This is a genomic window from Pseudomonas sp. KBN12P06040 (assembly GCF_037574965.1).
GTDB lineage: Bacteria > Pseudomonadota > Gammaproteobacteria > Pseudomonadales > Pseudomonadaceae > Pseudomonas > Pseudomonas aeruginosa.
Map to the genome: position 1 here is coordinate 269,571 of NZ_JBBELS010000002.1, position 52,255 is coordinate 321,825.

A 52,255-nucleotide genomic window follows, 5' to 3' on the forward strand; every position below is an offset into this window, starting at 1 on the left:
AATTCCGAATCCGCTTCTTCGGGTCGCTATCCAAAACCACGCCGATGTAATGGCCGTGGTCCGCCATGATCGTGCCTGGTTCACCGTAAGCGGTAACGCGCCGGCCAACGCATGCTGGGACTTGATAGTGCTGGCGCACGTACTCGAATGCCATAGGGGCTCCATTACGCCCTGCGGGGCGAACTAATTTTCCGGGCTGCATGGGAGAACGAGCTGGTACCGCGATTCAACTCTCTCTCCGATGCCCCCTGGCAGAGCCGTGACGAACTGCCAAGGGTATCGGGCCTGTTTTACCTGGCAGGCTCAGGCGGGGAAGGCGTTAGTCCAGGCACTTCAACTCATATCCGGCCGGGGTATGGGATAGCACCCACCGGCGTTCATCGATGTCCGTCAGGTTGGCATTCCCCCTGGCGCGTGCGAAATACAGCAAGTTCGACGGGGTAGGCTTGTGCAGGTCCGAATACCAGGTCTGCTCGTCGATCCATGCCAGCACTTGGGACTCCGTCATGGCCGTGAGGGGGGCGGTTTCAGGGGTTTGATGCACTGTCGGGGTTCTCCTGGAGTGTTATGACTTCAGCCCATCTTCTATTTGATCAGTGCGTGCCAGAAGCCACCGGTAGGCTTTGTCTAGTCAGCCAAACTGTCGATCAGGGTCTCGATTTCGCTCTGGGCCTCTTCAAGACCTTCGCGGGTGGCCTCGCGACTGCGGCTGGTATCGCCGTAGTAAGCGCGGATCGCGTCAAGCAGTTGAACAAGATCCATGGTGCTTCTCCTGGTGGGGTGTGCTGGACAATAACGCCCAGGATGTGGATTTGGAGGTCGGGGTTACGGTTGCTGGAGACGAAGGAGCCGCTTCAACTCTTCAAAGTCGGCTAGATCGGACATGCCTTCATCGTCGTGGGCAATGCGCTCCAGCAGATCCCGCGGTAGGACCACATGATTCGCAGGAAGGACGTAAAGCTCCTGCACCTCATAATCAGGCCATTCCTTTGGGTTGGCCTTGACCATGTCATGGTGCTCCTTGCTGCATGGCCCCCAGTGCTGGGGAGCGCTCAAGAAGAACGCACGATGACAAACCGGCTTCAGCTTCTCAGGCATGGACGGACTCCGCGCCCTTCAGCACAGCGTTCAGCTCTGCAATGACCTCCGCAGGGGCCGGCACCGCTTCTTCGCTGAACATCCTGCAGTCGCCGAAGCATTGCCAAGCGATGACCTGTCCAAGTCGACGCAGAAGCTGTTCATTACCCGCCCGGGCCTGGCCGCTTTTCACCATGACGCTCTTGTGAGAGCTGGTGCCATCGACGGCCATGGCGGTGATGAAATAGTGGTTTTTCCCACGGTTGTAGACGATTTCTTCGCGGCCGGTTCCCTCGTGAAGTACCAGTTGCGCTGGCGCTTCGATCCCGCTGTCTCCGACCTTAAAGCGAAGCATGTCCCCTTGTTTGACCTGCCCCGGGCCAGTGAGGGCCATCCACTCCGGTGCCAACCCCAGCATGGCGCGGAGAGTGGCAATCTCTTTCCGTGCCGCTGCGAGCGCATTGGCGTTTGCCTGGGATTCGGCGGCTACCTTGTCGAACTCTTCGACGTAGACGACCTCACCCATACCCTGGCCGGTCAGGAAGCCTTGTGGGTGCAGATGCCTTGCATCCACGCTGTAGCGTTGCACCTTATTCATGCTGGTCTCCCTGTGCCTTGGGGCACTTACACGGACCGATTTCCGCGGACCAGGTGCCGGCGAAGCGCGGTTCGACGGTGCAACCGTCGTACAGCCATTTGCCGAGCAGCCTGCCCGCATCCGCTCGCTCAGTGCGATTGATGTCCATCGCACCAATGGCAACGCCGCACTGGCAGGTCGCAACGAACCCAGTTGGACGGCGCTTCATGCCTCGTCCTCCTGGGCGACAACGCCATCACCAACCAGGTCGGAAGCGAGGAGGAACAGTACCGCCTCGGCAATGCCGGATTCACCCGCACGGGAGGCGGCATAGCCGGCACCGTTGTGCAGGTGCTGGACGATGATGCGCTCGCCGGTACGCTCGATCTTCCAGTTTGCCGGGATCACGCGGACTTGAGCCGCCTGGCTGGCCAGTGCAGTGTCCCGTTCAGCTTGGAACGAGTCGGCAAGGGCCTTGTTAGCGACCGCCAGCCGGTCGAAGAGATCCACACGTGCTTGCAGACCAGCGACGTCGCGCTTGTACTGGTCGGCAGTTACCAGCTCGACCACTACATCGTCTTCGGTGGTTACACGTTCGGCCTGGAGCCGCTCGACGACCTTGGAATCAACCTGAATGTCGTTGTCGCCGTACTCCGAGCCGCTGATTCCTCCCAGCAGCAGAGCACCCACAACGTCAGGTTTGAGTTCCGGAATCAGCCAGGCCGGACGTGTCATGTCTACAGTCGGGATGGATTTGTCGAGCAGGACCTCCTGGGATTCCCCCCAGGTGTATTCGATAACACCATCGGCCGTCGTCTTGCACCCGATCATCCCGAAACAAACGATAGGATTCCGAGTGTGCCGACTCAGCGGGATACCGGCAGTAATCAACTGCTGGCGCGTCGGTTCGTGGTAGTTGAGCAGGCTGCTGCAACCGCTGGGTTCGCTGTCGGGATGCTTCAGTCGGACAACGATCTTCTTCGGCCTGCCTTCTTTGGCGACGGACTCCAGTTCGCTCATTCGGGAGAGAATATCGTCGCGGGGTGCCAGGGGCTGTGCTTTGGAAAGTGCGCCGGCCAGCATGTGGATGCATTTCTCGTCATCCGCAATGAGTGCCATTTCTTCGAACAGCTTGCGTGCCAGTTCGATATCGCCAACAGGCACCGGGCTGGTATTGTCGTCCTCGTCCAGGCGCAGATATTCCGCGTACTCCGCGGCATTGCATTTGGGGCACGGAATATCACCGCCGTTGAGCAGCGGCCCCCCTGGCTCATCGCAGCTATCTTCGTCCCAGAGGTAGCCATTCTGGCATTGAGCATCCAGGTACGGCGCTCCGAAATGTTTGCCTCGGTAGTCACACCCAAGCACAGGGCTAGGGGAGGCTTGCCCGGCTTCGACAGGGCGAGTGGCGTACTCCAACATTTTCCCGATGAGGTCAGCATCGAAGGTGCTGCTCTCGCGCAGATACTCAATGACGAACGTTGGATCGAAGCACGACCAATCAGAATGTCGTTGATCCTGAACTGCCTCATGCGCGCCAGCTTGCTCAACTGCCGTTTTGATCGAGGACAGGACGTGTGAGCCCACTCTTTTTTTGATTGCGGCAAGCAGATAGGACCAAGCAAAACCACGATCTTCCGAAGGGATGAGCCCCAACGCGCGACCGACATCATCCCGGCACTGCTTGTCGAGCGCCAGCAACTGGTCGGAGTGGGCGAGCGGGAGGCTCTTCCCGATTGCGCGCAGTTTGTCACGCAAGTCGTCCAACTTCTCCCACCATTTCTCGCCATAGTGGTGCCGCAGATTCGCGCTGCTGTCGTGCCCGGTGAAAACCTGGATGGCATCTGCAGCCTGTTTCACCAGCTCGAGGGTGTTCGCAATCTTGGTCTCGTAGGTCTCTTCTTGACCACCTCCGGCCAGCACTCCTTCCTGGTGCTCGAGCAGCAGTATTGCCCCTTCCTCAGGGCACTCCTCGTGGTATGCGTATAAGCCTGCCACAGGGAAGTCCTCGTCCTGGTCATGCAGTTCGATCACCAACGTCTGCTCGAGCTGCTCAGTTGTGTTGTCCGGGGCCAGGAACTCGATGGCGTTCAGCAACTGATAGCCGTTCAGCACGAGGCTGGGCACATGTTGGGGTTGATCGTCAGCATCGAGATCGTCCTTGTCGTACGGCGCTATACCCTGGGTGGGCAGGACCTGGGCGGGCTCATGGTCAACCAGGTAGATGGCGATGTCGTCTGGGAGTCTCTCGTGGCGCGCGTAAAGGCCGGACTCAGGACAGCGGATCTCCTGAGCTGCGGAGTGCAGTTCGATCACCAGTCGATGACTCATCTGCTCAGGGGTGCGCTCCGGGGCTAGGAACTCCAGAGCATTTCGGATCTCATAGCCGTTCATCGCAAGGCCCATAGCTTGCGGTGTTACGTCGGCTTCGGTTCGGCCGCCGGATTTCGACGGGGAAGGGATGAAAGACATGTTAGCTCCACGAGATTGGGAATGAAGAGATGCTGGCGCCTCTGTCACTGTGCAGAGAGCGAGGTGTCACCCATGCCGGCGTTCGATTCGGAAGTGATCTTGAGGATCTTCTGCACGTCCTGATTTCGGCGGGCGAGGATCTTGCTGTTCATTTCGTGGGCGGTGTGGTTCTTGCCCTTGAAAACCCACCCGCCAGAAGAAAAGAGGGACTTTTTTTCGTCGTACTTCCATTCCTTCAGGTAGGCGTGATACGAGTCCAGTACCTTGGCGATTTTGTCTTCGGCGGTTTGTTTCCGGCTCATTTGCTAGTCCTCCTGCATTTGCTTGTCGAGGATCTGCTCCGTAGCCTCCTTGAGGCCCCGGGAATAACCCAGCCCTTCAGCGCGGCTTAGCTCAAGTTGATGCAAGCTTTGCTGGCGCTCCATGGCATCCGCGGCGTCCTTAAGGCCCCGGGAATAGCCCTGCTCTTCAGCCCGGCGAAGTTCGAGCTGATGTTGGGTTCGCTGGCGCGCCATTGCTCGGTGGATTTCGGCATCCTCGTCGTTGTAGCTGCGCATACGTGCTTCCATCTCGCGGTACTCCGCCACGTCGATAAGGCAGGCCGGCGATTGCATCTCATGAGTGCCGAAGTGAAGGGCGGCAGCGGCCTCGTCGAGGAAGTGCTCGCCACAATGGAAGCAACGCCAACCTGCCGTCCGATCCGCGCGCAGCGCCTGCAGCTCCGCGCGCATGGTGTCGGTTTCGGCCTGCTCTTTTGTCAGGTGCTGGGACAAAATGCAGGCGAAATCAGCAGCCAGGCGATCGCGGATGTATCGGGTGAAGTCGTAGCGCCCGAGTTTGGTCTGGAAGTAATCCACCAGGTAGCCGCGGCCGCCGGCCGATGTGCTCAGGTTGTGCTGGGTCTCACTCATGGGCGTTCTGCTCCGGTTGGGCCAGGCTGGCGAGCAGGGCCATGGACTTGTGAGCTGCCCCGCTTGGGTTGTACTTCGCGCAGTTGCTGGCCCTTGAGTCCTGCTTCCCATCCTCGTAGCCGGACACGTAGGTGTTCCAGAAGGCGGTGTAGGTGACCAAACCGACATGCCCTTCTACGTCGGTGGGTGCAGGTATGGGCCTGGGCACCTTGGACAGTGCGTTCCACAGCTGGACGAGGCCGGGCTCGGTGAAGGTCGATACCGAATGCTTGCAGGCGGGGCATGCAGCTTTCCAGAAAGGTCCCAGGGAGTTGCGTTCCAGGGTCACGGCCGGAAGACGTTGATCGCCGCAGCGGCACAGGTTGAAGGTGGGCGTGGCAGTAAGCGTCTTGATCTGCGAGAGAGCCCCCTCATACAACCCTGCGAGCTTGGCATGGGCCTCATTCATCCCAGCAATGGTGACCTTGTTACGCTGCAGCTCGGCTTGAGCCGTAGCCAGGTCCTGCAAAGCGATGTCCAGCTGGGACGTCAGGGCATCCACACTCTGGTGGTACTGCTCAACGGCCATCAGCTGCTTGCACCGCCCTGAAAGTGGCGAGAAGGAAAGGCCGGCGACGTCCTGCTTGTGGTAGTTGAGGTACGCGAGAACCTCCGGCTGCTGGGGGAGGGTCGCCGGCATGGTGCTTTCCGTTTCGTTACTCATCGCTTGCAGTTCCTGAAGAGGTGGAGGAATGGGATTTCACGGAAGCAATCATCGGCGTCCTCGGGGTGTGCCAGAACCAGGCCCCTGCTCAGACAGGCTGGGCTTCGGCCTGCGAAATCGTGGCAAGCAATGCAGTCAGTTCTTCGCTTGAGCGTTCAAGCCGGTTCATGTCCGGGCGGGCCTGGATTCTCCGTACACGCCTTCCCATCCTGGTTCGCTGGGTTTGTGGCGGCAGGCATCCATACGAAGACGGCCATCGGGCCCCCTGAACATGAATGCGACAGGTGCCTGATCTTTAAGCCGCTCAAGCTCGGCTTTGAATTGATCGCGCTCCGCTTCAGCGGACTGCATGGCCAGGACGGTACGCTCGTAGTCTTCCGCAAGTACCACTTCTGCGAAGGCCCCGTTCCCGTCGGTGTCGATCGAATAGCGGCGTACTTCAGGTACATGATCCTTGGAATCGAGGATCGTGGTCAGCCGGGCCAGGAGCCCCTGTTGCAGAATCTTGAAGTGGCGGAAGTTCCACGCGCCATCCGTATCTTCTTTCCAATGTTGAAGACAGGAGCGAACCCATTCAAATGCGCCTGTAAAGTCACTGGGCACGGGTTCCGCTGCTTCGACCAGCACCAGCATCTTCTCCAGATCGCTGAGGATGGATACGAGGTCCTTCAGGCTCACCTTGTCTTGACGGGTTTGCAGCGTGAGAGTGATAGCTGCAGCGACCAGGGAGTAATGCGCTACGTTGGCCCAGAAATCGTTTTTGCTTACAGGCTCTGGTGAGACCCCTGCCGGAATGAAGACCTCGAGTAGGCCCTGTCCGTTGTAACGTCCGGTGATCCCTTGCTCATCGAAGCTCAAAGGGGTGCCTCCCTGAGGTCCAGTTTTGGTTTTGCTCATGATTCGGTTCCTATTCGCGGGAGTTACTTGAATTTGATCTTGCCGGAGCCGGCGACACGGTGATCGCGTTGGGCAGGGTTCCCGTACACCAAGATTTCACCCGATCCGGCAACGCTCAGGTCCACTGTTGCCGCAGTAAGTTCATTGAGGTGTGCCACTACCCCAGCAGGAGCTGATCACTCCCGCCACTGTCGCCAGGATCAAGAACACGCCGAGGTGTTTTCAGTGTCGTCTGACCACGGGTTTTCTCTAGAGATGGTCCCCGGATTGTCCCGCGACCGAAATTTGGCTACCAACGAAAGCGACCGGCTGAAATTCGCTTGATGAGAGTTTTGAGGGGGAAAGCGAGTGTCCTAATCCACTCGCTCGAAATGCTTGTCCTGCGGAGTGTTATGGGGGTGAGAGTTAACCCAACCCATTCGATTCAATGAAAGCGATCACCGATTCAGTCGTCGGTTCCGACAGCAAGTGATACGCCACAAAGTGGAAGCAGCTGTCTTCACTCTCAAGCATGGAGAGTTCATCTCGGTTGAATGACCAGCGCTGGCCAGCATGGTCAAACTCTATGTACTTCTCAGGGAGAGGATCGACTGTCACCGGCACGAATTCAGGCTCGGTAATCCATTTGCGTGTCTGGCGGTAATCCTCATCCATCCAGCCCCCAACGCAGGTATTGAACGCGCTGCTATCGAAGTCGTAAGGCTCAGCCTCGTCGATCGTGCTATTGCGGTTCACCGTCAAGCCTATTAGCTCCCCGCTGGCGCTGAGGTAGGCATAATGGCAATCGCCAATTCTCATTGCTATGTCTGGTTTTCCCGTCAGTAGGCGGCGGTACTCATCGAGGCAGCCCTGGAAGGTGTAGACCTCAACCCGAAGCTGACAGTAGAGGTCGATTTTCTGGTCGTGGGTCAGGCCGAGATCACCAGAACCGTACTGTTCCCACCAGGTCATGAACGCTGGTGCGTCGTGAAACTCGTGGATAGACCGGCTCGCGTTGTCGAGACAGCTCAGAACTTCGGTTTTGGCTTCGTCCATGATCGTTGGATTGAGGCTCATGATGGGGCTCCATGGCGTGTTAGCGATGAGACCAGTCTGAGGTCAATCGGAGTGTGTCAGAAGCGGGAGGTCAGCAATCGGAGCTGGCGCTTGATCCGCGCCCACATCGTCTGGTCCTGGGTGTATTGCTGCCAAACGCCTTCATCGCTGATCGATTCCAGGACCACAGGGCTTTCCCCTCGGACTCGGATGAGAAATGCTGTGATGCAACGGCAGGACCGGCACACTCCGTGGCCATCGATCACCACGACATCCGGCAGTACCTGGTTCCAGATCCCCCTAAAGTCTTGCTTTCTGATTTCACTCCCGCACAGCTTGCATTGCGGGACCACCTCAGTGAGCTTAAAGCCCGAGGGGAATGTGAAGGGTAGCCGGGACGCAATCACTTCTCCGGCCTGGTACTGGGCGATCATGGCTTGCAGTTCTTCGGGGCTGACCTTCTTAGGTTGCTTCCGTTGAACCGCCCGCTGTTGATTGGTTGTGGTCATGCGGTGTCTCTCCAGATGTTCGATCAGCTATGCGGCCAGCATGTCCAGCTGGTCCGGCTTCGCATAGCGCCCGGGGCCCACTCGGCGCGCAGTCTGCTGGCAGACCTTACGGACCTGCTCCTTCCAGTTCGGGTTTGCCGTCGGCCGGCGTTCAGCAACGTATTCGTAGATTTGGCTCAGGTGGGCCTCACCCTCGAACAGATCGAGGGCCTGCCCGACGACCTCGCGCCAGGTGGCTGGGCCCTGACTCATGGCCTCCTGCACATCTTTCGGCAAGCCCTGCAGGTACGCCAGTTCGTGGTATAGGCTGAGGCCGATCATCAGGCGCTCTTGGTCTTTGGTGAACGTCACGAAAGTCAGGGGATGCTTCAGCCCGGCGTAGAGGTTTCTGGGCAGCATCTCCTGCTGGATGGCCCAGCGTTCGTTGTACCGACACACTCTCGCCGCTGTCTGGAGGAAGTAGCAGGGTAGGACGAATGCCACCTGGCCATTGTCGACCAGTAGGCCGTGTACACGATCCAGCAATCGCTCGATGAATTTGGTTTCGAAAGGCGGATTACCGAGGACCAGAGTTGGACGCTCTTCGAACTCCACCTGGAAGAAGTCGCCGGTAATGACCGGCCTGCCGGTCAGGTCACGTGCTTGCTGAGCGAGATGCGGATCGATCTCTATCCCCAGCGCCGGCACATATTGGGGAACCGCTTGCAGAAAGCGCCCTGGGCCGCACGTTGGCTCAAGGACGAAATCCTTGGCGCTGAGGTGGCTGAAGTTCTTTCGTACGATCGCGGCTGCAGCCCAGGCCGGGGTTGGGTACTGGCCGAGTTCGATCTGTGTGTTTTGTGTGCTCATCGCCTCAAGTGCCTGTTCGTTGATCAACTGAGGCAAGAATCGGGCTGGTCCTCCCGTGCCACCATCTGCGATCCGGAAATCAGCCGTAGCCTTTGAGCATGTACCTCCTCAGGATTGCAGTAGCCTCGGGGAATCAATAGGGGAGATTTCCTATGCCGTGGATTGATCTGAAATCAGCACTGAAAAGCGAGGCCGGATTCCTGGAGTTCATCAGGAGCAGCTATAGGCACGGCACCGTCGTGGCCCTGTGCGCTGGCGCGATTGGAATCCTGAACCGCAGGTTGGAAGCCGCGGTGGCTCGCAAAGACCGTGACGGTCAGCGTTACCTCTATACGCAGATCGAAGTGTTGCGAAGCGAGATGCATGTACGGCTGGAAATCCGAACCGACCAGGCGCTTGCCCGTGGCGTTCTACATCTCGCCGGCGAGGCCGCCCTGGCGCGCGTGCACGACTACCAACGAGAGCGATATCTCTCCGAGTTCTCGAAGCTGTACCCGGAGATCGTGGGCGCTGTGGGAGTGACCCGAGCAAAGTTCTGGGAAGCGGGTGTATATGGTCAAGATTTTCCGCTCTGGGCCCAGCAGAACGGTTTCACCGATACACAACTCCTGCAAGCCATCCAGGTATCGAAACTCAGGGCCTATGACGCCCTGGTCGAACTGAACCGTGAGCTGGAGGAGAACGGGAAAGGCGCCCGGAGTTGGAAACTGAAAACCGAGTGGGACCGCCGGCGGAAGGAGATCAAGTTACTCTCTGATCTGCAATTCAGGTCTGCAATCTACAAGTGCATACGCGATGTGCTTGGCGAAGGCTTTATGCCCGAGCTTGAAAAATGGATGACCCTGAATACTCGGATACCCCACTTTCGGAAGCTTCGAGACCGATCTCGGGACTCGAAACCGAACCTCAAGCTCCAACTGCTCCCGGGCCGGAAATTTCGGCCTGAACGCACTCCTCCTCGAAGCACGGTGAGTTCGGAACCTCGGGCATGAATCCGAGCCTCACTACGGCTAGTGCGTAGCTTCAGGCCCAACCGTAGGGCCCGACCTTCCCTGCAGGAACGAGAAGCCCGCCAAATCGGCGGGCCTTGATCGGGGAGGGTGGGTCAGTTCGGGAACCAACGCTCGGCCAGCTCGCGGAACTTCGGCTCAACGGCCTTGGCCTGCTCGATGCCGGCACAGACATATCCATGGTGCCCGCCGGCCTGCCCTCGCTCCCAGTAACTGCCCGCGGCGGCCACCATCTCATCTACTGAACCGCCTTCAGCTCCAATACTCAAGCAGCGCACCGCGGCACCGACGTGGTCCCCGGCTCCAGGGATGCGGCTATCGCTCAGGGCGGCGCACCAGCCATGTTTTGTAGGCGCATTGGCCGTCGGAAAGTCGGAGTAGAACTCCATGATCGCAGTTGCCAGTACCAGGGGATGGCCCGGGTAAACGGGGTAATTCCCGGTCACGCTCTTGATGAACTGTCTTCCTTCCATCAAAAACCTACCTTCAGTCAGGAGTTGCTGCCTTATGGATTCGCTTGACGTATTCGTGCATGGGTTGGCAATCGCTGTCCTGGTAGCCGAATCGGTTCACGAACGTCGAGAACGAATCCCCACACTCTTCATCCTGTTGCAGCCAGGCTTCGTACTCAGCGGCCACCTTGAGGGCTTTCAAGCGGAATGCCAATGCCGCGGCACGCTGGGCCTTCTCGTCGCGATGCCGACGGATCATTTCTTCTTCTTCGGGGCTCAAAGGGCCTAGGGAATCGGTCATGATTTAGTTACCGGATGCTGGCAGGAGTAAGTGACCTTGACGCCTTCAACAGCTATCTCAGCCTTTTGAACATTTGAACTCTCTTGAATGACCTTCAACAAATCATGTTTCGTCATTCGATAGTCGTCCTCGTCACTGTAGGGGTATATGACCTCGACAGACTCTCCGGTGAAGCTTGCAGTCCAGGGGGAGCCGTTCGCTGTTTGCTTAGGCGCTCCCCTCTTCATTAGCTCTTCAGAAGTGATTGGGATAGTGGCACAGGGGCCGCGACGGGCCTCAAGCAAAATCAAGGCATTGGGAATTTCATAAGTCAGATGCTTCGCAGCCAGTTTACCCATGCCTTGAGTAGCAGTGGCCATGATATTTTGGCCATAAAACAACATGCCAATTACGGCACATATAATTAATAGAGCAACTGCTAAAGCGTTGGATGCAAAGCTTTTGTTTTTTGAACTTTGTTTGTCTTGTTGCATAGCTAACCTTGTATTTAATATCGCTTTATTGCGTGAGCGCAATGAAATAGTACGTTATGGCTTGGTTCATTTTACTATGACTAACGGGTGTAATCCCAACCATCAGTTCTCTGTCTAGCTTAACGAGGCAGTTGCCTCGATTCTCAGGGGTAGTGATCTTCCAGAGTTCTGAGAACTGCTGGCTTGATTGTCCAGCCCGTCGCTCGCTTATACCGCTCGGCGAAGTCTTTGACCGTTGCACCATGGAAGTCCCTGTCGCGACTTCGACGCTCGATGATTCCTGCGCAGTCCTCGCCGACATGTCCAATCTCAACGATGAAGCCTTTTACGATTCGCAAGCCGCAGCAGGCGCAAAGGCGGCGCTCATTCATGGGCGGGCTGATCTTCTTGCCCGAGTGAAAACAGGTTGCTCGATCGTCAAAGCGTTTCATCGTACTTTCCTTCGTGGTGCTGGGTGGAAGAGGTGGATCAGCTGATGCCTGCGGTTTCCAGCGTTCCGGCCTCTTGCAGCTCGGCCCAGGTTTGAGCAAAAGCCTGTTGCATGCTCCACTCGTCACGCCAAGCACTACTTGCGCGATCGTAGGTGTCACGGGCCTTGTTGATCGCTTCAGCCTGAGTGCGTGCGCTCACGTTGTAGAGGCGCCCGATTTTTCCTGTCTCGCGGCTGTGCCCGAAGACGGCCCATTTGACAGCCCTGGGCTTGGGCTTAGTTTTCTGCTTTCCGCTGCCGCCGCATTGAAAGCAGACACCACCGAGAACGGCAGTGAACAGCCAGATTTTCCCAGCGCCATCACAGCGGCTGCATTTGTAGAGTTTGTCTGCCATGTCCATTCCTCGGTCATGCGCCGGCGAGCCGGAAGCTTGTTCAGGGGTAGTACGCCTTCTGGCGTTCAATTTCTTCGCGGATCTCCTTGGCAATCCGCCATTCACCCTGTTGCTCCGCTTCGTGCTCGGTCTCCTCGAGCTCTTCGGCGCACCATTGGCTCAGGTCGTAATACTTACGTTCGCGCATGCGGCGAATCAGGTCTTCGTGAACATTGACAACAGCCATTGTCTTGCCCTCCTCGGGCATTGTGGTTGCCCAGCGACTTCCGTGGAGCGTTCAACTCAGAATGTGGCCAGTCTGTGCCTCATACAGCTTCACACAGTTCGGACACAGCATGCCTTTCTTGCCCTGGGCAAGCTTGGCTGCCTTCCAGCCCTTACGGGTGGCCAGGTCCTGAAGGTACTTGTAGGCCCGGATCAGATCGGCCTGAGTATCGTCAGCAGTTTCGAACACACCCTGCTCGTTCATGCTGTAGCAGTCGTCGGTGCTCGGGTCTTCCTGGTTGATGCACTGCAGTTCCAGGCGAATGCTCATCGTGTATCTCTCTCAAACTGACGGAGCTGATTGCCGGACATGGTCTAGCCTGACCATCACCTCAGAGGCCAGATGCCCCCACTGCGCTGGACTCACATCCAGATATCCAGCATTAAATTGCTGATCGATCTGGTCGATCAGGGTGGTGATGGATGCTTCCGTAATGGCTGACCTCAAAACATCTAGCGCGTCATCGAAGTCACAGAAAGCAAATGTGGCCATTCCGTTTGTCTCTCCGTAAGTCCCGGCCGCCCATAGCCCCCAGTGGGTGGGGGCGATAGTTGTCAGGGGGCTTGGATTAGCCGACGTTCGCCGCCGGCTCGGTGCCGCTCTGGGCAGATTTTACGGCCGCGCGGATGTTGGCCAGCGCCTTGGCCAGGTCCTGCAGGTTCAGGTCGGCACCGCTGAGGGTCAGTTCGACCTTCACACTCTCCGGGGTGGCCATGAAGGGCAGAGCTTTCTCCAGCTGGTCGGCCAGCTGGACCAGCACCGGGGCTGCTACGTCCAGGTCCTTGCGACCGTACAGGGCGGACGGCGCACCAACGGACTTCGCGGTGATCTTCGCGGAGCCGTTGCGCTGGGCCTTGGCGAGCTGCTCCTGCATATGCACCACAGTGTCTTCGCCGTTGGCCTTGCACTGCTTCTCTGCGGCCAGGGCAGTAGAGACGGAAGCTTGGCCCTTCTCGACCATCTCCTTGACCTCAGGGGCCACGTTCACCAGCGCCAGCATCTTGCGAACGTGGCTGACCTTGCGGTGCACCGCGGCCGCGACACCGGCGACAGTGAACTTGTGGTCGTCGATCAGCTCGCGGTAGGCCTCGGCCAGATCAAGAGGGGAAACCGGCACCTGCTGGTTGCTCACGCACTGACGCACGATCTCAACGGCGCGGCCACCTTCCACCTGGCTCACCCACACGCGCTTGATGTCGGCGCCTTCGGCGATGGCCAGCATCAGGCCGGCGTGGCGGGTGAAACCGGTCACTACGCGCAGTTTGCCGTTTTCGGCGACAACGCCCAGCGGTTCGACGGGCTCGCCGGCCTTGTAGGAATCGGCGAAGCCGCGGATGGCATCCTGGTCGAATTCGCTGCGGATTGCCTCTTCGACATTGCAGACGAGGAGGGCGGTGGGCATTTCGAAGGCGTTCTGGCGCTTCGGATCGAAGTCTAAGCCCAACTGTTTGCCGGTGATCAGCTTCTTGGCGGTGTCGTGGATGCTGCGCAGGGAGTTGCAGCCAGCCAGAGCAGCTTGGGCGGTTTCGGTGATCAGGTTGGCGGCGATGGTCTTGGTGGTCATGGGGTAGTGCTCCTGTGTGGTCGATGGAGCCATCTTCAGGGGAGGTCGTGTGTGCCAGAACCGGCGCCGAGAAAATTTCGAAGTATTTTTCGAACCCCTATCGCCTGACATCAATTCCCGATATTCGGACCCTAAAAATGCGCAGAGCCCGCTCTAAGGCGGGCCCTGGGGGAGTGGCTACTACTGCTATCAGAGCAGGAACAAGCGGCGGGCGTAGCTGCGGTTGACCTCGCGGTCGACCTTCTCCAGGAATTCCGGCACTTTCTCGGCGATCTGTTCCGAGGTCATGCCGCTGGGGATGTTCAGCCAGGTGGTGCTCAGAACGTTGTTGCCCTCACTCTGGTAGTTGCCTACCAGCTGGAAGCCTTCCGATCGCGGCTCGAGGCTGAGCGTGGCGGTCTTGATGCCAACGGCGGTCTCGTAGTCCTGGGAGGCCACCAGGCAGCAGATGTCCATATCGAGCTGGCTGGCGGCGGTCCAGCCATGCGCCACCAGGTTGACGGCGATTACTTGCTTGACTGCCTTGTACTCGGGGGCCTGGATGGCGATGTGTGCTGGAGTGTGTTTCATGGCGGAAGTCTCTTGGCTCGGTGGCTTGGATTCGATGTGGCTATCTTCCCCCGAGCTCATGTGTGCCAGAACCGGGCATTTCGTCGATGCCAGAAAGCACGAAGCCCGCACTGTGGCGGGCTCTGGTGTAACTGCTGCCTCCTGATCAAGCCCAGCTGGCCAACTCCCGCCAGAAGAATGCCCTGACCAGGAAATGCGCCACAAAGTGGGCGGTGAAAACGACCAACACAGCGCCGATGAGGCTGACATCGAAGTCACTGAGCGAGGTAACGTCGAACGCTAGCGCTACATCCGCCTTGAGGCCAGCGGCGACCACGATAAACACCGCAGAAAAGACAATGCCGGAGACGATGGCCATGAAGGACATCAAGGGGGTGCCGTATGCAGCTTTCAGGGTTTTTCGTCCAGTACCGACCAGCATTACCAGGACCAGCGCGAAGCAATTCGAGATAGTGCTACCCACCGGGCCCGAGATCAGCCAGGCGGCTAGTAGAGACAGCCCCACCAGAATCGCGGAGTAGGTCAATACGCCAATCACGGCCAAAGATCGGGCCGGAGCGCTGCCAGCTTCAGTAATGGGCATCCTTCAAATCCTATGTCTGTCAGGGAAAGGCCTAGCTTACCGCCCAAGTGCCCTGAAACCTGGCCAAAAGCTCCGTCGCACCAGTAACTCGGCCAAGATGCCGAGAGAGATGACGATCAACGCCGCGGCGAAAGGGCGTAGATCGAGGAAGTCGACGTCCTCGGGCAACGGCTGCACCCCGAACACACTCCGGAGAAGGGTGAAGCCGATCACCAGGCCGGCGACCAGCAATGCGCCAACTCCCCGCCCGATTTCCTTGAACTGCCTGCCTTTGGCGATGACGGGTAATGCCAGCAAGCACCCGACAACAGCGTGGCAGTGCGTGATGTAGGTGCCGATGTCCCATGGGATGGTCATCCCGGCCACCAGCACTGTGGTGCAGAGGATGAATGCGTAGATGAGGACTGCGAACACGGGCGTGTAGCGCGGTCTCTTTTCGGTTGGGCTAGCGTGGCTCATGGATCTCTTCAAGACGCTGGTTTGGTTTCGAGTTGGGGGCCTTATCTGCAAGATCATGTAGCGTTGCGCAGTTGCCGCAGGAGAGGTAAACCGCCGGGAACAGCTCACCGTCGATGTCAGTACCCTTCGGCTCAATGCAGTGGGTCCACATATCGGCGCACCCGCAATTGCCGCAGATCAGGTGGAGTCGGGCACGTGCCACTGGTATCTCCTAGGCGTCCTGGTGATGTTTGACCACGGCGCTACGCTCGGGCAGCGCCGGTTTGAGATCCTCGTACGACTGCTTGAGGAGGAGAGCACGGGCAACACCGTGATCACCAACGGTATCCAGAGTGAGTTGGCTGCGCGCTCCGGTGAACGAGTCCTTGACCTCGTTCAGAGCTTTGATCCCCTCCCGTCGCAGCAGTCCTACGGTTTGGAGACTGCTGAGCTTCGCCAGAGAGTCGTTGACGATGTCCACCTCAATCCACTCGGTCAGGTCCGACAGTTGGGTTTCGATTTCGCTATAGGCGTCACGGACGCGAATCAGGCGGCTTCCACCGTTCTTCGCAATGGTGTCCAGGACGAGGATGCACCCGTCCCCCAGCATCTGGTCGGAGTAGCCGGTGATGGTGCGAATGCTGGCCTCGGCGACGGTAATCCTGCCGCCTTCGACAACCGGCAGCCGGGCGTCCGAGTCTGCGAGAAGTTCCAGTTCAATCCATTTTTTAGTCATAAGCGTTCCTTGATGAGGTAATTGGGCCTGCCACTCAGCACCAAGTGGATAAAAGGCGACATAGTCATGAGGGATGGTGTTGGGATTTGGTTCCACTGCCATGCAATGAACTTACATCAACCCCAACTCCAGGTTCTCAACCTGAACATCATGCCATAGCTCCTGCTCGATCAAAGCGTAGGTATCTGCAAGCTCCTGGGCGTGCTGGCGCTCGTTCGCGGCGCGCTCTTCCTCGGCTACGATGAAGTCAATCAAGGCGAGGTCGTAAAGGTCGTACGCACGTTGCCAGCGGCCGGCAATCGCAGTGAAACCCGGTTCTTTGCTCAGCAGCGCATGCGCCTCAGATGCCATAGGGGCAAGATGACTTTGTTCTGCGGGGAGAGTTGGCAGATCAATGGACCGCGCAACCTGCTGGAGGGCCTTCTCACCCTCCGGACACTGGAAACGTACGAGGAGACTTACCGGCAGAACGGCACGGGCGAAAGCCAGGCAGGCCTGGAGTGCTGACTCTTCTTCCTGTTCGGCTGCATTGAGCGCCTCCAGCTCTGGGATGACCATGTCTCGTCCTCTGGTGAATGTCTTGATGAGCACATGGTCTACGCTGGCGGGGTGTGCCACCAGCTCAGGCTGCGAGGATAGGCGCGAGTAGATCCCGGTACAGGCGGGCCTCTTCGACAGATTCCAGAATGTCGTCGAGCGCGCGGTGGCTCTGGCGTTTGGCTGGTTCGAATGCTGGGCTGATCGTCTTGAGGAATTCCTTCACCGCGCTGATATCCAGATTGCGGTAGTGAAGGTGCGCATTGAGCGCCGGCATTTGGGCCTCAAGGAACATTCGGTCGAAGTGGATACCACTGCCGCACAACGGTGAGGCCTTGGCTTGCACGCCGTGCTCTACCAGGAACTCGATGATTTGCTGTTCAGCACTGGCCAAGTCGGTTGAGGAAGCCGACACATCGTCGAAGAGGCCATTGCGAGTGTGCATGCTCCGTACAATGTCGTCGCACAAGGGAAGGACGTCAGCCGGGTCGTTATGGACAACCACGACGTGTTGGGCAAGGACGTTGAACTGGCCGTCGGTTACCAGAACCCCGACTTCCAAAATTCGGTGCCGGTACACCATCTGCTTATGCAGCTCAGTGAATCCGGTTGACTCAAGATCAAGCCAGGCCAGCCGGCGATCATTATTCATCATGGGGGAGGGCTCCTGTGGTGGCAGTACATGGATATTCTCCATGCCAGGGGATGTGCCACCAGCCAGGCCAGGGTGACCTATCAGATCGTCTCCCCGCGCCCCGGTGCACGTTTTGCCCTGCGTGCTTGAATGCGCCAGCTGATCAGCGGGCCGAGGAGCGTGAGCAGAGCGGTCACCACCACCAAGGCTATGGTGGCCGGCTTGCCGCCGCGGATGTGGTAATCATCGGGGCTGTAGAGATAGGGGAAGGAGCCCTCCGGCAGGCGAATGTATATGTCACCCGCATCCCTCGGTTGAAGCCACCAGGTCCCGTCGAGATTTGCCTCCACCCGACCAACCACACGGCATGAGGTGTCGTAGGGGATCTGCAAGGCTTCGCAGGCCGCCTTGTCGCGCACGATTACCTTGGCAGGATCGATTACCTGAAGAGAGTGGCCGACCTGCAGAGCGGCCCAGATGACCAGCATTGGCCAGACGAAGGCCATGAGTAATCTGAACAAAGGATTGAACTCCTAAAATACGAGGCGAAGGCAGGGTATCCAACAGGCTGGCGCATTGCCATCCAAACTTAGGCCCTGAAATTCAGCCTTTCGGCGAATGAGGCTCCCAGCCAAGGCATCTAGCGATCTGGTGGCAGGGCCATTCGTCAGCTGGATATCCTCAGGGGGCTTGTTGGCGTTAATTGTGGGTGTTGGACCGCTGCAGAGTCATCCGAGCCCCACATCAACCGTTTATCTGGTGACGCCGTCAGGGCGTTCCGCATAATCACTACAGCCCTTTTTGAGGAAGCATCATGATGAATCCTTTAAGAGAACCCTCTGCGTTCAGCCCCAACTATTGGGCTGAACGCGCAGCTGTGCTGCGATCGGCAGTTAATAACGCAAATCCTGATATCGATCCGGTTCTCCTGGAGATAGCCCTTGAAGGCGCTGAGGATGTCCTGCAGATGGAAGTAGAGTTGGCCGATCAACCGCTTGTCGGTTGGACGTACAACGACAACGAGATAAGCGATCTGGTTGCGGCCCGTTCCGCTGCCCAGGCCCTGGCGATCCTGCATGCCAGTTTTCCTGACCACACCTACTACCCCGAGTGCCTTGAGCAGGTCGACGAAAATGGCTTTCGAAATCGTACCTGGTGCTTTGATGAAACTCCTGACGTGAAGCTGCCTTGGTCGGAATTCATCAAACGAATCACAATTCCCCGCCATCTAACCGGCGTTTACTTCTAAGTTTTTTGCATCGTACAACCCAGATTTTCGAGCCGAGGATCGGATGCGTTGCGCTGCCTTGAGCGGGGTATCTGCAACAGTGCTCCAGTCATGATGCCACCAGGCAATGACCATGCTGGCTTCCTTCGCCGTCGGCGCCGATATTACGGCTCGAATTTCAGCGCCTACAGCCTCCCACCAGTCCATGCCCTCGGAATCACGGGCGTTGGGATCGATTGCCGACCGATACACGGCCTTGATTTGTTCTTGCGTCAGTTCGTTCATTGCGGGGTGTCCAGTTGCGCCAGCAGGTACTTGGCCATCGGTAATTCGTGCTTGCCATACCGGTCGTAGTCGGCCAGGCGGGCCGAGATATAGGCCGCCAGCGGCTGCTGCCACTCCGCACTGCTAACCGAGTAAGCGTACTCCTCGTAGAAGCGCACGATATCCCTGCTCATCGAGTGGCGATAGGTCTCGGCAATCTCCTGGGCGAGGGCAGGTGCCGTGCCGAGGGCAACCAGATCACGCTCCAGATCCTCCGGGAACGTGGTCTGCCGAACCCAAGATAGGGCGTTGAAGAAGTGAGGTCCGAGATTCAGATGTGGCTGGACTTTGCTGGCGCTGGGAGTGTTCATGGTCATCGTTTGGTTCCTGTTCTCGGACTTCGACTAGGCGGCTGCTGGGGTGCGGGCTGCCCGGCGCGCCGCAATGCGCTTCTGGATGCGCTCGCGCGCGGCCAATGCTTCTTCGCCGGAGCTGGGGAGCGACAGCTTGATCTGGTTCACCCTGCGCAGTTCGTGTTCGTGCATCCAGTCCATAACCGATTCCGCGGTCCCCACGTCCTGGTAGCTGCGCGGGCCGCCCAAGCCCATCTCAGCCCGGGAGCCGAATTGCTGGCGCTGCTCTGCCAGATGGCTGATAGCTCTCATCTCTGCGAGCATCTCGTCGAAGCTGAAGCGAGCGCGCATGTGTTCGCGAATGTCCATGTCGCTGATCTGGAGCATGGGATCATCCAGGGCAACTACTGCGTCCGGTAGGAGGTGCGCCGGGCAGAGGGCTAGAGCAGAGCTTGCTGGGGGCGTTTGCGCCGAGAAGGTCAAGCTGGACTGAGTGGGAGCGTGGGTGCGTTGCATGGGATAGCCTCCTGAAGTAATGAGGCTATCTTCAGGGCAGGCTCACTGTGCCAGAACCGCTGAGCGCACACTTCGTGCACAGGATGGTCACGTCGATTGTTTGAACGATGATTCGGGGCCATGCCTGAACAGGTATTGGAAACCGGTATTGTGGCGTGGCGGGAAGCCCCCTTGGGAACCAAGAGTAAGGTTCCAAACTGGTGCTCCCGCCATCCTGTTGATCAAAAGAGGCCTTGTTGGTGTGAGAGCCTGGCCATGATCCGGACATCCATCTGCTGGCGCTCCTCTCGCATTGCGGCTTCACGCTGGGCCCCGACGCCGTTGTACTTCTCCACCAGGTAAATCAGGTTGGTGGGAGTCCATGCGTTGCGCCAAATGGTGTTCCAATCGCGGATGACCGAAGCCCTGTCGTCGCTCGGTAGGGCGAAAAACATGCTCCTGGCTTTGCGCCAGACTCGCGCTTCCCGAGCTCGCCAGTTGATCAAGGTTGCATCATCCCTTCGCTGGCGAATCTCCTTCTCGGTTTCCCAGTCGTGCTGTTCCGCTCGGATCATTTCAGCAAAGAGCGGCAAAGCGTTCGCCTCACGTTGCTGCTTTCGCTCGAACAAGGAAGCCTTGCGCTGGTTGAAATCGAGTCGGCGCAAGCGATGAGGAAACGGTTTGAACTTCATTGTAGAACCCCACACGTTGGAATTGAAAAGCCCCAGTTGTTCGGCCGTGCGTCGGGCGGAACATCTTTCGCTTCGATGTGACCAGCAAATCATCGGCGCGAAGCATGCGTGCCAGAACCCATGCGAACCCACTCCGCGATAAGGTCCTCGCACAGGACAATTACATCGAAGGTGGGGTTGATGAAGCTGGGTATGCTGGCGCTGACCTTGGAGTCCGGCATTCGGGTCTGGCAAGCGCCAGCATCGGGAACCAATAATCGGACTTCAACGTGGTGTTCCCACCATTCGCCGTCGATGTAGAAGGCTGGGTCATCGTGCTCGAACAACCAGGGCGTGCTGTCGAGAGGTGCAATGGAAGGTGCCCCCGTGGCCAGCGTCACTTCGAAGGTGTGCCCCTTGTAGGCAACTCGGACGGTATGCGGCTCGTCTGGCCGTTTCATTTGCAGCGCCCGGGCCGCGGCGTCGGTTGTCAGCTGAATCATGGTCACCCCCTTTCATTGAACAGCCTGCTTTTGCGGTAGCAGTGTTGGCGCTAGTCCACCAGGCCCAATTCCACGCACTCTTCGCGCCAGCCAGCCCAGAGGTCTGCCTCTATGGAGGCGTATGTATCCTGGATGTCTTCCCAGTGCGCCTGGCGCTCTTCCTCCTCCGCTAACTCCCTCTCGTACTCACGTTCGATGTGCGCCTGAACTACGGCCTCCGCAGCCTCGTCTGCATCCATCCCCCGGCTCCAGGCCAGCAATAAGGTCTTGGCTTGCCCCTGGGTAGCCTCAGCTACTTGCGAGTAGGAAATTTCCATCAAGGCCGCTACCTGCTTGTCCACCGCCACCAGCCATTTCGTGTACGGCTGATCTAGGGGCGAGGCCGGTTTCAGCCACCCAGCCGAGATCTGACCAATCGAGCCGTTGCGGTAGTTCTCGTAGTACAGCTCCGTGTACAGCTCGTGTGCCAGGTTGTACTGCTCAGCCAACTCAGGCACGTCCAGAAGGAGCAGCGGTGCCCGGGGTCCGTAGTGGCGGTGAATCAGTACGTCATCGCTCGCCAGCTGGTGGACGGCGTCATATGCCTCCTGCAACGCCTCCTCGGCCTGGGAATCACACCCTTCGATGCTGGAGAAGACAGCTACGTTGATCCACAGGGAGCGTGCGGCGAGTGCTTTTTCGAATGCGGGGTTCATGAGGCGGCTCCGTGACTGGGTTAGGTCTGATGGAGCCATCATCGGACGTGCCTGGCTGTGCCAGAACCTCCAACGTAAGTCGGCCAATGCCGGGCAAGGCGATCACCCCGGAAATCAGTCAGAACCGAAGATTGGTAGCCAATCGGCATACCAAGCAGGCGCGATTTGCGCCGTGGCTGAGGAGCAATATGCGGAGCTGCACCGCAAATATGCGCAGGACCGGGCGAAATATTCGGAGCACCTTCGAATGTATGCGGACCACCTCCGCACATTACGGCCGCCGGCGGAACCTAGAACGGGTTTTCCTTCATCAGCTGCCGGCAGTCCTCGAGCACCAGGTCGTAGTGATCATTGGAAGAAATCAGTCGTTCATGTCGAATAATCGAGAGTGGATCTCTCTCGTTCGGCTCCTCCGTTAGGTTCAGGAAGGTTACGACCATGCGGTGGTACCACCACTCTACGTTTTCCCCCGCGGCGGGCTGTACCAACGTATTGGTTCCCGATGTTTCGGGCTGAACGCATTGCTTCGGGTCTTCGGGGATGAAGGTGACTTTGAAGTCCACCCACCAGCCTTCGCCGCGATGTCGGAGTTCGACAGTATGTTCCTGGTCCTGACGCGGCATGCGCAGCGCCTGGCGGGCGGCCGGGTCGTAGAGGTTCAGCATCGTTCGGAATCTCCTTCTGGTCAGATTGCAGGAGCCCCGGCGCCATTCAGCGCCGAGGAAGGAGGTTCAATTGCTGCAGGGTATCAGGGGGCAGGAGGGGTTACAGCGAAGTGTCCACCCCCGAATCTCGGGGACGATTGTGGAGGCTGTGGTAGATCAGAAGGGGTGTTCTTTCAGGAGCTCATCACAGAGGCGAACGATGATGTCGTAGGGTTCGGCGAAGCTGGGCAGGAGGCTGTAGCTGTCACAGGTGGCCTTCACATCGCCGATCTCCGAGCCGTCATGGTTGCGGATGTGAACCATGATGTGGTGATACCACCACTCTCCGCGCAGCCATCCTTTTGCCTGCTCGTCGGTTACCGGGTGATCGTTGGGGTCTGTGGGTTGGGTGCCATCCTCGTCAGGGAGGAACGTGATGTCGAAGATTCGGCCTTGATATCGCACACGAACTTCCATTTCCTCATCAGGTTGCTGCATGCGCAGAGCCTGACGTGCACCGGCGGTGTTGAGATCGAACATGAAGGCTACTCCGGAGTGTAGTGGTTACAGCAAGCCAATCACCTCGTTCTTGAAAGGCCTGCTTTTGCTCTTGAGCCTCGCATTCTCCCAACCCCGCCCTGTGCCACCAGCTGTTGTCAGGCTGGCGCCTGGGATGCCAAGGGAGTGCCCGCTACCTGATCGCGATGATTCTCCAACCTCGCCACCTGCTCGAACTCAGCCAGGGTGACGCGCCCGCCGGCAGCAGCTCTTGCCATCACGCGATGGCCAACCATGCCAGCCAGGTCGGTTGAATCCGCCAGTTGCTCGGCGGAGCGCTTGAAAATCGCTTGGGTCAGACGCTGCACCAGGACGACCTTCTGGGCTTCTGGCAGATCCGAAGCCATGAAATGCTCCATTGCAAGTATGAACTGGCTCCGGGTTTGCACCGCTTCGGGGGGCACGCGAAGATGGGCGCAAAGCTCCCGTATCGCTGCGTCAACCTCTGGCAGACCGAGGATGCGAATACCACAGGTGTCTTGGAAAGGACGGCCATCAACGATCAGCCGAAGCGTAATGAAATCGCCATCTCCTTTCCCGTCGAAAAATTCCATATGGCCTCTTATGTTCGGCTAGCTGTCATCTCGGACCTGGGGACGGATCGTCCAATTGGCGCAGATATTAAGAATCAAATCCTCCACAATCCCCAAGAGTATTTCGGTGGCGATCGCTCCCTCCTCAGTAATAGGGTCAGACGATAAATTCACAGTAAACCTATCTGCTGTGGCGGCGGACCTTTCGCGCCAAATGTGAGTCATGGCCTCGATGCCGGCCTCGCGACCTATGCACTCCAGAAAAGCCCGCCCAAAACCTTGCTTTCGGAGTTCGCGATCAAGATGAATAGCAACTAACTCGACCTGGATGATCAACTCGCGCTCCACGATTGATACCGAGTGGTCGATTGTCGCTAACCCCTTCAAAACACCGTTTACGTGGAGCTCGTAGCAGGGGACGTCCGAGAAGTCTTTTATCGACATGGGCTCGTCGACCAGGCGCGGTGATGGGAACAGCGTCTGACGCTCCTCGATAGTCGTCATCTGGAACGTCACCATCACTTTATCGTCTTTGTTCCCGCTCCTTCTGGGCTGGCCCCACGCATCCACAAAGCGCGGTGGCATCCCAATATCCTCACAATCAATCACATCATGGCTCATAAGCGGGGGCTTCCTCATGCTCAACGCTAGTCGATCTCAAGGGCGAGGCCCAGGTATTGGATGGAGACTGAGGCTCTCCCTCAAGTGGAAGCGTCAGCAGTGACTGCCCAGCCTCTGCGAGTTCAACCTGCGCTTGAGCATGGTCATAGCGGACAACGGCGATCGCGCCGGTAGGGATCATCCTGGCTTTGTTGAAACAGGTGACAGCTACATCGGCATCGGTTAGGAGTGCCTCCACTGCCTCGGTACTGAGGAAGCCGAGCACCTGCAGGTCGCCGGTGGAGCTTGAGCGCGATTCGTCTACCCCATTCCAGGCGGCAATGGCTTCTGCCTCGGAGTCCTTGATTGGGCCGCGCGCTCCACAGCACTGGCACTGGATGAAATGGCCCGCCAGACTCTGTTCGGCGAGCAAGTTGATGGTCTTGCAGTACGGGCAACGAGCGTTCTGTTGGCTCATCCGTCGCTCCTTTTGCGAGTTGATTCCGATGTTAGGCGGCAGGTGAAGGTTTCTGGATGGCACTGGCTGCTTGAGACTTGGCCATCGACAGCTTGATGTGTGGTGCTACGCGCTCAGCCGGCAGATCCATACAGATGACCTCATCGGGAAGGTTCACCAAGTGGTGGATGATGTAACGGCACGGCGTCTTGTGGTTGATCACATCAAAGAGCGATTGCCTGTCCCGGCGCTCTACTCGCTTGAGTAAACGCTTCGCCGTTGCCACGACGGCAGCGTCGGTCCGATGGTAAGTGGCTGCCAACGCGAGGCAGAGAATTACGTCTAATGGGCGCATAGGGTTCCTCACGATAGGAAGGCCGGAGCCCCGGATACTACCGGGGGACCGGTGTCATTCAGAGCCAAAGTGGTGGGCTGTAATCCACAGCTGGCGCGGGGTTAGCCAGTCACGGTGGAGTTATCCACGCTTGCGGTGCCGGCAAAGAACTTCTCGATAGATTCCTTGCACTCGATGTAGAAGGGGCCTTGCCAGTCGCGTACCCACTCAGGTGCGAGCCGAGCGTGAATGAAACCGTCAGACTCGTGGGTGTTGTCCATGATCGCCAATACATAGGGCCGGTCCATCGCAAGGACCTCGGGCGTCACGTCAATCTGCGTAGGGCCAGGGTCTACGCCTACCGCGTTGTCGTTCTGCCAGGCTTGAGGATGAAAAGTTGCGTAAACCCGGTGCCCATCTTCCGAGGTGTCATCGTTGGCCAGGTATTGTGCGAGCGGAGCAGTTACCGGTGGGAATGAGGGTTGCCTTGCGGGTGGAACAGCCTCGAGCAGGAAAATTACCTCTCGACCTTCAGACGTCCTGTCCTGGCCGTAGCCGGCGCAGATTCCCTCCAGGATCTCCAGTTCGGCCGTCTCTGCAAGACGGAGCAACTCCCCGCTGGTGTCGGCGACCAGGGTTTTGGGCACCATGCCCAGATCGCTCAAGGCATCCAGGAACTCTCCTAGGCCACCTTCCTGCTCCAGTCGTGGGGATAGGTACTTCAGGTATTCGATCAGCGCTTCTCGTTTGCTGCTGAAGAAGAGCGGCCCCTGGATTGCGTCCATGGCGGGCTCACCCAGTGGATAGTCTGCAAACACCAAGCACCACTGTTCGGGTATCGGATACGTGATGTGGGGCTGTTGCGTCATGGTGTACTCCGCGTCTGTGTCGATGGAGTCCATGTTCATGTCTGGCGGAGGGTGCCAGAAGCCGGGCATTGCGAGTATCTGGGCCAGGCGGGTCGCCAATACTGGTCTTCGGTGCCCAACAATCGTATTGGAGGCCCGCCCAGCCCACACTACAGCGTGATCCCCTTCAACTGGTTGTTCAGGACAGCCTCAAGCTGATCGCCGAACCGCGATTGGAGGGCGTGCTCCGTCTTCTCGTTGTACAACGCGAGGATCAGACGGAACGTTCCTTCCTCGTCACCTCGGATGCGGAACAAGGTGTTGGACTTCAAGAGCGGCTTCGCCTTGTTGAACCACTCCACCTCGTCAGCCATTTGCGGTAGAGCCTGCTCCAGGAATTCGTGGGTATCGCTGGCGTCGATCCGAGAAGCAGCCTCGAGGTTGAGCTGATACCCGTGCTCCTTCAACGTCTTTACCATTGCCACTTGCTGGATGGAGTCGATCTCGATCGACAGGGGCTTTTCTTCACCCGGGTCCTGAACGCTCCCCAACCGCTTCCCCTTGAGGAATACGATGCAGGACCAAGCCAGATTTTCGCCCTCACCATCTTCGTGAGTGTGCAGGTCCTTCAGCCGTATGCGGGCAGCAGAGATGGCTTTGAGGTTGTTGATGGTTGTTTCCATGTGAGATGCCTTTGTGGTTTATGGCATCTACATCCTCAATGGCGTCTCTGCGTGCCAGAATCACCCTCTGTGTAGATCCATCTCCCCCCACAACCTAGGGAACCATGCACCCGTGCTGGAGCAAGAAATCAACTCATGGCCGGCAGTCAGCCGTCACCCGCGAGTCAGTTCCACTGTCTTGGTCATCGGCAGCAGAAATGCGCCGGAGTGTGAGGTCGCAAAGGTCTTCGTGACCTGTACTGAAGTGATCACCCCGCACGAGGCAGGTTTCCGAATCGAGTACACAGCCTCAGGCAGCAGCCATGCCTTGACTGGTAAGGGGAGCCTGGCTGCAGGTGTGAACAGGAGCATGAACACGGTGTCGATCGGAGCCAGCGACGGCTTCAACCGTGGGTTCATCACGGTAACGCCTGATGCCCTCCAAGGGCACCGTTTGGGGACCTATCTCATGTGGCGAGTGGTGCAGTTCCTGCACCAATTTCCAGATGCACAGGTTAACCCCATCAGGTTGAGCGATGCCCAAGCATACGAGTCCAATCACGTGCGCAGAAACCGGTTCTACGAGCAGATCGGTCTCCAGTTCGATTATTACGATGGGAAGCATGAGAACGGTAGATCGCGACCGGTGCGCGCCGGTGACCTCATCCTTGTCGAGACCTGGAAACAGAACATTCAAGAACTGGGAATGGCCGACTATCTCAAGCACCAAGACAGCCACGTACGTGGTCTGTGCCACGAGATCAGCACGCTGGCGAATCGCTGCAGTAGCCTTCAAAACGCTCTTGATGATGCGCGTCGACGTCCCATCCGGTGGGGAGTTGTCACCTTCATCGCTAAGCATCTGCACATCATCGGGCCGGCGGTCCTTGTCATGATGGCGGCTTTGGCCGCCTATAGGGCCCTTAACGGCGATTCCAGCTGAGACGATTGGTTCGACCTGAAAACGTCTCCTAGGCCCCGCGGCGGGCCTTCCTGGGCCATCTCCTCCCTCATTCGCTCGACTTGGGCAAATGCGCTGTGTTCGCCTCGGTGATACGAGTCCCAGCACGGTTCCGCCCGTTCGAGGGCCTGGTCCAGGGCCAAAACGAAGTTCACCAACTCGAAACCATCGCGCAGCTGGTGCCTCGCACCGACCTCATGAAGGTCACCGAGATCAATTACCAAGCTTCCCTGCCAACGTTTCGCCCTGAATCTCCAATCAGCCGACTGGAGACGCCGGGTAATAGTCGCCTGGTGGTAAGACGGAAGGCTCTCCAGAACCGAAGCTAGGGTGCGAATTTGTGCGAATCGCCTCCTCCACGACTCACAAACGTGGTCGGTATGTTCCTGGTCTCGTCTCGCGATCCTGTCCAGATATTCGGTAACGGTAAGATTCCCGACCTGGACCTGCCAAAGCCATCCTTGTTGCTCCCTGGGGAGGTAGCTGGGGCTGGTAGCCACCAGAATCGGTATCAGGAGGTGGACGCACTTAGCCCGGTTCAGGTGTTCAACAAGGGCGCCCACGTCTACGGATTCAGCCAGGACCCAATCCGGCTCAAGACCTTGCATTTCGTCTTGAATCCGCAGGCACACCTTCTGGGTATCCTCAAGGCATGAAACCAGAAGCTCGGGGCCGAATGCGCCGGCCTCGAAGCTCAGCGGTAGTCGCGCGACCCGATGGGGGAGGGCAAGTGCCTGGGTGAGGGGAGAAGTCAGCTTCCGTCCACCTGAAAACAGACGTTCAAATCTGGCACCGAGGCGGGCCCGCAACCTCTCGTCAAAATCTCCAGCCTCATGTTGGATCTGCTTCACCCAGGGGGCCGCGGCGAAGCACTTATCAAAGGCCTCAAACTGCCGTTTGGTGTAGTTACCCTCACGTCCAGCTGGGATCAGAAACCAGCCAGCCTCTAGGGCACGTACTACGTCATTGGTTGCTTCGTCAGAATCCTTCCACATCCCTTTGAGGCGCAGCCGGGCGGTACGAAGGTGCATCGGGCAGACCAGTGCATCACGGTTGATTGGGTACATGCTGTTGTCTCCTATGTAGCCTCCATATTCCAGGGACGGGCGCTGTGCCAGAACCTGTCTCTGACCTTGAACAGCCCTCAGGACGGATTCCGACCTGCACCGCCGGGATGGTGTAGGGATTCGTCAGCAGAGGAAATTCCTTCCCACGCGAATTCGCGGGCAGCGGAAAAGGGGCACCCAAAGGACACTATTAGGGTGAGGAGATCCTCCCCAATGATCAGTTCTGTAAACCACGCTTTGCAAACAACCTGGTGGGTACAAGTGCGGCCGAGGCCAAGCCTTCGTCACCGCGATGCGTTTATCCAACTCCTAGCTTCCGCAACCCACATTCTGAGAGACGTCGATGGCAGCTATGTCACTGGAGTACAAGACGTCCTCACCGCAATCCGTAAGGCGCCCTCGTTGACTGAGGCCGTATTTTCTGAGGTCGATCGCATGATGGAAGAGCTTCAATCCGCAAGCCGGCGAGTGAATGACGCAGCCGCTGAAACGTCAGGGCCGGTGGCGCTATTCGTCCCTGGCTTTGGGGTCAGGGCGCAAGAGTTAGCTCGTGGCCTCCAAGGTATGGGGGCGAAGGTCATCACGCTCTGCCACCAGATCCCCTTCAACCCCGAAGATGAGGCCGGAATTCGCCGCTCCAGTATGCTCATCGTCGGTGACGGAGTGCTCAACGATCCAGAGGCCATCCCCTTCATCTCCAAGATCGTGATGACCTCTGAGTCTGATGCCCTGGTCGTGCTTGTCGTGGAGTCCTGCCCTCTGACATTCGAGCAGCGTCGGACAGCCACGGAGCTCGGACAAGTTCGTATCCTGGGACTCGATGATGACATCCGCAACTTGCGCTCCCTATTCCGGAGCCGAAATCGTGACATCGAGATCGAAGGGTATCGGGTGCTGCTTCTGGATGACTCCAGGACCGATGCCTACCTCGCCCGGAAATTCCTCACCGAGGAAGGCCTGATCGTTGAGCACATCCAGCATCCAAGCCAAGTGCTGGAAGCTCTATCCCGATTCCGACCTGATGTTTTGGTGACTGACTTCCACATGCCGGAGGCGAACGGGGACGTCGTTGCCTCGATCATCAGGCAGGACAGGGACGCCACCATTCCCATTATTTTCCTGAGCCGGGAGTCCAACGCCGAGAAGCAACTGCTCGCCTTGTCCCGAGGGGCGGACGGCTTCGTCCAGAAACCTCTGAAGCGAGGAGCCTTCATCAAGGCGTTGAAGTCGATAATCAGCAGGTCCAAGGGATTGGAGTCCAGGATGAGAAGAGACCCCCTGACGAACCTCCTGAATCACGGCCAATTTATGGCGTCCGCCGCGACTGTTCTTGCCGAAGGCCCGCCAAGTTCGTTGGTTCTGATCGACATCGATCATTTCAAGTCGGTCAACGATACCTTTGGCCATCCAGTGGGGGATAGGGTGCTGGTTGGCCTGGCCGAGGTGCTCACCGATTCGCTGCGGACTGATGACTATGTCGGGCGGCTTGGGGGAGAGGAATTCGGCATTGTCATGGTAGGTGCCAATCCAAGCCAGGCGAAAATGGTTGTGGATCGGCTGCGGTCCATCTTTACCGCGATTCAGTTCCAGTCCGAAGATGGGACCTCGTTCAGTTGCTCGTTCAGTGCCGGTGTTGCGATTCTGAATGTAAGCGTGAAGGAAGCGCACCGTGCCGCCGATGAAGCGCTCTACAGTGCGAAACGGAGTGGGCGAGATCGTGTTGAGATCGCCTTGCTTGGATAACTTATCCGCAAAATGAAAGCCCCGCACTCTGCGGGGCTTTTGGTTTCCAGTCTTCAGGCCTGGAGTGTGGTGTTGCGCGGCTGAAACTCCCGCACATTGTCCGGTCGGGTGCTTGGCGGTTGTTCGTCCAGGGACGATGTTTGGGAGTGATCATCCTCTTCCACAGGTTCGGCCTCATGGACGAGCCCGAGCAGCGCGCGCTCCATCATCTCGTCGGTATCGAACTCCGCTATGGGGAAATCAAGCGGCATCTCGACCTTCTCAAGCAGGTGTTTGATGTCTCCATGGGTGAGGCAAGGCTGAATACGCATCAGGCGTACGAGTTGGATAATGGCCTCTTTGTTCATCTCAACGGCAGCCATGCAACGCGACCATACGTTCTTGCGGATCATCGCCAGGCGTGAAGCCTTCAGCGTTGCTTCGGCATCATTTGCTGGCCTGTAGAACGCATGGCGGCCGTCGCCCAACATCAAGAACTTCGAAGCAAGGTCGTCGAACGACTGCAGGTCATCGAAGGCTGCTTCGCTTGCGGTGCCGCGGATGACCTGTTCTGCTGCGCTACCAATCAGAAGCATGTGCATGCGCCAATTGATGAATTGGCCAGTAGCAATCAGGTTCATGTCCGAGAAGATCTTGGCGGTACGGGCATTGAGATCCAGGTCTGCGTAGAAACTGCCATCGATCAGGCAGTTGCTGCCTTTGTAAGCGATGATCCGTGCGGCTTGGTGTATGGCCAAGCGTGTTGTATCAGCCATTGTCACCTGAAAGGCCGGCCGTTGGGCTGGCGTCTGCGCGAACGTTTCAGGGAGAGCAAGTGCTTTAGACATCCCGGAAATCGGGTCGGTGGTTTCAGGCTTGACCTCCTTCTTGGAGGACGTAGCCCAATAGGCGCCACCCAGCAGAGCAGCAACCAGGAGGGCAGAGATGCTGTAACCCAGATTGTCTGTCACCGCTCTGTAAATGCCAGCTGCGCCTACGTACGTTGCCAGTCCTGCGGATGCTGTTGCCCAAACGAAGTGAAGGCCGCGAGCGAAACCATCGCTCATAGACTTCCCCAGCTTCCCGGGATCGGCTTTAACAATCGCCGACACCAGGAAAGCGAAAGCAATCACGATGGAGAGGACGATGGCAGCCGTCGTTGCCGTCTCTACGAGATCACTCGGTCTGTCCTTATAAGTGAACACGGCCAGTACATACAGACCAACTACCAGGCACGACAAAAAGAACGGAGGTACCCAACCCGGCAGAAGCCGGGTTGCCTCCTTTAAATTGCTGAGACTGCTCATCATCCCTCCTTTCTTATGCCTGGGCTTCAGCGGCTACTTCCGGAGCCGGAGTAGCTTCCTTTACCGCTGGCGCAGTAGGTTTCTGTGGCTTGGAAGCCGCGCCCGCCGGCTGTTGAGCTTTGCCATTGTTTTTTTGGCCGGCGGCGTTCTTCTGTTGCTGGCCCTGAGGTTTGGCGTTGCTGCCTTGCTTCTGCTGACCGGTCTGAGTTGCCTTAGCGTTGCCCTGGGCTTGAGTTTGTTGCTCTCCGCCCTTTTTCGCTTTCTGCAGGACAGGTTTAGGGGCTTGCTTCGATTGGCCAGACTGTTGCGCGGATCGAGCGGACTGCCCGCCGCCGTTCCGGTTGAGGTTCAGGTCCTTGTTCACCTCTCGCATTTCTGCATCGAATGCGTTCAAGGCGCGCTCGAATCGGTCGGCAGCCTCATTTGCACGGCGCCGAGTCTCAGGTGAGCCGGCCATTTTCATCTGGAGGATCGTGGTATCAACGCGGGAGGCTTGGATTGCCATACCCACCAGGGTTGCAGATCGTTCGCCAGTGATCCGAACCTCTTTGGTCGGGTGTAGAGCTTCATTGCTGCGTTCATCAGCCATTGTTGTCACCTTGGTTGCTTGGGCCAAAAGACCGGAGCCAGGTCCAGTGCGCTGTGCGCTGGACGCAGGAGTTGAAGAATTCCTCAAGGTCGCGTGAGTGCTTGAGATATGAGGCGGTGTCGTCAGGCACCAAGGCGCCCCACACATCAACCCAGAAGAGATGGGCAGCCTTGTGGGGCAGGTAGCAGACCTCGATGTGTCGATACTCCGGCGTACGGAGGTAGATCTTGCCGATGTAAAGGATCAGCGTGACCGAGAGGATCAACGTGAGGATCTGACGAACAGGGCTGCTTGCTTTTCCTTCAGCCATTGACGGTTTCCTGTGTGAGCGTGATGCGGAAGCCTGTGCGCTTGAGGACCAAGGCAAGAGCCTCGTCGAGATCAAAGCCACCATCGACCAGTGAGGAGAGGAGGCGCACCGAGGCGACGTCCTTAGGTTCACTGACTCCTAAGGTTTGGCTCCAGTCCTTCCAGTGCTTTGTTGAAACTGGGGTAAGCATGGGAACGATCGCGTGGATCTTTCGAATGCCGGAAATGTTCGGGGGAGATTCCGATGCATAGGTGTGGCACATGCGAGCCAGGAACTCGCCTGCGTTCATCCTGGACGCAATGAGCTTCTCGAACTCGGCGGTGCGTCCAGCTTTTCGGAGTGCATCAGGGTCATCCATGCCTTGGCCCAGCGGGACAATGGCCGTGACGATGCCTGCAGGTTCGCAGTTTCTGATCGAGACGATCCCGCCTTCATACCCCGCGATGTCGCCGTCCACCATATGTGCCACCTCGGTGACACCTTCACCTGCGAGGAAGGCCGCCTGACCAGCATTGATGGAAGCCTGCCCAATAGCGGTACCCCAGAACCCCATGAACTGGATCGACCAGCCATCGAAAGTACCCTCAACAGCAATTAGGGGGCCGGGCTTCCTCATGCTGAACAGATACGGGGTGTCCTTCTTGAGCGAGTCGGCGAACATATACTTCTTGTTCCATCGATCGCCTTTGCCGGAAGGCAGGCGTCCCCAGAGACGAACGTCCCCATCAGGATGCGGCCAGTAACCGATGACACGATTGTTCATCGTCCGCCGGTACTTCGAAGGGTTGTTCTCCTCGACCAAGATGTATCCCTTGGCGATGGCTACTTCCCGGGAGATACCTCGCTCCTCGAGTAAAGCCAGAACCTCTTCGGGGGACGAATAGACGCCAAGTCGCATCGTCGCCATCTGCTCATCGTTGTAACCACGATCCGTCTGCAGCTGCTGAAGAAGGTCCGGGTACTTGCGGGCCAGGATTTGGGTCGCTTGGATAATGGCGCGCCCTGGGGAGAGGGGGGCAGGGGAGCCATTGATACGACCTTCAGGATTTTTGTTCGAAGGGGGGGCGACTCGGGCAAGGTCGCATAGGCGCTCTACGATCTCCTTCCTCGAGTAGCCCGATTTCTCCATCACGTCCCACAGCGACGTCGATTCGCCACAGTTCTTCTTGCGCGGACAATGGATCAAGTGGGTTCCAGGATGATGGAAGGCCTCATGCATTCCGCAGGCCGGGCAGAGCATCCGGTATGTCCCTGAGGTCTGAAGCTTCGTCGGCTTCAGGTGGTCGAGCAAGCCTGACGAGACTGCATCTATTTCGGGATACACCTTTTCATGGAGGAATTCGGTTATTGACTGGCGCTGCATTCGGCTGCTCCTGTCGAAACCGCTCGGATGAATTCCTTCGAGGCGCCGGCCTCACTGGCGATTTCAGCTAGCTTCCGCTTCAGGCCGCGACGTACCTTCCATGTCTGCTTTCTTGAGATCTTCAGTATCTCAGCAATCGCGCCGGACTCCTGATTCTCAATAACAGCCAGCCTCAGGATGTGGTGCTCACGGGCAGAAAGAAGGTGGCGGATCTGTTCGATGTATTGGTGGCAGGTTTGGCCGGTCTCGTCCGGTAGAAGGACCCCATCAGCCAGGAACTGAGGTGCGTATTCCAGCGCCTCAGAAAACTGTGCAGACGCGAGCATGTAGTCGGACTGAAGAGAATGGGAGCGAGGACCAAGTTCGGTTACCAGGTCACCCATATTGATAGCCGAGCTGCCAGGAACTTCAGCAAGCACATCCCCGCGTCCGTCCCAACGTATGTAGTTGAGAGCCGCGCCGATGATATGGGCAGCACGTTGATGAGGCTCGACATCTTGATAAAGCTCGATCGCGGAAGCGACGGCCTTGTAGAGCCCGATCTGAAGGATGGACAGGATCTCGTCGTCCGTCAGGCAGACGCGCAGCTTTGAACGAACCTCAGCGATCCACTGTGGTCTTGACTCGGGATGGCAGACGACTTCCCACGGATCGAGCTGCGCGAACTCCTCGCGTGACAATCCCGTCAGCCAATTATTGCGCTGTGAGCGCATGGCCCCTCCTCCGGCAAGAACAGCCGGTCCTAAGCGTCGCGGTGTCGGAAGCCGACACCGCAACAATCTCCAATCGGCTGATTGCCAATTGGCCCCCCCCTCAAACAGTGAGTGCAGCTTTTTCAGCTGTCACTGCACCAACTCCAGTGGCCATCCGCAGATTGTCCGCTGGTAGTTCGCGGCGATTTTATGGGGCAAGAAAAGGACAGGCAACCCAAAAAAGGTGGCTGAAATCCCGCGAAATAGGCGGGTCCGAGGCCGATTTGGTGACATGCGCGCCTAGTTTGTGTGGGCTGGGTCAAAGCCATGGTATGGCGCAACGCCAGTATTCATCAGGGTTTTGGCGCCTGAAAACCGTCAGCGCGTGACACGTTGGTTTTAGCTGCTGGCTGGAAATTGCACCGATCGTCGTTAAGGTCGGGAATGTGTAAATGGGAGTACAAAACTGATGATCGGTGTACACAGCGATGCAATGAAGGCTGTAGCGGGGCATCACGCCTTCGGCGCGCAGAGAGTGAGGGGTTGGTTGGTGGAAAGCGTGGACGGTGTCCCGTCAATAATCGCTCTGGTCTATCAGGACAATGGCGACGTGTGCGCAGAGGTGGTCTGGATGGACCACACCCATGCAGCAGATCTCGACCTCATTGTTGCTTATCTGAATGAAAGAGCTGGCGGGGGAGAGCACCTGGTTGGTGCCCTTCGCAACATCTACTGCGGTGCGCGGCCAATTGATGCTGGTACGAAGCTGGGTTTTAAGGGCAGCACTAAGCACTGAGTGAGCCCTTGGTCTGCTTCCTATATAAAGGGGAGCTTGTCCGCTACCCTGATGACAGCGCCAAGTCCACAAGAACGTCCCCCTTACCAGGCTGCTCAGCAGGGCAGGCAGCAATCCTTCTGCGCCGGTTAACCGAACAAGCCATCGTGCCAGCGCTCGCCTTGGCATCAAGACCTTGGCCATCCTCAATGGGCTACACGAAGTAGCCCACTGCGTGCCCCCCTAAGCCGCATCAGGCCTTCCCTTGCAGTACGACGGCAATCCCAAGGTCGTAACACAGATCAGTGACCACCGCGGCGGGGGGAGTCAGCACCCGCTGAAATGGGAGGATCACCGCGGCTGGTTTAACCCTCTGGATCTCGTTGAGGACCTCGATCAACTGCTCTGTCCTGGTTCCAGATGCTGGCCGGTACTCCCTTAAGTGGACGTCTTTCAATAGCGGCATGGTTGTCACGTCACCGCCAAGTCCAATCCCGTCAACAACGCACGTGATGTATAGGGCAATGGCTTTCTGCGTATCCAAGCCAGCTCGGTAGTTATCGAGCGTGCTTCGGTACCAATAGGGCCTGCCACTGCCTGACACCTCGTCAGGAGGGAGAACGGTGTTGCGCAGTTTCCGCATGGTGGGCCGAGAAATGTGGAGGTGGTTAGCAGCCTGGACGGTGGAGAGTCGTTCCATATGGGGAAATTGGGTAAGTGCCTTGAAGAAGCAAAATCCTAAGAAATCCGTACTATTACATTAGACGGGGTTTTAACCAAAAATAGGGGAACGCAGTCGGCCCGCGTCCTGCCGTTTCAATGGTGAATTGCTTACCTAATTTACCCAAAAAACCTACTGAAGAGGTCATTTTGCGAAATTCTGGCTCTCGAAGGCGTTCGTGTGGGGCCATAAATGTCGTCATGGGGCGGGATAAGGGATTTAAGGGCCGGTGTTGGCCTGGAGATGCCTAGAAAGGACGGCTAAGGGCATTTATGGGTGATTTTCAGACTCATTGCGGAAACGGAATTTAGATCGGATTCCGGGCGTGAAAGGGGCCTTACGGGGCGATATCGGGGAGTTCTAGGGCGGGAAAAGGATGCTTGCGCCGGTTAAGGCCGATTAGAGGCGAATAAGGGGAGAAGAAAATGCCCAGAATTTCCGAAAATTACAGAAAACATTCAGTAGGGTGACTTTTGAAGAAGGAAATCCGTGATGCCCTGGCTAAAGGGTATGTTGATGAGTACGAGCACTCGGTAAGGCGCCGGTCAGAGACATTTCTGGCGCTCCTCAATTCCCTGCGTACCGCAGCCCGGTCTGCTACCGAAAAGCTCATGCAGCTTGAAATCGCTCTTTCACGTTTTCCAATTGAGCAAGACGGGAGAACCATCTCCACTTTCTGGAAATGGAGAGCCTCCCGGAAATCGTCTGGCTCTCTCCGGCTCTACCTAAAGTGCAACGAGCGGATTGAGGGACGACTGCAGAGCTACCGAAAGGCCATCCTTCCTGATGCCGAGCCTGACGTAATCGATCTGCTAACTTCGCTCCTGGGGAAACGGCTTACCACTGAATTTCTCAACGACCTGGGTGACCTTCTCCACTTTTCAGAACGTGTGAGTCGATGGGCGCATACGTTAGGAATGCCTCTAGACATTGACGTCGTTCGCTTTGGCTCGGTGATCAGCGCTTGGGTTGGTGCGATTGAACGGCTGGGGGGCAGCGCTCCAATGAAGCTTGAAACCTTGATTGGCCGTTTCGAGTTGGTCGACTCAGAACTTCAGGAGGCCTTAATCGAGTTCAACCAGGCCAGGCAGCCTGTACGATATAGGTCGATCATCTGCCGCCAGGATGTCGATCAAAGTGATCCGCTGGGCCCATCGCAGCCTATCTTCAGGGTGGTCAGAATTTTTAATCGGGTCACTGGGGCCCGGAAAACTGAGCCGATCGAAGAGTTCAAGCGGAGCATGCTCCGCGCGGAGATGAAAGCGAGCTTGGCTAAAGAGTTGGGGCGAAACCCGACACCTGGTGAGGTAGCTGAAGCAATAGGGCGTCAGAAGAGGAGGCCGCCGACGCAGTGGATCACGAGTGATGTCATCTCTCACTGCTACCTGGGTAAGCATTCAGGCAGCATCCTTAGGCAACAAAAAACTATCGCAGCGTCTATGGATGAATGGCTCGCACTACGCGGCCTTTTTCAAGCGTTGCTTTGACCATGAGGGGATTTAATGTCTATGAAGCTTGAGCAATTGGTTGCCATAGATCTGGGCAACGGCTCGACGAGCTACAAGGCCGGTAACGGTGCCAGCGGGGAATATCCATCCTTGGTTGCACCCTATGCCGGCAGCAGTCTTGGTGGAGCCCTCAGTCGGGAAGTCTTCACCACGAAGAACGGTCGTCGCTACCTGGTGGGTGATGATTGCAGGGAAGAGGGTGCGCGCTCTCGTAGCACAGACTCGAGCTTCTACAAATCCGACGAGATTCGAGTGCTCTTTCTGAAGGTGCTGAAGGATGCGAATATCAAGAACCCGGTCATCGCTACAGGATTACCGACCGAATTCTTCGCCACCCACGCGGCCGAGTTCGAGGCCGATCTGAAAAAGTGGGCACGAGAAGACGGCTACCATCCAGAGCTGGTCAAGATCCTTCCCCAGTTCGCTGGCCCATGGTTCGATCCAGAGCTCGAGGACGAAGAGGGTAACCCGCTTGATCCCAACGAAATGGTCAAAGGTAAGTACGGCATCATCGATATCGGCTACGGCACGATCGACGGTGGGCAGTTCAATAATGGTCGTGTCAGTGATATCCGATACGGCGAATCCAGTGGCGTCTCTGACATCCACAAAGCGATCTACACCTCTCTGAGTAACCCTGAGCAGTTGAACGAGCTCATCACGAAGAAGGGAGCGAAGCTTCCGAAAAACTTCGCATTAGACAACCAGATCAACGAGTACACGATGGATGTCTGGCTGAGGGAAGGCCACTTCATCTGGCGTGGAACCAAGATCGATATGGAACCGATCAGCTTTCCCGCGCGCCAGGCTTTCACCGATCAGACCATTCCTCGCTTCATCAAGCAGTTGTGGGGCTCAACTGATTTCCTGAAAGGGATGGTAGCCGCCGGCGGTGGAACTACCGTTCTTGGCCGCCCTCTCTTGAAGCGCCACATCACCTGCCCGATCTACAGCGCAAAAGACCCTGACAAGTCGATTGTCCGCGGGTACTACCGCTTCATGGTCAGTCAGTATTTCAAAGAGCATGCTTTGATCCGCCAGGGGTAACGCACAGATGAGCAAAGTCGTGATCCGAGCGGAGCTCATCCCTGGCCACCACGATGCGTTGATCGAAGCCCTGGGCCAACATGGGCCCAGAGCCGGAAATCAGATGGTGTTCAGCATTTCAGCTGCCTGCCAGAAACAGTGGCCTGTCACGTTGAGTGACTTCACCCCGCCGGCGCATTCTGACGAGCGCGCAGTCGAGGTGAAGATGACTCTGAGAGAGGATTACTACCCCGAACTCTTCCGCCTCTACAAAGGCTTGGGGCATGGCAATCGACAAACTGTCTTCCTCAACATGCTGAACCGCCACGTGTCGTTGAGCTTTGGTGCTCCAGAAGCGGTGATGCAGGCAATGACAGATTATGCTCTTGCCAGATCGTGCCCCGAATCTACACGGACGGTGCTGAGTCAAGATGCTGCCGCTGGGGTGGCTGAGCCGTCCGGAAATCCCAGGCTTGATGAGCCAGTGGGGCATGCGAACTCGGTCGCCAGCGCGATCTCGGCTGCTCCACAAGACGTGACGCCTGAACCTCCGGCTCCTTTATTCGTCCCTGACCCCATGGCATCAGTGGACATAGGCCTCTGAGAATGGGCAATAAAAAAGGCTATCTGGAGCTCCCGATAGCCTTTTTTTTGATCTGAAATTACTCGGGCAGGTGAACCCAGAAAAGGCCGTCAGCTCGAGCAGAGAGCTTGATCTTCGGACGCTCTTTTGCAAACCAGCGAAGGGCGTACTTAAAGAAGCCAGCGTTGTCCGCGGAGATCGGGGGATTCGTGCCGGCGATCGAGGTGATGGCAACGTCGACGAGCAGGGTGTCCCTATCGCGAAGGTGAACCTCGTATGTGACAGTCTCACGCGGTCGAGCGACGGCCGTAGAGCCAACCAGGTCCATGAAGTCCTGCAGGCGTAGAGCTTCGAAATACGCACCCTGGCCCAAAGTGTTGGCCAGGCGTTTAACAAACGCATTCTTGGTCGTAGGCCATTCCGAGAGCATTTCGTTCACCGAAAATGCATCGTCTTGCTGAAGGTAGCTGGTGTCCGTATCGAAATCGAAGTCGTTGTTCATCTGAATGCTGCGCATTGGATTCACCAAAAAAATTCAGGTGTTGGGCTGGTGGCACACGTTCGGACCCGTAACCTAAGCAGAACGAACCAGTGCTTTCCGGTACACCTTCATGTTTGAAAACCAGCCATCTGCGACCTTCACGACCTCCCCAACGCAAATCTCGCCGGCGCGGGCCTGATGAAGATTCTCGTTGTAGTTACCACTCACAGGGATTGGGTGGATACCGTGGATCGCAAGAGTCTCTCTTACCGCCTTGGCCGACTCTTCATCCAATCCAGGCAGCATGTCGATAGCCTGAATTATCGATTCATCAGACTCATCCGTTTCTACCTGAGGTGCGAACGGCATGAGGATCTGTTCAACCGAATTTCGTGGGTACGCACGGCCGACCTCTGGCAGCAGAGGAGCAACCTTCGTGACACGGGACATTACCGTTTCAGGCGTGATCGACCAGGGGCGTGGGGCAATCACTTCAGCCGCCGGAGTCACCAACTCAACGGCGTAGGGGATCAGCGTAAGTGGAGAACCTACGGCCGCGCGGCGAATCAGGTTCCCAGCCATGTCAAGGACATAGCAGGGAACCGACTCTTCGTTGATTTGAAAGTGAAGCGATCCAATCATCCCGAAATGTCCTCCAGGATCTTGGCGATATCCTGGATCGCCTTGTCTTCCATGCTGGTGCCAAAGTATGCATGGTTGGGGAAGGTGGTGTACTGGGCTGGGCGAGCCCCGGTCAATGAGACTGTCTTCGGGTCCACGTCCATTTCCTCCACTACAGCGCGAAGAATGGTATGTGGGGTTGCGGCGTTACCGGTTTGAGGAAGCCAAGCGCGTACGACTTCATTGTCGGGGTTGACCAGAAAGACCATCGTTGGCCACCAGTCGTAGAACGCCGACGATTCGTCTGCACCAAATCCCTGTGCCAGCATCGTACGTTGATTCATCTGGCCCCACTCGTTGTCAGGGAAGTAGCTGTAAGGAGCGAGCCACTCTTTGAACGATACCTTACCGCGCTCTTTCAGCCGTAGTGCCGGCGAGTAGTAGTAGTGGTCGACACACTCCCGGAATCCAGTACCACATTCGTCTCCGAAGAATGTCATCCCAACGCCATGGTCACGTTGAGCTGTTCGTACAGTGGACATAGGCATCTGGCCATACGACAGATAATTGATGGACACCGGAAGCCCTGCATTTTTTAGGAGCAGCTTCAGATCCCACATAGCCCGTCCTTCACGGCGAGCTCGTACATGGCTTTGCTCGGCTTGGCCGGCATTATTAAGCTGTGCCTTTGCATCGGAGTAGGTGTTGGAAGCAACCCAAACTGTCCACCCTTCCGATTCCCAGTCCTTGGTTCGTTTGGCGCGGAATTCATAGCCATACGTAGCCTTTTTGTTCGGACTGTTCACTATCTCGTAGACGGTTGAGTTAGGCATTTTCCAGTCTGGGTGCCCATCCACCTGGCCTGTGGAGGCAACCCCGGCCGCATTGTTCTCGACTTCCCCATTCCCGCATGCGCTTACCAGAAGGCATGCCAGCAACATCATTTTTCCCTTCATCGTTCATTCTCCATCTTCGGATGGCGATCGTTATACCGCCCGGTGTTCGGATTTCAAGCAAAAAAAAAGGGCCCAATATGGGCCCTGAGCAGGATTAGGTCTATCAGATGAGATCGTCCAAGCTCGAGCGCTGGCCTTTGGAGGACTGAGAAGCCTGCGGAGTTGGAATTTTCACTCCCAAACGTGCGTTGGCACCCGATGAACCTGGGCCACCGCCAGTTTGTCCACCGCCACCTCCTCCCAGCCCTCCGGCGATCCCTCCCGAAACCTGGGCCGCAGTTTGTACTTTCTGCTGCGCTGGACCACCGCCGCCACTACCGCCCCCCCCACCAGGTGTTGGATTACCTCCAGAAGGGGCACCTGCAGCACTGGCGCCGCCACTGGCTAGTGCCCCAGCTGTACCTGCAATTCCGCCAGGCAAAGCAGCCCCCGCAAGTCGTATTGCTGCTCCCACTACGGCCATACCGGTTGCCGCCAATCCGGTAGTTGCACCGGCAGGATTGAAGCCTCCAAGACTCTTAACATCATCCCAGAGCAAAAGTTTAGCGAAGATGATTTCAATAACGGTCAACGCAACAAAAATAATGTACTGGCCAGTTCCGGCCGATATTAATAGGGTGGAGTTTTGAGCATAGTTGCCCATATTGTAGCCTTGCATGGTCTCAGCATTAACTGCAAGCATTGTTGAAGCCATTGTTAAGCAAAGATCATTCACGAATGCAACAATAAAGCAAAAAGCAATAATCTTAACAGAGGTGAAGATTACCCTCGTCGACCAGAATATGCCGAAAACTGCAAAGATGGGGAATGTAATTCCCATTAGTGCCGCGAGCATGGCGGCACCGTTTATCATCATGGGAATTTTTACAGTAAGCATCCATTCGCGGAAGGTTTTGCCTATATCCATAAACTTAGTTGTTCCGCTCTCGAACAACATGGTCATTGGATCGCGGACATCGGAATCTTGGTAGTACATACCGCCATAGGTAAGTAGCTCCGACTGTCCCTTTTTCCGCTGAGAGGCTTCATTCCGAATGTGATTGAGCATTATTGCCGCCGCATCATCACCATCCCGTCTGAATGAGTTTTCCTGATAAGCAGGAGCATGTTTTTGGACGGCAGAGTTGAAGTTTCTCTGTGCCATGTCGATCATCAAGAACATGTCTTTGCAGGTCTTGGGATAGAAGTTCTGCTTTGCACCTGTGTTTGGTGCTTCTTTGAAGCCCGAGTTCAAATATTTTTTGTACTTCGAGTCGTTAGCGTCAAGAGACAATGCTTGGTCAGAAACTTCCCCAGCTTTTTCAGGAAAGAGCTTCTGGACCCAATAAGCTTCGGTTGGGATCTCGAAGCCTTGGGGTGGGTTCGTGCCGTCATAAGGATTGCTATCACCCTCGATCTTGTCGAGCATAGCCATACCCTTCTTTGTACCTTCTACTACTGCATTGCCACCATCACGCTTCAGCCAGGTGGAGTTGGTAGGGTTATCATAATTGGCCTCGCCATTGCCCGTGATCTTGTCCAGAAAGCCTCTGCTGTCTTCGAACTCAATCTCGTTTGCACCGATTCCGGTAGACCCGAAGAATCCAACATATCGTCCTGCACTTAACGCTTCGGGGGACTTCCCATTAGCAGCGATGAATGCAGGCTCGCACTTATTTAAATAATCCGAATAAAGTGGATACACAGGGCTGTCAGCAAAACGTTTTAGGGTGTTTTGGTTAGTTACGTGGTAGGCCCTGCTGAATGCATCTTCCGTAATCTTTCCTTCATTGACCTTGTCAAGTGCAGACTTAAAGATTGCGTAGATGTTACCGACTATAGTCAGCGACCATCCCCCCCCGCGCGCCATTTGAACAGAGCTACCTGTGCCGGGGAATGTGAATGTAGAGACTGAAAGAAGTAAAAACATTAGGCAGGTGCCCGTGAGGCCGGTGAAAACCGACCTCAGTTTATCCTCAGGGCTCCTCATCATTAGGATGGAGGTCCAGGCAAGACCTAGACCTCCGATAATAACTCCGGCGGAGTTAACCAGAAGGGTGTGGTAGTCCTGCCAAAGACCAAGGTAGTAACCGACCAAGTCAGCAAAATTAGAATCTACGAGCTTGAGGAAGTCGTAGTCCTTTACGGAGTTATCGACATCAACATCAGCCATTTATTACCGCCTTAGCTGTCTGCTCGATTAGTTTGTTTCGCTCCATGTCATGCTTAATCTTGTTCTGGAGCATTTCATATTCTTTGCGAAGCGAGGATAGTGCATTTGAATACCGAGCCTGATCATTGGAGCTTATTGCTTGGTCGTCAACTTGGTTCGCCAGCCCGGTCATTACCCCCACTTCAAGCTTGGAAATAACCTCGTCTAGCTCTTTCATCATGGCCAGCGTGGCGAGATTTTGTTGGGCTTTGGCAAACAGTGCGGGATTTGTAGTGCCCAGTTTGCGCATGAATTTAAATTCAGTTTCGGTGATGACGATGCCGCCGCGATTCACCAACTCCTTATAAGCGTCGCTTTTTTCGAAGGTTGCTGGGTCTGCTTGATATACGTTCGCGTAGAGGCTTTGATACTCCTGAGTCAGCTTCTTCGACTCATCTTCAAGCGAAATGGTCCGAGGAGTGACCGTATGCGCGTCCTCTTCGGTGCTGTAATTTGGCAGTAAGCCCGAATATTTCTTGATGTCATCACAGCCAAGCTCAGATGCAGCCAGCACGAGGGAGGTTTTGCCATCTTCAGGCTTGGCACCACAGTTCTTGCTGGGCAATGGAGCAGAACCTGCGCCCGATCCAGAACCATTTCCTGATCCGCCGCCGCTCGATCCCGACGAACTCCCATTTGAAGAGCCGCCCCCTTTCACGCCAATCAGGCCGCCGGTCATCCCTGACACGCCATTCATCAATGATGTCGCTCGACTGGTAATTGTGTTTTTGGTGTCCTTCATTCGGGTAATGAGGCTGCTGGTGATCCCGTCACCAGACATGCACTTCGCGGACTTGTAGCCCTCTTCGACGGTGCAGTCAGCTTCGGCCATCACCTGCATGTTTTCTTCGTACGCCTTGTCGGCACGCTGCCGTACGCCACTGCAGGTGAGGTTTGAAAGATCAAGACCAAACTGACCGACAGCATTCAGTTCGTCGATGACAGATTTCACGGTTGGTTGGCTATAAGCGAGATACATGATGGCAAGCGCTGGCGCGTTTTGAATGAATTGCTCAACCATGTCGCCGTACTGATCTTGCCCAGCAGCCGTGGACACGGGTTTAAGCACACATCCTGGCCTCGAAGGCCTCTGGGCTGATGTGCCCCAGCGTGCTGTGTCGCCGCTGGCGGTTGTAATCGGTTTCGACGTATTCAAACACGGTTTCACGCATCTGGGCGCGGCTCGTGAAGCGCTCGCCGTGGATGCACTCGACCTTCAGGCTGTGGAAGAAGCTCTCTGCACAGGCATTGTCGTAGCAGTTGCCTTTGGCGCTCATGCTGCATCGCAAGTGATGGGCGCGGATCAGCTCCTGGTAAGCCGCTGAGCAGTACTGGCTGCCGCGGTCGCTATGCACGATCACGTCATTAGGCTGCCTACGTCGCCACAGCGCCATGTGCAAGGCATCGCAAACCAAGTCGGCCGTCATGCGTTCGTTCATGGCCCAGCCGATCACCATCCGTGAATACAGATCGATGACCACTGCCAGATACAGCCAGCCTTCCTCCGTATACAGGTAGGTGATGTCACCCACCCATTTCTGATTTGGCGCAGATGCCTTGAAATCCTGCTTGAGCAAGTTCTCTGCCACTGGCAGGGAGTGCTGAGAATTGGTCGTGGCCTTGAACTTCTTGGCGGCCTTGGCACGCAGTCCTTGCCGTTGCATCGAGGCGGCTACCGTCTTGCGATTGCAGGGTAGGCCGGCTTCCCGCAGGTCGTGGCAAAGCCGTGGAGCCCCGCTGCGGCCCTTGCGTGCGCTGTATGCCTGAGCGACCTGCCGATCCAGTTCGGCTCTTCGCCGCTGGCGCATTGACGGCCTGCGAGAGCACCAAGCGTAGTAACCGCTGCGGGCAACGCCCAACACGCGACACATGGCCTGGATCGAGAAATGCGCGGTATGAGTCCTCATGAAGGCGTACTTCACTTGAGGCTCTTGGCAAAGTACGCGGCGGCCTTTTTTACGATGGCCAGCTCCTCGGCGTGCTCGGCCAACAGCCGCTTGAGTCGGGCATTCTCGTCGGCCAGCGACTGCTCGCGCTCGCTGCCGGACTGAGTCTGGTGCTTCTTGCTCCGCCAGCCGTAGAGCTGGGAAGCATGCAGGCCGAGCTGTTCGGCAGCCTTGCTGACGCCAATGCGCTCGGCCAAAGCCAGCGCTTCGTCCTTGTAGGCTTGGGAATGGCGGGTGCGGGTCTGTTTCATTGGGGTTGCTTGTCTTGCCATGATTCACCTCGTTGCAGTTTATCGCTTAACGGGGTGTCCACTGGGACTGGGCAAGATCATACTGACCAATCTGACCGTCAAGGACTGTGCCGAGATTTAGCCCATCACACCCCACCCCAACCTGTGTGGCACCGTAAGCGCCAACAATGAACTGCTGTTTGTCTTGGAAGGGCGTGAATGTGTCGAAGCTTGCGCTTCCGCCCCGTCCTGCCTTGTTAACAGCGCTCCCACTGAGCTTGGCGCCGAATAATCCTGTCACATCATCCATTCGCCGGGACCAAGGCGAGTCGGAACTGTCGCTTTTACCGTTGCCATCAATAGGTCCGTATCCATAATCAGCAAACGCCGTTGCGGAGTTGAAACTGATGAGAGCACTGCAAACCATGACCGCAAGTTTGTTCAGCTTCATTTGGAATCCTTCTTCGCAACAGTGGTGTTCTTCACGTATGTCATTGCCATCAGTCGGCCCTCCAGCTGGTTCATGGTTCTGTTGCCAACCAGAGTTTCTCTTCGGCTCACTTTCATGTTGTCGATCCAAGTGATGGGCCAGGCTGTGATGCCCATCTTCGTGACGTTGTCTCTTTCAGCCTGGCTGAGCATCCGCCCGGTCAAGCCACGCGCGGTCACTTTCTCTGCGAAGACCTTTGCATCCCGATCGAGTTGGAAGACCCGCACCTTCAGCTTCGGATATTTCTGAACCAGCCTGCCGAGAGTGGCCAACTGACGATCGCAGACAGGGCAGGTGGATTCAGTGAATACCGAGATGCTCAACGAGTCGGTGTCGATGGGCTTCTTCGCCGCGGACTCTTCCATGGCCGCGTCAAGCCCCTTGATGTGTTGGAGGTCGCCGCGTTGCCACATCGCCATCTGGTAGAGATTTGCCGCTTGCTTATACTGGCCCCAGGTCTGGTCCATGTAGCTGACCAACTCGTTGGCGGCCTCGGGAGACTGTTCTAGCTGTAGGCGAATGACTGCACTCGGGGTGCCCGGTTGGAAGTTGAATTCGAGCCCTTTGTTGTTGGTAATTCGCAGAGGCGCGTTCGGGTTTTTCTTCGCGTTTCGATTGAGCTCTGTGCAGTTTTTCATCCACTGCATGTTTTGGCAGTCGAGGATGTTCGGGAGTTTGTCGAGTTCTTCATTCTCACGATCCCGTGCAGTCCGATTCACCCTATCCAGCGCCGAAGACAAGGCTTCCGCGAGGACATCCTGCCCGTTGGGCACGTTGGACATGACAGTGCCTGCGTTGGAAATCAGTGCGCCGGCGACGAAGGCGAGCCCGATTTTGAGCTTGTGGTTCATAGGGTGACCTCAGTTCAGGAACGATGTGAGATCGGCAACCAATGAGGCAGGGTTGTTGACCACCCTGGGTTGTCCGTTCTTGGGAATGAGGACCAGTGCCGGCGTGCTTCGCACACCGTACTGGCTGGCAATCCGCCCACCCATGTCAGGGGTGAACCCCAACATTGGAAGTTGGCCGGATTGCTGATTGAAAACTCGCTTGGGGTCCCATGTGGCCTGATCGATCACGACGTAGAACTGAGCGTCTACTCGATCACCAAAACGGGCCCGGACCTCGTCGATCGCAGAGCGAATCTTTTCGACCGCATCCGAGTTGTCGGACACGAACGACATGATCGTCACTTCTGCAGCGGCCTCACGTAGAGGATCTATGAAACGGCCAACCTGTTGCCTCATGCGTTCGGCTTGCCGTTTAGCTCCTTCCAGATCTGCCGGGACCGGGAGGCCGCTTCTCCCGGCAATCGAGGGGAGGGTGCCTGGCGTGGCTGCAGCTAAGGATTTCTGTACCTGCAGGAGCATTGCCTCACTGCCCTTATGGCCACGCTTGGCAGCTGCCTCGAAGAAGGTCTTTGCCCTCTGCAAATGATCCGGGGTATTTGTTGCCCGCATCATCATCATCCCGAGGTGGTACATCGCCGTAACGTTGCCTGCTTTGGCTTCGGGGAAAAGAAGATCCCAGGCCTTCTGGTTTTCCCCTTTGAGCATGAGTACCAGGCCTTCGCCGACGCGCTGATCCTCTGAAGGACCTTTCTCCGCTGCGTTCAGTGAGGTACTGATCAGCAGGCTACTTAGCAGCAATAGAAATACCCGCACGGGCTCTCTCCTCGTGATAGATCGGCATGAACTCTTTCATGTAAATGTCGCGGTACTTTTTGGTCTTGGAGTGGTAGTAGCCGACCGCCTGAAGATCTGATCCGTACCGCTTTTTCAGGTCCGTGAGATGGCGGGCTGCGTAGTCAAGATTGAAAGCAGGATCGAGCCACTGCTGGACAGTGGCCTTGCCCTTGCCGTGAAAGCGGTAGTTGATTTGCGCGATTCCGAGATCGGTATTGAGTAGCCAGACTTTGCGCACGCGCAGCTGCCCATCGAGGACTTCTTTCGCGTCATCCATTCGTTGAAGGAGAGCGGGGAAGCCCTGGGCCTGTCTGCTGCGCTGATAGCTATTGGCGAAACTCAATGCAGCTCGTTCAGATGGGAAGAACCGCCGTATTGCTTTGGAGTTTTTGTCCGGGATGATCTTTACAAGCCAGGGTGCGGAGGTGAGCGCCCAAAGGGCATTGACGGCCTGGTCTTTGGTCTGGAACCAAAATCCTTCGCCGTCTACGTTGAATACCCACGGCTGTTTTCTGGATTCCTTCTGCACCATTGCCCGGAACACGAGTCGATCATTTCCGTATCTGGCTGCCGTAGCGTCGATGAGGTAGTCATAGTCCTGAGCCGAGACAGTGGCCGAGGTGATCAACAGGAGTGCAATCAAAATCCATCTCATCGGGACGAATCCTCGATCGTTGTGAAATGGTTCTTGCGCAACCACTGCAAAGCGCGTGAACGATCACGTGCGCAGGCATCAAGACGTCGAAAAGCTTCCGGGTGAGGGTCTGTAGAGGAGGTACCAAGGAACTTGTGAACCATCTCGTGATGGATGATGTACCGGATGACGAAAATCGGTGCTCCATTGCCGGCCGATCTTGAGAGGATCGGATGAACCAGAAGCGACTCCTCGCCGCTGACCATTTCGATGCTGCCCGGGGCGACGTAGATCGTGTCGTCGCAAACTCTGTTCACCGATTTGGCCACATCCGGCCAGGTTGGATCTTTCAGCAGGGTGAGCACTCGTACGTACAGCAGTGCTGCGTCTCTTGGGCCGTTAGGTGAAAACTGCTCCAGGAGTGTTTTGGCTTGTTGAAGATCTTTTTTGTGGTAGGCCTCAACACCCGCCTGCAAATCCTTCAGCTCCTGTGGAGAGAGATGATTGATCTCAGTCTTAGGCTCTGGGGACTCGCAGGCGCTGGGGATGCCCCAGCGCGGGCGAATGTTGATGGAATTTCCGAAGTAGCTGCGATTCACCTCGTCGGCCAGGCGCTCCAGATTGAGTTGCTCATCCGGTGAGACCTGACGGAGGACGTTAGATCGCGCTACAGCCATTTGGTGAACTCCAGAACTTGTGGGCCACTTGACCGTTTTTGTCTTGCAGGTCCAAGCGATCGCCCACGATTGAAACGCGGTACCCATCAAGGAAATCGCCTTGGCCAACCATGTCCTCTGCTCCCGCGTGCACGATGAAGGCGTGTGCAACACAGGTGCTGCAGTTCCTGGCCGCCTCTGCTACTGCTTTCACACAAATCCGCGGACGAGCCTTGCTTATCGCGACTGGCGACGACTTCGCCACTGGGGTTCTTGTCGGCGCTTTGGTGATGCGTTGCTGAACAGCCGGTTTGGTTTGCTTGGCCTTTTCAGCTTTGAGTTGGGCTTCCATCTTGCTGAGCTTCTGCTCGAGGGCTGAGATCTTTTCAGCCTGAGCGGCAATGTCAGCGTTAGCCTTTGTCAAAGCCTCATTGCTTTTCGGCGCTTCCTTTACGGGAGCACTATCCGGGTTGACGCTGGGGGTTCCAGCGAAAACGGGGGGCTGCTTTTCCGCGCCAATCGAAGAGGTAATTGCGGCCCCAGATTGGCTTGCTATTGGTGCTTGAGCACCGAAAGGATTTGCCGGCGAATCCTCATGCGGCGAGAAAGGCTCCGCGGCAGGTGCAAGAGCAGGAGCAGGAGCAGAGACACCCAGGTCAGGGGATGCGGTGGTGTGGGGTGCCGCCTCGCTCAATGGCTGGTCCAGCCCACCGAATGCTGGAGGAGCCGAACTGATTTCAGTTGGTTTTTGGAATGGCTCTGGTTCAGAACTGAGACTCCGCGAAGTTTGACCGGGACCATCAATAGGCAGAGACAGATCATCCTGGGCGCCAGGTTCTGCTTGGGTGTGATCGGCGGGTTCTGTACCAAAGGCCATTCCTTCCTCGCTGGAGGTAGGGGCCTCCTGCGCTGCTTCATTCTCAGAAGGCGTTTGGCTTGTACTGGAACCCTCCATCTGACCTTTGGCGAAGAGGACAAGCCCCACGACCAGGATCGCTGCAATCAGCTTTTGCCCCATCGTGAGTTGGGAAAGCTTGTTGGTCTTCTTGGGTTTCTGATCATCTTCTTCCGCAATGATCGGTTCCAAGGGCTCCAGTTCGTCGCCGTGTGCGTCGGCTTGAGGCGACTCTTTCGCGGCCGCCGAACCAAGGTCAATGGTGGGCTCTGTGCCTTGGCTGGCGCTGTCCTGTCCTGGCTTTTTACGTGCGAGGTTGCCAACCCCCGAGCTGATCTTATTGACGAGGTCCTTCAGGGAAGGTTTTTCTTCGTTGTTGCTCATGGCTTAATTTCCCAATACCGGCAGATAGGTTGGTGCTTCTTCGGTCCAGCGACCTGGAGCGATCTGGACGCATTCCTTGTGGCCCGGGACCAGCATTCCGTTTTGCACCCGTGCAGGAATATCAACACCGCACTGAATGATCGGCGGGTCCCAGGTGAACCGATCGCGTGCACGCATCTTTCCCTTCAGATCTGTGAGGACCTGTGTGACGCCTTCCTCGTAAGCGCGGCGCTCGAGTTCGGTTTTGGGGGCGTAGAGGGGCTTAATAGGCTTGGCCTGCTCCTCGATGATCGTTTCGCGCGGTTCGTACTTCGACGAACAAGCTGCGAGCGAGGCGAGTGCGGCTACCGCCGCGAGGGTTTTAAGCAGCTTGGTTGACATGGTATCGAGCACCATACGGGTGAGATTTTGCGAGCTCGGAGATTGCCTTCTGGCGAGCTTTTGATTCGGAGATGGAGTGCTTCTGCACAAGCTCCTGGGTCTTGCGCTCGCGCATTTGGTAGTCGTCCGGATGGGACGAAGCGATCCAAAGCGCCATGGGGCTGGCGAAGAGCCGGAAGACACCGCTGTAGTATTCGGATTTGGTTGTCCGCATCCGGTAAAAGACTTCGCTGTACAGCGGGGGCAGAGATGCAAGCGATCGCCAAAGCTCAATCTCCTCGGCAGTAAATGCGAGGAATTCCTTCGCGATGTCGTAGTCCGACTGCGAGCAGGCCAGGAAGAAGTAATGGCTTGTGTTCTCGAGGATGCCGTCCTGTGACTCGCCATTCCCACCTGACTCAGCACGGATCAAGTTGACGAAGTCCTTCACGGTCTGAGAAATCAGCAAGCAGCCGGCACCATAGCGGCGGAGTTCTCGATAGAAGCTGGAGAGCGCCGATGCGGCAGTCGGGTCAGAAAGGGTTGCCCACGCTTCGTCGACAGCCACGATCTTCTTGCGGCTACGTTCAAGCTTGAACTTGCAGTACAAGTCGATCTGGCGGAACAGGGCCAGAGTGACTACGGGTAGGGCTGGAGACTTTGCCATCCGCTGGGTTTCGAGAACGGTAAAGTCGTTCTCCCATTGGACCTGCAGGAAGCCGTCAAAGAGAGCTGCAAATGGCCCGGCCCCGTAGTAGAGGGTGAGCGCCTGGACGAGCGATCTGCCCGACTGTTCAGTGAACTCAGTTTTGTCGAGGTAAGGGATGAAGTCCCTGAAACGAGGTTCGTCCTTCGGCTTGGTAGCTACCCAGTCGGTATAGAACTCGTTGAGTGCCTGATACAGCAGAGGCACTGTCACTGGGGTAATGACCGATGTTTTGGACTGCTCTGCAGCGCTGGAGGTGATCATCATCACCAGCATGCGAGCAATGAAGAACATGTCTTCCAACGTCGGCATTTCGTTGTTGCCGTCGTCGTTTTTACCGATCCAGAACGGGTTGATACAGATGGGGTTGATGGTCCGCCCGGTGATCGGCTCTTTGAACGGCTCGGTCGCAAGGCGAATGTAGTTGCCATCGAGAACCAGGCAGAGGCTCTCGTAGGAGTCGCCCTTGTCGATGATCCAGACTTTCGGTCGGTACTTCACCCTCAAGGCCATCAACAGGTTGTTGAAGGTGAACGACTTACCAGTACCGGTACTACCGCAAATCAGGCTATGCGCGGTGTTCGTCATCTGGCCCCACAGGTCCAGATAGATCGGCTGTCCCGCCCTGTTGTTCATCAGGATTGCAGGGTCGGAACAGCCTTGGTATTCAACAAAGAACGGACACAGATGGGACAAGCTTTCCGTGAGGTGAGGGGTGTCACGACGGAAGAGCTTCATGCTGCTCTTGCGGAAGTTCAACGGCATGCTGTTCCTGACAGCAGCGTTGCCGCGAAGGGATTCTTTGTGCCCCACACGCCAAAGCATGTTCTCCAACTGCATGGCTTGATCATCGACCTGGGCCTCGACGAACCCCATCAGGTTGATGTGAAGCGACACGTCAAAAAACTGCTCGCGGTTGTTGGCGTTTTCCGCACTGATCTTGGATTTGACCTTCTCCAGGTCATTGCGCTGCTGAGCCAGCAGATCCTTGTCGCCAATTTTCATGGCTTCTTTCCCGGATTGCATGCGCCCACGAGTCCATAGGCGGCTCATCATCGCTACTGGTGAGGGCACGCTCCAGTTGATGGTGATCAGCGATTCGCTCTCGATGCCCGACATGGCCACCTGCAGCA

The 52,255-nt window shown here is 56.9% G+C and carries 73 protein-coding genes (2 of these 73 only partly in view); 8 read left to right on the top strand and 65 right to left on the bottom strand.

The window, feature by feature from the left end; genetic code table 11:
* From VQ067_RS32015 to VQ067_RS32080, 14 genes are all read right to left on the bottom strand, one after another.
* Positions 1–154: the start of a hypothetical protein gene (locus VQ067_RS32015; RefSeq protein ID WP_010794365.1), read on the bottom strand. 224 nt of this gene lie to the left of the window's left edge; 154 of the gene's 378 nt are visible here — the first part of the coding sequence; the start codon lies at positions 152–154; its stop codon lies beyond the left edge, outside the window.
* Positions 155–319: 165 nt separating this feature from the next.
* Positions 320–493, bottom strand: a complete 174-nt coding sequence (locus VQ067_RS32020) for a hypothetical protein (RefSeq protein WP_162835984.1) — start codon at positions 491–493, stop codon at positions 320–322.
* 134 nt (positions 494–627) lie between these two features.
* Positions 628–762: a hypothetical protein gene (locus VQ067_RS32025; protein WP_010794363.1), complete on the bottom strand. Its 135-nt coding sequence runs from the start codon at positions 760–762 to the stop codon at positions 628–630.
* 63 nt (positions 763–825) lie between these two features.
* Positions 826–1,098 carry a hypothetical protein gene (locus VQ067_RS32030; RefSeq protein ID WP_021018547.1) on the bottom strand — a complete coding sequence of 91 codons (273 nt, stop codon included), beginning with the start codon at positions 1,096–1,098 and terminating at the stop codon, positions 826–828.
* Positions 1,091–1,675, bottom strand: a complete 585-nt coding sequence (locus VQ067_RS32035) for a hypothetical protein (protein ID WP_021018548.1) — start codon at positions 1,673–1,675, stop codon at positions 1,091–1,093. Before VQ067_RS32035 ends, VQ067_RS32030 begins: the two co-directional genes overlap by 8 nt.
* Positions 1,668–1,883 carry a hypothetical protein gene (locus tag VQ067_RS32040; protein ID WP_010794360.1) on the bottom strand — a complete coding sequence of 72 codons (216 nt, stop codon included), beginning with the start codon at positions 1,881–1,883 and terminating at the stop codon, positions 1,668–1,670. Before VQ067_RS32040 ends, VQ067_RS32035 begins: the two co-directional genes overlap by 8 nt.
* Complete coding sequence (locus VQ067_RS32045) at positions 1,880–4,126, bottom strand: hypothetical protein (RefSeq protein ID WP_043313025.1); 2,247 nt, start codon at positions 4,124–4,126, stop codon at positions 1,880–1,882. The genes VQ067_RS32040 and VQ067_RS32045 overlap by 4 nt, the downstream gene beginning before the upstream one ends.
* 44 nt (positions 4,127–4,170) lie before the next feature.
* Positions 4,171–4,428: a hypothetical protein gene (locus tag VQ067_RS32050; RefSeq protein WP_043313024.1), complete on the bottom strand. Its 258-nt coding sequence runs from the start codon at positions 4,426–4,428 to the stop codon at positions 4,171–4,173.
* Between the two features lie 3 nt (positions 4,429–4,431).
* Positions 4,432–5,037 (bottom strand): hypothetical protein, encoded by a 606-nt coding sequence (locus tag VQ067_RS32055; protein WP_010792845.1) that lies wholly within the window; start codon positions 5,035–5,037, stop codon positions 4,432–4,434.
* On the bottom strand, positions 5,030–5,740 hold the full coding sequence (locus VQ067_RS32060; RefSeq protein ID WP_043313023.1) for a hypothetical protein: 711 nt from the start codon (positions 5,738–5,740) through the stop codon (positions 5,030–5,032). The genes VQ067_RS32055 and VQ067_RS32060 overlap by 8 nt, the downstream gene beginning before the upstream one ends.
* A 165-nt stretch (positions 5,741–5,905) precedes the next feature.
* On the bottom strand, positions 5,906–6,637 hold the full coding sequence (locus tag VQ067_RS32065; RefSeq protein ID WP_061363311.1) for a hypothetical protein: 732 nt from the start codon (positions 6,635–6,637) through the stop codon (positions 5,906–5,908).
* Positions 6,638–7,042: 405 nt separating this feature from the next.
* Positions 7,043–7,693, bottom strand: a complete 651-nt coding sequence (locus tag VQ067_RS32070) for a hypothetical protein (RefSeq protein ID WP_021018553.1) — start codon at positions 7,691–7,693, stop codon at positions 7,043–7,045.
* A 56-nt stretch (positions 7,694–7,749) separates the two neighbouring features.
* Positions 7,750–8,181 carry a hypothetical protein gene (locus VQ067_RS32075; protein ID WP_043313020.1) on the bottom strand — a complete coding sequence of 144 codons (432 nt, stop codon included), beginning with the start codon at positions 8,179–8,181 and terminating at the stop codon, positions 7,750–7,752.
* 27 nt (positions 8,182–8,208) lie between these two features.
* Positions 8,209–9,066: a class I SAM-dependent methyltransferase gene (locus VQ067_RS32080; protein ID WP_228778165.1), complete on the bottom strand. Its 858-nt coding sequence runs from the start codon at positions 9,064–9,066 to the stop codon at positions 8,209–8,211.
* Positions 9,067–9,182: 116 nt separating this feature from the next.
* Between VQ067_RS32080 and VQ067_RS32085 the strand changes: the two genes are divergently transcribed.
* Positions 9,183–10,022: a hypothetical protein gene (locus VQ067_RS32085; RefSeq protein WP_021018556.1), complete on the top strand. Its 840-nt coding sequence runs from the start codon at positions 9,183–9,185 to the stop codon at positions 10,020–10,022.
* A gap of 113 nt (positions 10,023–10,135) precedes the next feature.
* Here VQ067_RS32085 and VQ067_RS32090 read toward each other — a convergent pair whose 3' ends face one another.
* The 16 genes from VQ067_RS32090 to VQ067_RS32165 all read right to left on the bottom strand — a co-directional run bounded on the left by VQ067_RS32090 (position 10,136) and on the right by VQ067_RS32165 (position 17,924).
* On the bottom strand, positions 10,136–10,513 hold the full coding sequence (locus tag VQ067_RS32090; protein WP_043313016.1) for a hypothetical protein: 378 nt from the start codon (positions 10,511–10,513) through the stop codon (positions 10,136–10,138).
* A gap of 13 nt (positions 10,514–10,526) precedes the next feature.
* Entirely contained in the window at positions 10,527–10,793 is a 267-nt protein-coding gene (locus VQ067_RS32095; RefSeq protein ID WP_010792853.1) for a hypothetical protein, read from the bottom strand.
* Complete coding sequence (locus VQ067_RS32100) at positions 10,790–11,266, bottom strand: hypothetical protein (RefSeq protein ID WP_021018559.1); 477 nt, start codon at positions 11,264–11,266, stop codon at positions 10,790–10,792. The genes VQ067_RS32095 and VQ067_RS32100 overlap by 4 nt, the downstream gene beginning before the upstream one ends.
* 143 nt (positions 11,267–11,409) lie before the next feature.
* Positions 11,410–11,697: a hypothetical protein gene (locus VQ067_RS32105; protein WP_019438427.1), complete on the bottom strand. Its 288-nt coding sequence runs from the start codon at positions 11,695–11,697 to the stop codon at positions 11,410–11,412.
* A gap of 37 nt (positions 11,698–11,734) precedes the next feature.
* Positions 11,735–12,091 (bottom strand): hypothetical protein, encoded by a 357-nt coding sequence (locus tag VQ067_RS32110; RefSeq protein WP_010792854.1) that lies wholly within the window; start codon positions 12,089–12,091, stop codon positions 11,735–11,737.
* 40 nt (positions 12,092–12,131) lie between these two features.
* On the bottom strand, positions 12,132–12,317 hold the full coding sequence (locus VQ067_RS32115) for a hypothetical protein (protein ID WP_019438429.1): 186 nt from the start codon (positions 12,315–12,317) through the stop codon (positions 12,132–12,134).
* Positions 12,318–12,368: 51 nt separating this feature from the next.
* Positions 12,369–12,626, bottom strand: a complete 258-nt coding sequence (locus VQ067_RS32120; protein ID WP_010794346.1) for a hypothetical protein — start codon at positions 12,624–12,626, stop codon at positions 12,369–12,371.
* A gap of 12 nt (positions 12,627–12,638) precedes the next feature.
* Positions 12,639–12,848, bottom strand: coding sequence for a hypothetical protein (locus tag VQ067_RS32125; RefSeq protein ID WP_019438430.1), 210 nt, complete (start codon positions 12,846–12,848; stop codon positions 12,639–12,641).
* Positions 12,849–12,924: 76 nt separating this feature from the next.
* Positions 12,925–13,920, bottom strand: a complete 996-nt coding sequence (locus tag VQ067_RS32130; RefSeq protein WP_019438431.1) for a ParB/RepB/Spo0J family partition protein — start codon at positions 13,918–13,920, stop codon at positions 12,925–12,927.
* Between the two features lie 189 nt (positions 13,921–14,109).
* A complete protein-coding gene (locus VQ067_RS32135) occupies positions 14,110–14,490 on the bottom strand; it encodes a hypothetical protein (RefSeq protein ID WP_010792858.1) in 381 nt (126 codons plus the stop codon).
* A gap of 145 nt (positions 14,491–14,635) precedes the next feature.
* Positions 14,636–15,073, bottom strand: coding sequence for a hypothetical protein (locus VQ067_RS32140; protein WP_019438433.1), 438 nt, complete (start codon positions 15,071–15,073; stop codon positions 14,636–14,638).
* Between the two features lie 36 nt (positions 15,074–15,109).
* Entirely contained in the window at positions 15,110–15,532 is a 423-nt protein-coding gene (locus VQ067_RS32145; RefSeq protein WP_010792860.1) for a hypothetical protein, read from the bottom strand.
* A gap of 211 nt (positions 15,533–15,743) precedes the next feature.
* Positions 15,744–16,247 carry a hypothetical protein gene (locus VQ067_RS32150; RefSeq protein WP_019438434.1) on the bottom strand — a complete coding sequence of 168 codons (504 nt, stop codon included), beginning with the start codon at positions 16,245–16,247 and terminating at the stop codon, positions 15,744–15,746.
* Positions 16,248–16,358: 111 nt separating this feature from the next.
* Complete coding sequence (locus VQ067_RS32155) at positions 16,359–16,805, bottom strand: hypothetical protein (protein WP_021018563.1); 447 nt, start codon at positions 16,803–16,805, stop codon at positions 16,359–16,361.
* A 64-nt stretch (positions 16,806–16,869) separates the two neighbouring features.
* Positions 16,870–17,439 carry an oligoribonuclease gene (gene orn / locus VQ067_RS32160; RefSeq protein WP_043313014.1) on the bottom strand — a complete coding sequence of 190 codons (570 nt, stop codon included), beginning with the start codon at positions 17,437–17,439 and terminating at the stop codon, positions 16,870–16,872.
* Positions 17,440–17,519: 80 nt separating this feature from the next.
* Positions 17,520–17,924 carry a hypothetical protein gene (locus tag VQ067_RS32165; RefSeq protein WP_019438435.1) on the bottom strand — a complete coding sequence of 135 codons (405 nt, stop codon included), beginning with the start codon at positions 17,922–17,924 and terminating at the stop codon, positions 17,520–17,522.
* Positions 17,925–18,232: 308 nt separating this feature from the next.
* Between VQ067_RS32165 and VQ067_RS32170 the strand changes: the two genes are divergently transcribed.
* Positions 18,233–18,667 carry a hypothetical protein gene (locus tag VQ067_RS32170; protein WP_021018564.1) on the top strand — a complete coding sequence of 145 codons (435 nt, stop codon included), beginning with the start codon at positions 18,233–18,235 and terminating at the stop codon, positions 18,665–18,667.
* On the opposite strand, the gene VQ067_RS32175 is transcribed toward VQ067_RS32170, so the two are convergent.
* From VQ067_RS32175 to VQ067_RS32240, 14 genes are all read right to left on the bottom strand, one after another.
* A complete protein-coding gene (locus VQ067_RS32175; RefSeq protein WP_019438437.1) occupies positions 18,647–18,931 on the bottom strand; it encodes a hypothetical protein in 285 nt (94 codons plus the stop codon). The two genes, VQ067_RS32170 and VQ067_RS32175, sit on opposite strands and share 21 nt — an antisense overlap.
* Positions 18,928–19,287 (bottom strand): hypothetical protein, encoded by a 360-nt coding sequence (locus VQ067_RS32180; RefSeq protein WP_010792866.1) that lies wholly within the window; start codon positions 19,285–19,287, stop codon positions 18,928–18,930. Before VQ067_RS32180 ends, VQ067_RS32175 begins: the two co-directional genes overlap by 4 nt.
* A gap of 27 nt (positions 19,288–19,314) precedes the next feature.
* Positions 19,315–19,650, bottom strand: a complete 336-nt coding sequence (locus VQ067_RS32185; RefSeq protein WP_019438438.1) for a hypothetical protein — start codon at positions 19,648–19,650, stop codon at positions 19,315–19,317.
* Between the two features lie 350 nt (positions 19,651–20,000).
* Entirely contained in the window at positions 20,001–20,450 is a 450-nt protein-coding gene (locus VQ067_RS32190) for a hypothetical protein (RefSeq protein WP_010792868.1), read from the bottom strand.
* An 89-nt stretch (positions 20,451–20,539) separates the two neighbouring features.
* On the bottom strand, positions 20,540–20,932 hold the full coding sequence (locus VQ067_RS32195) for a hypothetical protein (protein ID WP_010792869.1): 393 nt from the start codon (positions 20,930–20,932) through the stop codon (positions 20,540–20,542).
* Between the two features lie 50 nt (positions 20,933–20,982).
* Positions 20,983–21,627, bottom strand: a complete 645-nt coding sequence (locus tag VQ067_RS32200) for a hypothetical protein (RefSeq protein ID WP_021018566.1) — start codon at positions 21,625–21,627, stop codon at positions 20,983–20,985.
* A gap of 290 nt (positions 21,628–21,917) precedes the next feature.
* Positions 21,918–22,292, bottom strand: coding sequence for a hypothetical protein (locus VQ067_RS32205; protein WP_021018567.1), 375 nt, complete (start codon positions 22,290–22,292; stop codon positions 21,918–21,920).
* A 156-nt stretch (positions 22,293–22,448) separates the two neighbouring features.
* On the bottom strand, positions 22,449–22,811 hold the full coding sequence (locus VQ067_RS32210) for a hypothetical protein (protein ID WP_021018568.1): 363 nt from the start codon (positions 22,809–22,811) through the stop codon (positions 22,449–22,451).
* 116 nt (positions 22,812–22,927) lie between these two features.
* Positions 22,928–23,383: a hypothetical protein gene (locus VQ067_RS32215; protein ID WP_021018569.1), complete on the bottom strand. Its 456-nt coding sequence runs from the start codon at positions 23,381–23,383 to the stop codon at positions 22,928–22,930.
* A gap of 18 nt (positions 23,384–23,401) precedes the next feature.
* Entirely contained in the window at positions 23,402–23,983 is a 582-nt protein-coding gene (locus VQ067_RS32220) for a hypothetical protein (RefSeq protein ID WP_021018570.1), read from the bottom strand.
* The gene (locus VQ067_RS32225) at positions 23,973–24,440 is read right to left on the bottom strand and encodes a Lar family restriction alleviation protein (protein WP_021018571.1); all 468 of its coding nucleotides are present in this window, start codon (positions 24,438–24,440) and stop codon (positions 23,973–23,975) included. Before VQ067_RS32225 ends, VQ067_RS32220 begins: the two co-directional genes overlap by 11 nt.
* A 31-nt stretch (positions 24,441–24,471) precedes the next feature.
* Positions 24,472–24,774, bottom strand: coding sequence for a DUF7740 domain-containing protein (locus VQ067_RS32230; RefSeq protein ID WP_121784753.1), 303 nt, complete (start codon positions 24,772–24,774; stop codon positions 24,472–24,474).
* A gap of 101 nt (positions 24,775–24,875) precedes the next feature.
* Positions 24,876–25,622: a hypothetical protein gene (locus VQ067_RS32235; RefSeq protein ID WP_340080974.1), complete on the bottom strand. Its 747-nt coding sequence runs from the start codon at positions 25,620–25,622 to the stop codon at positions 24,876–24,878.
* Positions 25,623–25,771: 149 nt separating this feature from the next.
* Positions 25,772–26,284, bottom strand: coding sequence for a hypothetical protein (locus VQ067_RS32240; protein ID WP_010792877.1), 513 nt, complete (start codon positions 26,282–26,284; stop codon positions 25,772–25,774).
* 112 nt (positions 26,285–26,396) lie between these two features.
* Between VQ067_RS32240 and VQ067_RS32245 the strand changes: the two genes are divergently transcribed.
* Entirely contained in the window at positions 26,397–27,206 is an 810-nt protein-coding gene (locus tag VQ067_RS32245; protein WP_019438440.1) for a hypothetical protein, read from the top strand.
* On the opposite strand, the gene VQ067_RS32250 is transcribed toward VQ067_RS32245, so the two are convergent.
* Positions 27,176–28,291: a hypothetical protein gene (locus VQ067_RS32250; protein WP_010792879.1), complete on the bottom strand. Its 1,116-nt coding sequence runs from the start codon at positions 28,289–28,291 to the stop codon at positions 27,176–27,178. The two genes, VQ067_RS32245 and VQ067_RS32250, sit on opposite strands and share 31 nt — an antisense overlap.
* 213 nt (positions 28,292–28,504) lie before the next feature.
* On the opposite strand from VQ067_RS32250, the gene VQ067_RS32255 reads away from it, so the two are divergent.
* Entirely contained in the window at positions 28,505–30,034 is a 1,530-nt protein-coding gene (locus tag VQ067_RS32255) for a GGDEF domain-containing response regulator (RefSeq protein ID WP_019438442.1), read from the top strand.
* A 53-nt stretch (positions 30,035–30,087) separates the two neighbouring features.
* On the opposite strand, the gene VQ067_RS32260 is transcribed toward VQ067_RS32255, so the two are convergent.
* The 5 genes from VQ067_RS32260 to VQ067_RS32280 are packed head-to-tail and all read right to left on the bottom strand — an operon-like array spanning position 30,088 to position 34,295.
* Complete coding sequence (locus tag VQ067_RS32260; RefSeq protein ID WP_019486171.1) at positions 30,088–31,320, bottom strand: hypothetical protein; 1,233 nt, start codon at positions 31,318–31,320, stop codon at positions 30,088–30,090.
* Positions 31,321–31,333: 13 nt separating this feature from the next.
* A complete protein-coding gene (locus tag VQ067_RS32265) occupies positions 31,334–31,909 on the bottom strand; it encodes a hypothetical protein (protein WP_070091434.1) in 576 nt (191 codons plus the stop codon).
* Positions 31,902–32,219, bottom strand: a complete 318-nt coding sequence (locus tag VQ067_RS32270; RefSeq protein ID WP_019486169.1) for a hypothetical protein — start codon at positions 32,217–32,219, stop codon at positions 31,902–31,904. The genes VQ067_RS32265 and VQ067_RS32270 overlap by 8 nt, the downstream gene beginning before the upstream one ends.
* The gene (locus VQ067_RS32275) at positions 32,212–33,582 is read right to left on the bottom strand and encodes a hypothetical protein (protein ID WP_042857286.1); all 1,371 of its coding nucleotides are present in this window, start codon (positions 33,580–33,582) and stop codon (positions 32,212–32,214) included. Before VQ067_RS32275 ends, VQ067_RS32270 begins: the two co-directional genes overlap by 8 nt.
* Positions 33,564–34,295: a hypothetical protein gene (locus VQ067_RS32280; RefSeq protein WP_042857285.1), complete on the bottom strand. Its 732-nt coding sequence runs from the start codon at positions 34,293–34,295 to the stop codon at positions 33,564–33,566. Before VQ067_RS32280 ends, VQ067_RS32275 begins: the two co-directional genes overlap by 19 nt.
* Positions 34,296–34,743: 448 nt before the next feature.
* Here VQ067_RS32280 and VQ067_RS32285 point away from each other — a divergent pair, with 448 nt between their 5' ends.
* A complete protein-coding gene (locus VQ067_RS32285; protein ID WP_042857284.1) occupies positions 34,744–35,070 on the top strand; it encodes a hypothetical protein in 327 nt (108 codons plus the stop codon).
* A 232-nt stretch (positions 35,071–35,302) separates the two neighbouring features.
* Here the strand turns inward: VQ067_RS32285 and VQ067_RS32290 are convergent, their stop codons facing one another.
* Positions 35,303–35,593, bottom strand: coding sequence for a hypothetical protein (locus VQ067_RS32290; RefSeq protein WP_170831729.1), 291 nt, complete (start codon positions 35,591–35,593; stop codon positions 35,303–35,305).
* A gap of 650 nt (positions 35,594–36,243) precedes the next feature.
* On the opposite strand from VQ067_RS32290, the gene VQ067_RS32295 reads away from it, so the two are divergent.
* From VQ067_RS32295 to VQ067_RS32305, 3 genes are read left to right on the top strand one after another with little or no spacing between them, the layout of a single operon-like run.
* A complete protein-coding gene (locus VQ067_RS32295; protein WP_010794288.1) occupies positions 36,244–37,257 on the top strand; it encodes a hypothetical protein in 1,014 nt (337 codons plus the stop codon).
* 21 nt (positions 37,258–37,278) lie between these two features.
* Complete coding sequence (locus VQ067_RS32300; RefSeq protein ID WP_223218636.1) at positions 37,279–38,325, top strand: ParM/StbA family protein; 1,047 nt, start codon at positions 37,279–37,281, stop codon at positions 38,323–38,325.
* A 7-nt stretch (positions 38,326–38,332) separates the two neighbouring features.
* Complete coding sequence (locus VQ067_RS32305; RefSeq protein WP_042857283.1) at positions 38,333–38,908, top strand: hypothetical protein; 576 nt, start codon at positions 38,333–38,335, stop codon at positions 38,906–38,908.
* 58 nt (positions 38,909–38,966) lie between these two features.
* On the opposite strand, the gene VQ067_RS32310 is transcribed toward VQ067_RS32305, so the two are convergent.
* The 14 genes from VQ067_RS32310 to VQ067_RS32375 all read right to left on the bottom strand — a co-directional run.
* Positions 38,967–39,389, bottom strand: a complete 423-nt coding sequence (locus tag VQ067_RS32310; protein WP_171886956.1) for a hypothetical protein — start codon at positions 39,387–39,389, stop codon at positions 38,967–38,969.
* A gap of 72 nt (positions 39,390–39,461) precedes the next feature.
* On the bottom strand, positions 39,462–40,010 hold the full coding sequence (locus VQ067_RS32315) for a hypothetical protein (RefSeq protein ID WP_031628679.1): 549 nt from the start codon (positions 40,008–40,010) through the stop codon (positions 39,462–39,464).
* On the bottom strand, positions 40,007–40,945 hold the full coding sequence (locus tag VQ067_RS32320; protein ID WP_023111072.1) for a hypothetical protein: 939 nt from the start codon (positions 40,943–40,945) through the stop codon (positions 40,007–40,009). The genes VQ067_RS32315 and VQ067_RS32320 overlap by 4 nt, the downstream gene beginning before the upstream one ends.
* 103 nt (positions 40,946–41,048) lie before the next feature.
* Positions 41,049–43,097, bottom strand: a complete 2,049-nt coding sequence (locus tag VQ067_RS32325) for a hypothetical protein (protein WP_070091432.1) — start codon at positions 43,095–43,097, stop codon at positions 41,049–41,051.
* Positions 43,090–44,157 (bottom strand): hypothetical protein, encoded by a 1,068-nt coding sequence (locus tag VQ067_RS32330; protein WP_340080985.1) that lies wholly within the window; start codon positions 44,155–44,157, stop codon positions 43,090–43,092. The genes VQ067_RS32325 and VQ067_RS32330 overlap by 8 nt, the downstream gene beginning before the upstream one ends.
* Before the next feature lie 40 nt (positions 44,158–44,197).
* Positions 44,198–45,354 (bottom strand): IS3 family transposase gene (locus tag VQ067_RS32335; protein ID WP_105446839.1). Its coding sequence is split into 2 segments (ribosomal slippage): positions 44,198–45,096 and positions 45,096–45,354, totalling 1,158 coding nucleotides; the frame shifts between segments, so codons are not numbered across the junction.
* Between the two features lie 25 nt (positions 45,355–45,379).
* A complete protein-coding gene (locus VQ067_RS32340; RefSeq protein ID WP_340080987.1) occupies positions 45,380–45,763 on the bottom strand; it encodes a hypothetical protein in 384 nt (127 codons plus the stop codon).
* Positions 45,760–46,653, bottom strand: a complete 894-nt coding sequence (locus VQ067_RS32345) for a TlpA family protein disulfide reductase (RefSeq protein ID WP_019486160.1) — start codon at positions 46,651–46,653, stop codon at positions 45,760–45,762. The genes VQ067_RS32340 and VQ067_RS32345 overlap by 4 nt, the downstream gene beginning before the upstream one ends.
* Before the next feature lie 9 nt (positions 46,654–46,662).
* Entirely contained in the window at positions 46,663–47,466 is an 804-nt protein-coding gene (locus VQ067_RS32350) for a sel1 repeat family protein (RefSeq protein WP_010792894.1), read from the bottom strand.
* The gene (locus VQ067_RS32355) at positions 47,438–48,142 is read right to left on the bottom strand and encodes a transglycosylase SLT domain-containing protein (RefSeq protein ID WP_042857277.1); all 705 of its coding nucleotides are present in this window, start codon (positions 48,140–48,142) and stop codon (positions 47,438–47,440) included. The genes VQ067_RS32350 and VQ067_RS32355 overlap by 29 nt, the downstream gene beginning before the upstream one ends.
* Positions 48,139–48,798, bottom strand: a complete 660-nt coding sequence (locus VQ067_RS32360) for a hypothetical protein (RefSeq protein WP_023111075.1) — start codon at positions 48,796–48,798, stop codon at positions 48,139–48,141. Before VQ067_RS32360 ends, VQ067_RS32355 begins: the two co-directional genes overlap by 4 nt.
* Positions 48,779–50,056 carry a hypothetical protein gene (locus VQ067_RS32365; protein ID WP_058199787.1) on the bottom strand — a complete coding sequence of 426 codons (1,278 nt, stop codon included), beginning with the start codon at positions 50,054–50,056 and terminating at the stop codon, positions 48,779–48,781. The genes VQ067_RS32360 and VQ067_RS32365 overlap by 20 nt, the downstream gene beginning before the upstream one ends.
* 3 nt (positions 50,057–50,059) lie before the next feature.
* On the bottom strand, positions 50,060–50,437 hold the full coding sequence (locus tag VQ067_RS32370; RefSeq protein ID WP_042857273.1) for a hypothetical protein: 378 nt from the start codon (positions 50,435–50,437) through the stop codon (positions 50,060–50,062).
* Positions 50,418–52,255, bottom strand: the 3' portion of a protein-coding gene (locus VQ067_RS32375; protein WP_340080994.1) for a VirB4 family type IV secretion system protein. The gene runs 1,111 nt beyond the window's last position; 1,838 of the gene's 2,949 nt are visible here — the last part of the coding sequence; the start codon falls outside the window, past its right edge; it ends in the stop codon at positions 50,418–50,420. The genes VQ067_RS32370 and VQ067_RS32375 overlap by 20 nt, the downstream gene beginning before the upstream one ends.

Bases quoted from the DNA above. Each gene is read 5' to 3' on its own strand.
- VQ067_RS32025 (WP_010794363.1), bottom strand. From the start codon at position 762: ATGGATCTTGTTCAACTGCTTGACGCGATCCGCGCTTACTACGGCGAT.
- VQ067_RS32030 (WP_021018547.1), bottom strand. From the start codon at position 1,098: ATGCCTGAGAAGCTGAAGCCGGTTTGTCATCGTGCGTTCTTCTTGAGC.
- VQ067_RS32035 (WP_021018548.1), bottom strand. From the start codon at position 1,675: ATGAATAAGGTGCAACGCTACAGCGTGGATGCAAGGCATCTGCACCCA.
- VQ067_RS32040 (WP_010794360.1), bottom strand. From the start codon at position 1,883: ATGAAGCGCCGTCCAACTGGGTTCGTTGCGACCTGCCAGTGCGGCGTT.
- VQ067_RS32045 (WP_043313025.1), bottom strand. From the start codon at position 4,126: ATGTCTTTCATCCCTTCCCCGTCGAAATCCGGCGGCCGAACCGAAGCC.
- VQ067_RS32050 (WP_043313024.1), bottom strand. From the start codon at position 4,428: ATGAGCCGGAAACAAACCGCCGAAGACAAAATCGCCAAGGTACTGGAC.
- VQ067_RS32055 (WP_010792845.1), bottom strand. From the start codon at position 5,037: ATGAGTGAGACCCAGCACAACCTGAGCACATCGGCCGGCGGCCGCGGC.
- VQ067_RS32060 (WP_043313023.1), bottom strand. From the start codon at position 5,740: ATGAGTAACGAAACGGAAAGCACCATGCCGGCGACCCTCCCCCAGCAG.
- VQ067_RS32065 (WP_061363311.1), bottom strand. From the start codon at position 6,637: ATGAGCAAAACCAAAACTGGACCTCAGGGAGGCACCCCTTTGAGCTTC.
- VQ067_RS32070 (WP_021018553.1), bottom strand. From the start codon at position 7,693: ATGAGCCTCAATCCAACGATCATGGACGAAGCCAAAACCGAAGTTCTG.
- VQ067_RS32075 (WP_043313020.1), bottom strand. From the start codon at position 8,181: ATGACCACAACCAATCAACAGCGGGCGGTTCAACGGAAGCAACCTAAG.
- VQ067_RS32085 (WP_021018556.1), top strand. From the start codon at position 9,183: ATGCCGTGGATTGATCTGAAATCAGCACTGAAAAGCGAGGCCGGATTC.
- VQ067_RS32090 (WP_043313016.1), bottom strand. From the start codon at position 10,513: ATGGAAGGAAGACAGTTCATCAAGAGCGTGACCGGGAATTACCCCGTT.
- VQ067_RS32095 (WP_010792853.1), bottom strand. From the start codon at position 10,793: ATGACCGATTCCCTAGGCCCTTTGAGCCCCGAAGAAGAAGAAATGATC.
- VQ067_RS32100 (WP_021018559.1), bottom strand. From the start codon at position 11,266: ATGCAACAAGACAAACAAAGTTCAAAAAACAAAAGCTTTGCATCCAAC.
- VQ067_RS32105 (WP_019438427.1), bottom strand. From the start codon at position 11,697: ATGAAACGCTTTGACGATCGAGCAACCTGTTTTCACTCGGGCAAGAAG.
- VQ067_RS32110 (WP_010792854.1), bottom strand. From the start codon at position 12,091: ATGGCAGACAAACTCTACAAATGCAGCCGCTGTGATGGCGCTGGGAAA.
- VQ067_RS32115 (WP_019438429.1), bottom strand. From the start codon at position 12,317: ATGGCTGTTGTCAATGTTCACGAAGACCTGATTCGCCGCATGCGCGAA.
- VQ067_RS32120 (WP_010794346.1), bottom strand. From the start codon at position 12,626: ATGAGCATTCGCCTGGAACTGCAGTGCATCAACCAGGAAGACCCGAGC.
- VQ067_RS32125 (WP_019438430.1), bottom strand. From the start codon at position 12,848: ATGGCCACATTTGCTTTCTGTGACTTCGATGACGCGCTAGATGTTTTG.
- VQ067_RS32130 (WP_019438431.1), bottom strand. From the start codon at position 13,920: ATGACCACCAAGACCATCGCCGCCAACCTGATCACCGAAACCGCCCAA.
- VQ067_RS32135 (WP_010792858.1), bottom strand. From the start codon at position 14,490: ATGAAACACACTCCAGCACACATCGCCATCCAGGCCCCCGAGTACAAG.
- VQ067_RS32140 (WP_019438433.1), bottom strand. From the start codon at position 15,073: ATGCCCATTACTGAAGCTGGCAGCGCTCCGGCCCGATCTTTGGCCGTG.
- VQ067_RS32145 (WP_010792860.1), bottom strand. From the start codon at position 15,532: ATGAGCCACGCTAGCCCAACCGAAAAGAGACCGCGCTACACGCCCGTG.
- VQ067_RS32150 (WP_019438434.1), bottom strand. From the start codon at position 16,247: ATGACTAAAAAATGGATTGAACTGGAACTTCTCGCAGACTCGGACGCC.
- VQ067_RS32155 (WP_021018563.1), bottom strand. From the start codon at position 16,805: ATGGTCATCCCAGAGCTGGAGGCGCTCAATGCAGCCGAACAGGAAGAA.
- orn (WP_043313014.1), bottom strand. From the start codon at position 17,439: ATGATGAATAATGATCGCCGGCTGGCCTGGCTTGATCTTGAGTCAACC.
- VQ067_RS32165 (WP_019438435.1), bottom strand. From the start codon at position 17,924: ATGGCCTTCGTCTGGCCAATGCTGGTCATCTGGGCCGCTCTGCAGGTC.
- VQ067_RS32170 (WP_021018564.1), top strand. From the start codon at position 18,233: ATGATGAATCCTTTAAGAGAACCCTCTGCGTTCAGCCCCAACTATTGG.
- VQ067_RS32175 (WP_019438437.1), bottom strand. From the start codon at position 18,931: ATGAACGAACTGACGCAAGAACAAATCAAGGCCGTGTATCGGTCGGCA.
- VQ067_RS32180 (WP_010792866.1), bottom strand. From the start codon at position 19,287: ATGACCATGAACACTCCCAGCGCCAGCAAAGTCCAGCCACATCTGAAT.
- VQ067_RS32185 (WP_019438438.1), bottom strand. From the start codon at position 19,650: ATGCTCCAGATCAGCGACATGGACATTCGCGAACACATGCGCGCTCGC.
- VQ067_RS32190 (WP_010792868.1), bottom strand. From the start codon at position 20,450: ATGAAGTTCAAACCGTTTCCTCATCGCTTGCGCCGACTCGATTTCAAC.
- VQ067_RS32195 (WP_010792869.1), bottom strand. From the start codon at position 20,932: ATGATTCAGCTGACAACCGACGCCGCGGCCCGGGCGCTGCAAATGAAA.
- VQ067_RS32200 (WP_021018566.1), bottom strand. From the start codon at position 21,627: ATGAACCCCGCATTCGAAAAAGCACTCGCCGCACGCTCCCTGTGGATC.
- VQ067_RS32205 (WP_021018567.1), bottom strand. From the start codon at position 22,292: ATGCTGAACCTCTACGACCCGGCCGCCCGCCAGGCGCTGCGCATGCCG.
- VQ067_RS32210 (WP_021018568.1), bottom strand. From the start codon at position 22,811: ATGTTCGATCTCAACACCGCCGGTGCACGTCAGGCTCTGCGCATGCAG.
- VQ067_RS32215 (WP_021018569.1), bottom strand. From the start codon at position 23,383: ATGGAATTTTTCGACGGGAAAGGAGATGGCGATTTCATTACGCTTCGG.
- VQ067_RS32220 (WP_021018570.1), bottom strand. From the start codon at position 23,983: ATGAGCCATGATGTGATTGATTGTGAGGATATTGGGATGCCACCGCGC.
- VQ067_RS32225 (WP_021018571.1), bottom strand. From the start codon at position 24,440: ATGAGCCAACAGAACGCTCGTTGCCCGTACTGCAAGACCATCAACTTG.
- VQ067_RS32230 (WP_121784753.1), bottom strand. From the start codon at position 24,774: ATGCGCCCATTAGACGTAATTCTCTGCCTCGCGTTGGCAGCCACTTAC.
- VQ067_RS32235 (WP_340080974.1), bottom strand. From the start codon at position 25,622: ATGACGCAACAGCCCCACATCACGTATCCGATACCCGAACAGTGGTGC.
- VQ067_RS32240 (WP_010792877.1), bottom strand. From the start codon at position 26,284: ATGGAAACAACCATCAACAACCTCAAAGCCATCTCTGCTGCCCGCATA.
- VQ067_RS32250 (WP_010792879.1), bottom strand. From the start codon at position 28,291: ATGTACCCAATCAACCGTGATGCACTGGTCTGCCCGATGCACCTTCGT.
- VQ067_RS32255 (WP_019438442.1), top strand. From the start codon at position 28,505: ATGATCAGTTCTGTAAACCACGCTTTGCAAACAACCTGGTGGGTACAA.
- VQ067_RS32260 (WP_019486171.1), bottom strand. From the start codon at position 31,320: ATGAGCAGTCTCAGCAATTTAAAGGAGGCAACCCGGCTTCTGCCGGGT.
- VQ067_RS32265 (WP_070091434.1), bottom strand. From the start codon at position 31,909: ATGGCTGATGAACGCAGCAATGAAGCTCTACACCCGACCAAAGAGGTT.
- VQ067_RS32270 (WP_019486169.1), bottom strand. From the start codon at position 32,219: ATGGCTGAAGGAAAAGCAAGCAGCCCTGTTCGTCAGATCCTCACGTTG.
- VQ067_RS32275 (WP_042857286.1), bottom strand. From the start codon at position 33,582: ATGCAGCGCCAGTCAATAACCGAATTCCTCCATGAAAAGGTGTATCCC.
- VQ067_RS32280 (WP_042857285.1), bottom strand. From the start codon at position 34,295: ATGCGCTCACAGCGCAATAATTGGCTGACGGGATTGTCACGCGAGGAG.
- VQ067_RS32285 (WP_042857284.1), top strand. From the start codon at position 34,744: ATGATCGGTGTACACAGCGATGCAATGAAGGCTGTAGCGGGGCATCAC.
- VQ067_RS32300 (WP_223218636.1), top strand. From the start codon at position 37,279: ATGAAGCTTGAGCAATTGGTTGCCATAGATCTGGGCAACGGCTCGACG.
- VQ067_RS32305 (WP_042857283.1), top strand. From the start codon at position 38,333: ATGAGCAAAGTCGTGATCCGAGCGGAGCTCATCCCTGGCCACCACGAT.
- VQ067_RS32310 (WP_171886956.1), bottom strand. From the start codon at position 39,389: ATGAACAACGACTTCGATTTCGATACGGACACCAGCTACCTTCAGCAA.
- VQ067_RS32315 (WP_031628679.1), bottom strand. From the start codon at position 40,010: ATGATTGGATCGCTTCACTTTCAAATCAACGAAGAGTCGGTTCCCTGC.
- VQ067_RS32320 (WP_023111072.1), bottom strand. From the start codon at position 40,945: ATGAAGGGAAAAATGATGTTGCTGGCATGCCTTCTGGTAAGCGCATGC.
- VQ067_RS32325 (WP_070091432.1), bottom strand. From the start codon at position 43,097: ATGGCTGATGTTGATGTCGATAACTCCGTAAAGGACTACGACTTCCTC.
- VQ067_RS32330 (WP_340080985.1), bottom strand. From the start codon at position 44,157: ATGGTTGAGCAATTCATTCAAAACGCGCCAGCGCTTGCCATCATGTAT.
- VQ067_RS32340 (WP_340080987.1), bottom strand. From the start codon at position 45,763: ATGAAGCTGAACAAACTTGCGGTCATGGTTTGCAGTGCTCTCATCAGT.
- VQ067_RS32345 (WP_019486160.1), bottom strand. From the start codon at position 46,653: ATGAACCACAAGCTCAAAATCGGGCTCGCCTTCGTCGCCGGCGCACTG.
- VQ067_RS32355 (WP_042857277.1), bottom strand. From the start codon at position 48,142: ATGAGATGGATTTTGATTGCACTCCTGTTGATCACCTCGGCCACTGTC.
- VQ067_RS32360 (WP_023111075.1), bottom strand. From the start codon at position 48,798: ATGGCTGTAGCGCGATCTAACGTCCTCCGTCAGGTCTCACCGGATGAG.
- VQ067_RS32365 (WP_058199787.1), bottom strand. From the start codon at position 50,056: ATGAGCAACAACGAAGAAAAACCTTCCCTGAAGGACCTCGTCAATAAG.
- VQ067_RS32370 (WP_042857273.1), bottom strand. From the start codon at position 50,437: ATGTCAACCAAGCTGCTTAAAACCCTCGCGGCGGTAGCCGCACTCGCC.